This is a genomic window from Larkinella arboricola (genome assembly GCF_003259745.1).
GTDB classification, from domain to species: domain Bacteria; phylum Bacteroidota; class Bacteroidia; order Cytophagales; family Spirosomataceae; genus Larkinella; species Larkinella arboricola.
Genome location: NZ_QLMC01000006.1, coordinates 67,011 through 124,681 on the forward strand (window position 1 = coordinate 67,011; position 57,671 = coordinate 124,681).

At 49.6% G+C, this 57,671-nt stretch carries 47 protein-coding genes (1 of these 47 only partly in view); 20 read left to right on the top strand and 27 right to left on the bottom strand.

Annotated elements, in window-relative coordinates:
• From LX87_RS29005 to ppk1, 7 genes are all read right to left on the bottom strand, one after another.
• Window positions 1-262: hypothetical protein (locus LX87_RS29005; protein WP_211325356.1), on the bottom strand; the 262-nt coding region annotated here is incomplete at its 3' end.
• 600 nt (window positions 263-862) lie between these two features.
• Window positions 863-1,444, bottom strand: coding sequence for a DUF4256 domain-containing protein (locus LX87_RS22515; protein WP_111630562.1), 582 nt, complete (start codon window positions 1,442-1,444; stop codon window positions 863-865).
• A gap of 6 nt (window positions 1,445-1,450) precedes the next feature.
• Complete coding sequence (locus tag LX87_RS22520; protein WP_111630563.1) at window positions 1,451-1,918, bottom strand: SRPBCC family protein; 468 nt, start codon at window positions 1,916-1,918, stop codon at window positions 1,451-1,453.
• A gap of 1 nt (window position 1,919) precedes the next feature.
• Window positions 1,920-2,240 carry an ArsR/SmtB family transcription factor gene (locus tag LX87_RS22525; protein ID WP_111630564.1) on the bottom strand — a complete coding sequence of 107 codons (321 nt, stop codon included), beginning with the start codon at window positions 2,238-2,240 and terminating at the stop codon, window positions 1,920-1,922.
• 553 nt (window positions 2,241-2,793) lie between these two features.
• Complete coding sequence (locus LX87_RS22530; RefSeq protein WP_111630565.1) at window positions 2,794-2,985, bottom strand: cold-shock protein; 192 nt, start codon at window positions 2,983-2,985, stop codon at window positions 2,794-2,796.
• 275 nt (window positions 2,986-3,260) lie between these two features.
• Window positions 3,261-4,193, bottom strand: a complete 933-nt coding sequence (locus LX87_RS22535) for an NAD(P)-dependent oxidoreductase (protein WP_170139427.1) — start codon at window positions 4,191-4,193, stop codon at window positions 3,261-3,263.
• Window positions 4,194-4,391: 198 nt separating this feature from the next.
• Window positions 4,392-6,494, bottom strand: coding sequence for a polyphosphate kinase 1 (gene ppk1, locus LX87_RS22540; RefSeq protein WP_111630567.1), 2,103 nt, complete (start codon window positions 6,492-6,494; stop codon window positions 4,392-4,394).
• A gap of 232 nt (window positions 6,495-6,726) precedes the next feature.
• On the opposite strand from ppk1, the gene LX87_RS22545 reads away from it, so the two are divergent.
• Entirely contained in the window at window positions 6,727-7,191 is a 465-nt protein-coding gene (locus LX87_RS22545; RefSeq protein ID WP_170139428.1) for an SgcJ/EcaC family oxidoreductase, read from the top strand.
• Window positions 7,192-7,231: 40 nt separating this feature from the next.
• On the opposite strand, the gene LX87_RS22550 is transcribed toward LX87_RS22545, so the two are convergent.
• Complete coding sequence (locus LX87_RS22550; protein WP_111630569.1) at window positions 7,232-8,080, bottom strand: SMP-30/gluconolactonase/LRE family protein; 849 nt, start codon at window positions 8,078-8,080, stop codon at window positions 7,232-7,234.
• A gap of 569 nt (window positions 8,081-8,649) precedes the next feature.
• On the opposite strand from LX87_RS22550, the gene LX87_RS22555 reads away from it, so the two are divergent.
• The 4 genes from LX87_RS22555 to LX87_RS22575 all read left to right on the top strand — a co-directional run bounded on the left by LX87_RS22555 (window position 8,650) and on the right by LX87_RS22575 (window position 12,734).
• Entirely contained in the window at window positions 8,650-9,735 is a 1,086-nt protein-coding gene (locus tag LX87_RS22555) for an acyltransferase family protein (RefSeq protein WP_111630570.1), read from the top strand.
• A 711-nt stretch (window positions 9,736-10,446) separates the two neighbouring features.
• A complete protein-coding gene (locus LX87_RS22565) occupies window positions 10,447-11,478 on the top strand; it encodes an SDR family NAD(P)-dependent oxidoreductase (protein WP_111630571.1) in 1,032 nt (343 codons plus the stop codon).
• Window positions 11,479-11,635: 157 nt separating this feature from the next.
• Window positions 11,636-11,932, top strand: coding sequence for a nucleotidyl cyclase domain-containing protein (locus LX87_RS22570; protein WP_111630572.1), 297 nt, complete (start codon window positions 11,636-11,638; stop codon window positions 11,930-11,932).
• Window positions 11,922-12,734 carry a helix-turn-helix domain-containing protein gene (locus LX87_RS22575; RefSeq protein WP_111630573.1) on the top strand — a complete coding sequence of 271 codons (813 nt, stop codon included), beginning with the start codon at window positions 11,922-11,924 and terminating at the stop codon, window positions 12,732-12,734. Before LX87_RS22570 ends, LX87_RS22575 begins: the two co-directional genes overlap by 11 nt.
• 743 nt (window positions 12,735-13,477) lie before the next feature.
• Here LX87_RS22575 and LX87_RS22580 read toward each other — a convergent pair.
• The 10 genes from LX87_RS22580 to LX87_RS22625 form a co-directional block, all read right to left on the bottom strand.
• Window positions 13,478-14,563: a fatty acid desaturase family protein gene (locus LX87_RS22580; protein WP_111630793.1), complete on the bottom strand. Its 1,086-nt coding sequence runs from the start codon at window positions 14,561-14,563 to the stop codon at window positions 13,478-13,480.
• A gap of 646 nt (window positions 14,564-15,209) precedes the next feature.
• The gene (locus LX87_RS22585; RefSeq protein ID WP_229310780.1) at window positions 15,210-16,445 is read right to left on the bottom strand and encodes a sensor histidine kinase; all 1,236 of its coding nucleotides are present in this window, start codon (window positions 16,443-16,445) and stop codon (window positions 15,210-15,212) included.
• Window positions 16,446-16,830: 385 nt separating this feature from the next.
• The gene (locus LX87_RS22590) at window positions 16,831-17,655 is read right to left on the bottom strand and encodes a polysaccharide deacetylase family protein (protein WP_111630794.1); all 825 of its coding nucleotides are present in this window, start codon (window positions 17,653-17,655) and stop codon (window positions 16,831-16,833) included.
• Window positions 17,656-17,672: 17 nt separating this feature from the next.
• Window positions 17,673-19,001 (bottom strand): neutral/alkaline non-lysosomal ceramidase N-terminal domain-containing protein, encoded by a 1,329-nt coding sequence (locus tag LX87_RS22595; protein WP_111630575.1) that lies wholly within the window; start codon window positions 18,999-19,001, stop codon window positions 17,673-17,675.
• A 15-nt stretch (window positions 19,002-19,016) separates the two neighbouring features.
• Entirely contained in the window at window positions 19,017-22,064 is a 3,048-nt protein-coding gene (locus LX87_RS22600) for a PVC-type heme-binding CxxCH protein (protein ID WP_170139429.1), read from the bottom strand.
• Window positions 22,065-22,074: 10 nt separating this feature from the next.
• A complete protein-coding gene (locus LX87_RS22605; protein ID WP_111630577.1) occupies window positions 22,075-23,721 on the bottom strand; it encodes a RagB/SusD family nutrient uptake outer membrane protein in 1,647 nt (548 codons plus the stop codon).
• Between the two features lie 19 nt (window positions 23,722-23,740).
• Window positions 23,741-27,196, bottom strand: a complete 3,456-nt coding sequence (locus LX87_RS22610; RefSeq protein ID WP_111630578.1) for a SusC/RagA family TonB-linked outer membrane protein — start codon at window positions 27,194-27,196, stop codon at window positions 23,741-23,743.
• A 19-nt stretch (window positions 27,197-27,215) separates the two neighbouring features.
• Window positions 27,216-28,214 (bottom strand): FecR family protein, encoded by a 999-nt coding sequence (locus tag LX87_RS22615; RefSeq protein ID WP_111630579.1) that lies wholly within the window; start codon window positions 28,212-28,214, stop codon window positions 27,216-27,218.
• A gap of 69 nt (window positions 28,215-28,283) precedes the next feature.
• Entirely contained in the window at window positions 28,284-28,958 is a 675-nt protein-coding gene (locus LX87_RS22620) for an RNA polymerase sigma-70 factor (RefSeq protein ID WP_111630580.1), read from the bottom strand.
• A 290-nt stretch (window positions 28,959-29,248) separates the two neighbouring features.
• Window positions 29,249-30,841 (bottom strand): sensor histidine kinase, encoded by a 1,593-nt coding sequence (locus LX87_RS22625; RefSeq protein WP_111630581.1) that lies wholly within the window; start codon window positions 30,839-30,841, stop codon window positions 29,249-29,251.
• Between the two features lie 339 nt (window positions 30,842-31,180).
• Between LX87_RS22625 and LX87_RS22630 the strand changes: the two genes are divergently transcribed.
• Window positions 31,181-31,612: a response regulator gene (locus tag LX87_RS22630; RefSeq protein ID WP_111630582.1), complete on the top strand. Its 432-nt coding sequence runs from the start codon at window positions 31,181-31,183 to the stop codon at window positions 31,610-31,612.
• 126 nt (window positions 31,613-31,738) lie between these two features.
• Here LX87_RS22630 and LX87_RS22635 read toward each other — a convergent pair whose 3' ends face one another.
• Window positions 31,739-32,671 (bottom strand): FKBP-type peptidyl-prolyl cis-trans isomerase, encoded by a 933-nt coding sequence (locus tag LX87_RS22635; RefSeq protein WP_111630583.1) that lies wholly within the window; start codon window positions 32,669-32,671, stop codon window positions 31,739-31,741.
• Window positions 32,672-33,126: 455 nt separating this feature from the next.
• Here LX87_RS22635 and LX87_RS22640 point away from each other — a divergent pair, with 455 nt between their 5' ends.
• Both LX87_RS22640 and LX87_RS22645 read left to right on the top strand, forming a co-directional pair.
• The gene (locus LX87_RS22640; protein ID WP_111630584.1) at window positions 33,127-34,743 is read left to right on the top strand and encodes a sensor histidine kinase; all 1,617 of its coding nucleotides are present in this window, start codon (window positions 33,127-33,129) and stop codon (window positions 34,741-34,743) included.
• 153 nt (window positions 34,744-34,896) lie between these two features.
• Entirely contained in the window at window positions 34,897-35,613 is a 717-nt protein-coding gene (locus tag LX87_RS22645) for a LolA-like protein (protein WP_111630585.1), read from the top strand.
• A gap of 275 nt (window positions 35,614-35,888) precedes the next feature.
• On the opposite strand, the gene LX87_RS22650 is transcribed toward LX87_RS22645, so the two are convergent.
• Window positions 35,889-36,425 (bottom strand): GAF domain-containing protein, encoded by a 537-nt coding sequence (locus LX87_RS22650; protein ID WP_111630586.1) that lies wholly within the window; start codon window positions 36,423-36,425, stop codon window positions 35,889-35,891.
• A 421-nt stretch (window positions 36,426-36,846) separates the two neighbouring features.
• On the opposite strand from LX87_RS22650, the gene LX87_RS22655 reads away from it, so the two are divergent.
• Both LX87_RS22655 and LX87_RS22660 read left to right on the top strand, forming a co-directional pair.
• Window positions 36,847-37,062, top strand: coding sequence for a cold-shock protein (locus LX87_RS22655; RefSeq protein ID WP_111630587.1), 216 nt, complete (start codon window positions 36,847-36,849; stop codon window positions 37,060-37,062).
• 157 nt (window positions 37,063-37,219) lie between these two features.
• Window positions 37,220-37,411: a cold-shock protein gene (locus LX87_RS22660; protein WP_111630588.1), complete on the top strand. Its 192-nt coding sequence runs from the start codon at window positions 37,220-37,222 to the stop codon at window positions 37,409-37,411.
• 243 nt (window positions 37,412-37,654) lie between these two features.
• Here the strand turns inward: LX87_RS22660 and LX87_RS22665 are convergent, their stop codons facing one another.
• Window positions 37,655-38,737: a fatty acid desaturase family protein gene (locus LX87_RS22665; RefSeq protein WP_111630589.1), complete on the bottom strand. Its 1,083-nt coding sequence runs from the start codon at window positions 38,735-38,737 to the stop codon at window positions 37,655-37,657.
• Window positions 38,738-40,411: 1,674 nt separating this feature from the next.
• On the opposite strand from LX87_RS22665, the gene LX87_RS22690 reads away from it, so the two are divergent.
• Window positions 40,412-40,744: a winged helix-turn-helix transcriptional regulator gene (locus LX87_RS22690; protein ID WP_111630594.1), complete on the top strand. Its 333-nt coding sequence runs from the start codon at window positions 40,412-40,414 to the stop codon at window positions 40,742-40,744.
• Window positions 40,745-40,877: 133 nt separating this feature from the next.
• Here the strand turns inward: LX87_RS22690 and LX87_RS22695 are convergent, their stop codons facing one another.
• Window positions 40,878-41,615, bottom strand: a complete 738-nt coding sequence (locus LX87_RS22695) for an SDR family oxidoreductase (protein WP_111630595.1) — start codon at window positions 41,613-41,615, stop codon at window positions 40,878-40,880.
• 69 nt (window positions 41,616-41,684) lie between these two features.
• Complete coding sequence (locus LX87_RS22700) at window positions 41,685-42,563, bottom strand: helix-turn-helix domain-containing protein (protein WP_111630795.1); 879 nt, start codon at window positions 42,561-42,563, stop codon at window positions 41,685-41,687.
• 325 nt (window positions 42,564-42,888) lie between these two features.
• On the opposite strand from LX87_RS22700, the gene LX87_RS22705 reads away from it, so the two are divergent.
• The 5 genes from LX87_RS22705 (at window position 42,889) to LX87_RS22725 (ending at window position 47,468) form a co-directional block, all read left to right on the top strand.
• Window positions 42,889-43,302, top strand: coding sequence for a GreA/GreB family elongation factor (locus LX87_RS22705; RefSeq protein WP_170139430.1), 414 nt, complete (start codon window positions 42,889-42,891; stop codon window positions 43,300-43,302).
• Window positions 43,303-43,437: 135 nt separating this feature from the next.
• Entirely contained in the window at window positions 43,438-43,794 is a 357-nt protein-coding gene (locus tag LX87_RS22710) for a hypothetical protein (RefSeq protein WP_111630597.1), read from the top strand.
• A gap of 168 nt (window positions 43,795-43,962) precedes the next feature.
• A complete protein-coding gene (locus tag LX87_RS22715; RefSeq protein ID WP_111630598.1) occupies window positions 43,963-44,592 on the top strand; it encodes an MCP four helix bundle domain-containing protein in 630 nt (209 codons plus the stop codon).
• 232 nt (window positions 44,593-44,824) lie between these two features.
• Entirely contained in the window at window positions 44,825-46,243 is a 1,419-nt protein-coding gene (locus LX87_RS22720; RefSeq protein ID WP_111630599.1) for a DUF1593 domain-containing protein, read from the top strand.
• A gap of 262 nt (window positions 46,244-46,505) precedes the next feature.
• Entirely contained in the window at window positions 46,506-47,468 is a 963-nt protein-coding gene (locus tag LX87_RS22725; protein ID WP_111630600.1) for a site-specific integrase, read from the top strand.
• A 119-nt stretch (window positions 47,469-47,587) separates the two neighbouring features.
• Here LX87_RS22725 and LX87_RS22730 read toward each other — a convergent pair whose 3' ends face one another.
• Window positions 47,588-48,610 (bottom strand): sugar phosphate isomerase/epimerase family protein, encoded by a 1,023-nt coding sequence (locus LX87_RS22730; protein ID WP_111630601.1) that lies wholly within the window; start codon window positions 48,608-48,610, stop codon window positions 47,588-47,590.
• 239 nt (window positions 48,611-48,849) lie between these two features.
• On the opposite strand from LX87_RS22730, the gene LX87_RS22735 reads away from it, so the two are divergent.
• The 4 genes from LX87_RS22735 to LX87_RS22750 all read left to right on the top strand — a co-directional run bounded on the left by LX87_RS22735 (window position 48,850) and on the right by LX87_RS22750 (window position 53,839).
• The gene (locus tag LX87_RS22735; protein WP_111630602.1) at window positions 48,850-51,270 is read left to right on the top strand and encodes a TonB-dependent receptor; all 2,421 of its coding nucleotides are present in this window, start codon (window positions 48,850-48,852) and stop codon (window positions 51,268-51,270) included.
• A 267-nt stretch (window positions 51,271-51,537) separates the two neighbouring features.
• Entirely contained in the window at window positions 51,538-52,176 is a 639-nt protein-coding gene (locus LX87_RS22740) for a hypothetical protein (protein WP_111630796.1), read from the top strand.
• Window positions 52,177-52,226: 50 nt separating this feature from the next.
• Window positions 52,227-52,532 carry a winged helix-turn-helix domain-containing protein gene (locus tag LX87_RS22745; protein ID WP_111630603.1) on the top strand — a complete coding sequence of 102 codons (306 nt, stop codon included), beginning with the start codon at window positions 52,227-52,229 and terminating at the stop codon, window positions 52,530-52,532.
• Window positions 52,533-52,594: 62 nt separating this feature from the next.
• Window positions 52,595-53,839, top strand: a complete 1,245-nt coding sequence (locus LX87_RS22750) for a DUF4153 domain-containing protein (RefSeq protein WP_111630604.1) — start codon at window positions 52,595-52,597, stop codon at window positions 53,837-53,839.
• Between the two features lie 73 nt (window positions 53,840-53,912).
• Here the strand turns inward: LX87_RS22750 and LX87_RS22755 are convergent, their stop codons facing one another.
• From LX87_RS22755 to LX87_RS22765, 3 genes are all read right to left on the bottom strand, one after another.
• Complete coding sequence (locus LX87_RS22755; RefSeq protein WP_229310781.1) at window positions 53,913-54,821, bottom strand: class I SAM-dependent methyltransferase; 909 nt, start codon at window positions 54,819-54,821, stop codon at window positions 53,913-53,915.
• A gap of 114 nt (window positions 54,822-54,935) precedes the next feature.
• Window positions 54,936-56,240 (bottom strand): sialidase family protein, encoded by a 1,305-nt coding sequence (locus LX87_RS22760; RefSeq protein WP_111630605.1) that lies wholly within the window; start codon window positions 56,238-56,240, stop codon window positions 54,936-54,938.
• Between the two features lie 119 nt (window positions 56,241-56,359).
• Window positions 56,360-57,671 carry the 3' end of a hybrid sensor histidine kinase/response regulator transcription factor gene (locus tag LX87_RS22765; protein ID WP_111630606.1) on the bottom strand. Its footprint extends 2,765 nt past the window's final position, so only the last 1,312 of its 4,077 coding nucleotides appear in the window; its start codon lies beyond the right edge, outside the window; the stop codon is at window positions 56,360-56,362.

The following is a 57,671-nucleotide window of genomic DNA, read 5'->3' on the forward strand; positions in this document are numbered from 1 at the left end:
CGGGACCGAATTGCAGGGAGGTGGGGTTTTTCAGACCGGCGGTGATGTCGAGCCGGCCGTTGGGGTTGTCTTTGAGCCGACTGGACTTAAAGTTAAAGCGACCATTGCGCACCTGCTCCCGGGAAGGTTTTTCTTTTTTGGGCTTTTTCCTGAGTTTGTGCTTATCCTTGAATTTGTTACGGTCAGGTGCAGGCCTTTGACTCCAGGTGTTGGTGGGGTTTAGAAAAAGGCTGATAAGTAGCCAGCAAACAATCGTTCGCATGGACAAGGAGGGGGTAAAAAACTTTCTCATACAACTTTGGCCAAGTCAAAAAATGAATTACTCTTAATTTGTAAAGCAGCTGAATTTTAAATCGATTTCGTCGATGTTGAAACCCAGGTAGTTTGGGCATTCAACCCTAACTCAAGCGATCAACAAAGCAAACTATGATTCGGCGGGAGGAAAATGGTAGAGAAAATGGTGCTGAAATTATCCAAAATAAGTATGAGATTACATTGAAAAATTTCAATTACACATATGTTTTTGACTCAAAGGCCTAAGTAATTAGCGAATGGCCCAACAGGACATCCTAGACTCATTTGACACGGGACTACTCCATAATAAATGGTAAGGGCCATATAGTGATTCATATCCGGCCGGAGCCTACTAGTAAAGCCTCCACCTTACTAGTACAGACTCCTGACTGCTATCTTCGGGATCATGACATTTCTTTGCCGGTCAATGACCCCGGAACGGGTAGCATTGACCGGCTTGGCTGCTAAGGCTGGTCATCGGAAGCAGTGCCTGCATAGTCTGCAAAAAATAGTCCATCCAACTATACAAATTACCAACGGCAATTTTACACTACCTTTCAAAACCGTTTTAGACCCTTAGTGAGCCACGGAACCCCCGGGCGGCATAGTAAGACTCTGCTCCATTATGATATATGAAAACGTGACCATAACGGTAATCACCAAAAAGTGCGCCCCCAAGTTTTCTGATTTCAGCAGGTGTTTCCACCCAGCTCGAGGTTTTTGTATCAAACTGGCCAAGTTTCTGCAACGCCCCATACTGTTCTTCCGTTAACAACTTAATGCCCATAGCAGCCGCCATATCAACCGCATTGTTTGCCGGTTTATTTTCTTTCCTCGACTCGAGCGCCTGGCGGTCGTAACAACAACTTCGTCGGCCTTTCGGGCTTTCTGCTGAACAATCATAAAAAATGTATTCGCCTGTCTTTTGATCGTGCCCGACTACATCCGGCTCACCGCCCGTCCGTTCCATTTCATAAAGTGACCATAGCTTTTCTCCGTTAGCTTCCAGCCTGGCTTGCACGGTATTCCATTCCACATCCGGATGACGGTTCATATTTTTCGTAAAACGGACTTTCAGCGTACCCAGCAGGCTCTCCTGTTGTTCTGGTGACAACTCCTTTTCAGGAGTGGTTTCAATTGACTGTATCATAATGTGTTAGTTTAATTTACTGACTACGTCCTGCAATCTGGTATGGGCCATATTCAAACCTTTCGCAAAGGGTAACTGTAACATCTGATCCCGAAGTGCAACGGATCGATACACGATATGCATTTGGAGTTTGCTGGTGTGGTCAGTGAGTGGTTCAAACTCCAGAAATTCAAGCTGGGCACCAAAAGGCGCGTTTTCCATTTCAAAGGTGCGGGTGATTTTTTGGTTCGGGACAAATTCATGGATGGTTCCATGAGCCTCAAATACCACATTACCCCGCGCATCGGTGGTCTGGAATTGCCAACTGCCGTGCTTTTTATTTTCCAGTTTGATCACTTTTGTCCCCATCCATTGTTCCACAATGTCGGGCTCGACGTAGGCTTTAAAAAGCAGTTCCAGAGGCAAATCAAACTCCCTCGTAATCACCAATTCCTGTCTGCCGTCTTTGGCCTTTATTTTTGTTTTTTGTTCCATACTACGTGATTTTATAGTTTTTCATGACGGTCTCTAGTTTGTTGAACCGGTCTTCCCACATAGCGCGGAAGGGCTCAATGAAGTCGGCGACCTGTTTCATTTTTTGGGCATTGATGTGATAGTAGATTTCCCTGCCGTTTTGTTGCTGTTGCAGCAATTCACACTCGGTCAGAATTTGCAGGTGTTTTGACACGGTAGGTCTAGCCGTGTTAAAGTTTGCGGCAATGGCACCCGCCGTCATTGATTGTGAGGCCACCAATAGAAGGATAGCCCTTCTGGTGGGGTCGGCTATGGCTTGAAATACGTCCCGTCTTAAATTCATCGTGTAGTTATTTGACTACAAATATACGTGTAGCTATTTAACTACGCAAATTTTCCTAAAGTCAGGTTTTGCGGGACAATCTCGGGTGCAGTACTACTTCTTAAAATAGCATTGATGGGGCTTCCATGCGCGAATTCCAGTCACGTCCTTCAGTCAGTCACTATGACGCATAATACGGCCTCAATCCATTGAACTGGCAACGGTTTGAACTGGGGAGTATCGATTATCGATTGTATTCCATTGAGCAATCTACCGGCCTTGGCTACCGAAAGACCCTCAGGAGAATGATGAAATCCGGAGAGGGATTAGAAAAAAGGAAATACGAGTTGTTTCAGGCAAGTGGTGCGTTTCCACCTCTTGAAGATAGGAGGATTCTATCAAAATTATCACGCTTCTATCTTGCCCGTCGTATGTGGGAATGAGGTTACTATGGGATGGAACGGGATCGCCAGTTCGGTGGCTTGCTGATATGTACGGCAGACCGGCCCACTTATTACTTGACAGACCAACTCGTCGTTGAGGCATCCCAACGACGAGTTGGTCTGTCAGGCCCTTAAGCCCGTTCGACGTTTACAGCATTTAAGCCTTTCTTACCGCGCTCCACTTCGTAGCTTACTTTGTCGTTTTCCCGAACCTGATCAATCAATCCCGAGGCATGGACAAATACATCCTCCCCGCCATCGTCGGGTTTAATGAAACCAAACCCTTTGGTTTCATTGAAAAATTTAACAGTTCCTGTTGGCATATTTCAGTTTTTTTGCCGCAAGGACGGTAAAAAAACTATTAATTTCAAACCTATACCGAGCATTCACAGGATTAACCGCTAACCAGCAGAACAAGGCCGTGGCCCTGATGGTGGCAAAAGAGCGTTTCTTTCACAGCTTCCGGTTCCAAATAGCCGCATCAGGCACGGTATTCGAACGCCAGTAAGATCATCGCCGGCCGGATTTAGTCCATTGGATCATTCATCCGACGTTCAAGTACTTCTTTTCAGAAAGCGGCCCTGTTTCAGAGCTAAATTTAATAACCTTCATGAAGGTTGACTTCATCATTTAGCGTTTCCCCGCTTAAGTAGCTGGTAACATTTGAAATAAACTTTTCCACCTTGTCTTTATTTTCGTTCTGGTGGGCCGCACCCGTATGCTGGGTCAAAATAACATTTTTCATAGTCCACAAGGGACTCTCCGGGGCCAGAGGCTCATGCTCGGTTACATCCAGCACCGCGCCTACCAGCCGGCCTGTCTCCAGCACCCTGATCATCGCTTCTTCATCCGTCGTGGTGCCTCTGCCAACGCTGGCATACAGGCTACCCTCTTTCATGGTAGAAAAGAATTGCTCAGAAACGTAGTTTTCCAGGTTTCCCGGTAGGGTATTGATAATCAAATCCGTTTGGGGCAGGTGGTCCAGCAGTTCCTCAAAGGAATGGATTTCTGCATCCGGGTCCTGTTTCGCCGTCATCTGGATTTGGCAGCCAAAGGCACTCAAGATTTTTTTGATATGGACACCAATGGCTCCCGAGCCCAAAATGATGACTTTTTTCGTACCCAGAATGTGCAGTTCATTGCTGATGGTTTGGCCTACCCACTGCTTTTCAAGCTGAAACCGTACCAGCTGATGAACCCCGCGGTAAAAGGCCAGAATTCCACTGACGATGGTTTCGGCACAAGGTTGGGCCGAAATATCACCGACATTGACAACGGTTCCGCTAAAATTACTATCCTGATACTGTTCAAAACCAACGGACTCCAGGTGCCAGAACTCCAGCGAAGATGGTACGTTCTTCATCCAGTCGGCTGGCGGGTTACCAATCAGGAACTGACAGGATTCAAAGGCTTGTTTCAGTTCATCGTCAGACGTTGAACCGGCAAAGGTGATCCGGGCGTCAGGTGGCAACCCATTTTTCAGATTTTGTTGTTCGTCTTCTGCCAGGTTTGCATAAACCAGAATTTCCATAGTTTCCCAGGTTGAGTGATAAAACGACATCGCCCGCTAGCCTTGACACCCCGCGGGCGATCCATCTATAACTTCCAGGTATAGCGGAATGATCAGCGTTTTTACCAGAAAATGATTTTACACCCGGTATTCCGACTTTGCGGTTATGATACGGAGGTAGAAGACCCGAATCCGTATGGCAAGATAGACTCCCTGCGCCTAGCGGTATTGCTTCAGCCAGTTGTACATCGCCAGTTGAGCCCGGACTGCCGGTTTATGGGACGGTTCAACGGTTTGATTCTGCCCCTGCTCATCGATCTGACGGATTTTAAGCGTATCATTGAGCTGAAAATCAAGCAGCTGAAAAATCTCTTCTCGTAAGGCGGGGTCATAGATCGGAAAGCCTACTTCAATCCGGTGGTATAGGTTACGGTTCATCCAGTCGGCCGACGCCAGATAGATTTGCGGCTGGCCGTCGTTGTTAAAAAAGGCCACCCGGCTGTGCTCCAGAAACTGATCGACCAACCGAATTACCTCAACGCCTTCACTAATGCCCGGCACGCCCGGCAGCAAACAACAAACGCCCCGAATAATCAGCCGGACCTGCACCCCCACCTGGCTGGCTGCATAGAGCCTGTTGATCATCACGGCATCTTCCAATCCATTGACCTTAATCACAAGACGAGCCTCTTTCCCCTGCCGCGCCAGATCCATCTCCCGCTCAATTAACCGCAAATAATGCTGTTGAAGATTGACAGGCGCCACGAGTAGATGGTTTAACCGACTTATAGGTTTCTGCTTTTTGAGATAAGCAAACACTTTCTCTAAATCCTTGACCATTCCCGCATGGCTGGTAAACAAACCGTGATCGGTGTAGACTTCCGCCGTCACTTCGTTAAAGTTACCCGTGCTTAAATACGCGTATCGCTCGCTTTTCCTCCGGCCTTGGGCGGTAGCGCTCCGTCGCTTCACCAAGGCAATTTTGGCGTGAACCTTGACGCCGGGCAGACTGTAAATAATATTTACGCCCGCCTTCTTCATCGCTTTGGCCCAGCGCAGGTTGTTGGCTTCATCATAGCGCGCTTTCACTTCCACAAAAACCGTCACCCGTTTACCATTGCGGGCGGCACTCATCAGCGCATTGGCGATCACCGAATCGGCAGCGATGCGGTACAGGGCAACCTGAATCGAGTAGACCAGCGGGTCGATGGCGGCTTCGTTAAAGAAACGTAGCACGTAGCTGTAGGACTGATAGGGAAAATGAAGCAGGCGGTCGCGCTGACCAATTGCCTCCAGCATCGACTCGAAGCCGTCCAGCTCCCGGCAGGGTAAGGCTGGGAGTACAGGAACGGTTAAGCCAGCCTGTTTTGCTAACGGCAATTTCATCAGATCGCTCAAATTGAGGTAGCGCCCGGCGGCCATCAGATCCTCCTCCTGCAACCTGAACAGGTTGACGAACCGCTCAAGCAAGTTGGGCGGCATGGCCTCATCATACAGAAACCGGACGGGTGGAGCGGTTTTTCGTCTGGCCAGCTGGTCTTTAATCTTTTTGACCAGGTTGCCCCGAAATTCATCATCAATATTCAGGTCTTCGGCCCGGTTTAGCTTAAAGCTATAACAGCCCAGAATCTGGTATCCGGGAAAAACCCTGGATAAATTCGCCCGAATGATGTCATCCAAAAAAGCAAAATAAGCCACGCCGTCGACCGGTGATAGTTCGACAAACCGGGACACGTTTTCTTTAGGAACGTTCAGGTAAGCCATGACGATGTCATCGGGTGATACCGTATCGGGAAGTGCCGCCCCCTGATGGGGCCGCATCGACAGGGCAAAATAAAGCGATTGGCTTTCGAGCAGGGGCAGCCGGTCGCGCCGTTTCATACGGCGGTGAGTACCCACAAAAACCGGTTGAAGATAGGCCAGAACGGTGCTGTGAAACAAGTCGGCGGCTTCCTGTTGATGCACATCCAGGAAGGGTTCGTTCTGATAGATGACAACCTTGCTTTGCTTCAGTATAGGGACTAGCTCGCCTTCAAAGAGCTCATCAAACCGCTGGCGCTGGCGACCCACAAGCTGGGCTATTTCGCTGAGCACCTCCTGAGGATCGAAGGGTAACTGCCTCTGTTTTTTTTCGGGAAGCGCCGATAAGCTGCGCAGGGCCGCCACGCGGACCCGAAAAAACTCATCAAGATTTGAGGAGTAAATAGCAAGAAATTTCACCCGGTTGGCCAAAGGTACATCAGGGTCGCTGGCTTCGTCGAGCACCCGCTCGTTGAAAGACAGCCAACTTACATCACGATTCAGGTAAGGCAGAATTTCCATGTCCAGGATCAATGGGGAATAAGGCCCGTTGATAGCCTTTACCCGTAAGTAAGCAAAAAGGTGGTAGAGTCTGACCGTTGGCTAAAGCCTTTAGTGTCAATAGAGAAAGTTTTTGTTTCTTGTTGTACGGCTAAAGAAATAACCAATAGGTCCTTTTTAAAGCCTGTCAATCCGGTTCTGGTTTCCAACGAGTCTTTTAAAATCGAGTATGCACCTTTTAAATTATCGATGCATGAAAAATTTAGTGGTTAGCCTTACGGTGTTAATGCTCAGTCTTTCAACGGTTTTCGCCCAATCGGCTGCGGACCAAAAGGCCGTCGAGTCGCTGGTGACCCAGTTTGGTCAGGCCTTTAACGCCCATGATCCGAAGGCATTCGCAGCGGCTTTTGCCGAAGACGCCGATTTTACCAACTGGCTGGGGCAATCCGCCCACGGGCGTTCCGAAATTGAGCAATTTCACGTGCCGGTTTTAACGGTTATGTATAAAAATGGTGTTCAGCAACTGACGCCCCCCAGAATCCGGTTCCTAAGCCCAACTATCGCCGTTGTCGATATCTGTTCGGAGGTTAAAGGAGGGGTGAGCCCGGATGGTAACCAGCTCCCCCTTCTCAAGTTTTTGCTGAACTGGACCGTCACCAAAGAACCCAATGAGCAATGGCTGATTAAAGTCATGCACAATGCGCGCTTGCCTGAATAAATCAGATCGATTCGTTGGACGGCCCTTATACTACTGCCGTCTATTTCAGCGAGTAAGCCTTTACGGTATTATGGAAAAAGGTGGGCACAAATAATAGCTGGCTGCCTGGATCATAGGCAATATCAGCAGAGTTAATCTTTTCTGCGGACGTATCCAGCTTTAACTCGGTTTTTCCATCTGCCTGCACATACCAGATCTTACCACCCCACTCGGTGATGACATATTTCTGATTACCCAGCGCCACAATACCGTCAATGCCTCCCGTGGCCTTGCCAATGGTTTTTAGCTGTTTAGTGGCGGGGTTCATGGCCAGCAGCGACCCGTCGCCATTGCCGATGAGCAACTGGTTGTTATCGACCAGAAGGCCATTGGTGCCTTTCAGGGGAGCGCCTTCCAGAACCAGGTTTATTTTTCCATTTGTCAACGCCCATATTTTACTTTCACCGGAATCGGAGATATAGACCGTCTTTTTCTGGGGATCAATGGAAATGTCGTTAAGAAACTTGGCGCCCGGAATGGCATATCGGTTCAAGATTTTACCGGAAGACAGTGCAATTTCGGCTACCTGCGTCATTTCCGTGACGTACAGCTTGTCGCCCAGAATCCCCATCCCTTTGGTTGAATTCAGGTTGTCGGCAAATTTTAACTGGATCACTTTTCCGTCCAGCCCTACTTTGGCGATGTAACTACTCTTATTTTCCAGTGACGGCCCGCCATTAATACAAGCGACATAGAGTATCTTTTGGGTTGGGTCAAACAAAACGGATTCGGGCGTACGTAGCGTCGTGTCCGTTTCCCATACGGGTTTGAGTTCGATGGTCTGAGCGTGAAGCGAAGTCAGCAAACCGCCGAATACACTCAGCAGGCCAGCAAGGAAAGACGTTTTCATATAGGAATAGATTTAAAAGATAAGTATCAGGCTGTGCAAAAGTACACAAACTTACAAACTTAGCTCTGTCCGCTGGGTCAAATGAACAGAAATGCGATGACAAGCAGCATGAAGATGGGTTTGTGCTGCTGATCCCTTATTTTACCGTTACCTTTAAACAATTTTTTAACATATGAACAGCGGTCTGGTCCGGATCTTGCAGTGCTACTAGGCCACGGCCAGGAAGTTACTGTAGTCCTGGAATGAGTTATTACCTGATAGGCTACAGGGTGGGCCAGAAATTATTTGGTTTATTTCAGGAGTTTTTAGTTATTACTATGTCGTAATCCATTGCATTCAAAGATATCCTACTAGTTTGTTATGCCCTAAAAGAGTGAATTAATTATATCGCTTATAACAATGTTTCATTTTTTATATTTGCTAATGTTTTGTCAACTTAGTTCTCCCGCAGGTATTTTAATTGGTCAGAAATAAGGGCAGGAATTTGTGAGTCTTTATCTAATAGTATCGGGAGGAAATAACGGCCGTGCCTTTATCCCATTAACAGCCCAGGAGTTCTAAGAATATATATGAAAGCAGTTTTATCTACCCCTGAAGTGCATAACCGAATCGATTACATTGACATTACCAAGGGGATAGGAATTTTATTTGTCGTCTTTGGGCATGTCGGTTTCCTGGGTGCGTATGCCTTCATGTTCCATATGCCGCTTTTCTTTTTTGTCGCCGGTATGTTATTCTGGCCCAGAAAGGATGAAAAGTCCTACTTTACGGATAAAGCCATTCAACTACTCGTTCCCTATACGGTTTATTTACTTCTGATTTATGGATTTCAGCTTTACGTAGAATTTCAAGACAAGCCGTTAACGCTCGAAAATGGCCTTAAAGCGATTGGAAAAGGCATTTTAGGCAGCCGATGGCTGGGTGGCTACACAACCGTCTTCTGGTTTATTCCCTGCTTCTTTCTGGTTCAGCAGTTGACAAACGGGCTCCTGAACCGCGTAAACCCGAAGCGGATTCTGGGTCTTATGGGATTACTGCTTCTTCTAAGTTACCTGGATTCACTTTATCTCCAGCCGATTCGGGTGCCCTGGAACATCAATGTCACGCTGGCAGCCATCCCTATTTTTTATGCGGGGTATGCTTACAGTAAAAAGGAATGGACGGTGAATGTATTCTTTGTTATACTAGGCTCCTTCGTCGCCTGTGCGTTAGTCTACAAAGGCTATCACAATACGTATGACATGAAAAATGCTTACTACGGAATTCCCGTTTTAACCTTATTGTCTTCAATCTGTATGATCCTTTTAATCATATGGATTTCGAGGGCCTTGTCGGAGACCGTCTTTCTTTCTTCCTTGTTCCCCACCCTGGGCCGGGCTTCGCTAACCATCATGTACCTTCATGAACCCATTCAGTCGATTGTAGCCGAACACTGGACCCAGGATAAAGCCGTACGCATTGTGATGGCCGTCGGTCTACCGGTTATTGTGTACCAGTTGCAAGAAAAAACCGTGTTAACCCGTGCCTTATTTTTAGGCTCCCGAAGGGATTTCAAGCTGTTGTTTCAGACGAAAAAAGAATTAGTTAATCAGCAGGACCGGGTTATGAGTTCTTCCAGCGAGCCTAATTTACACGCCAAGCACCTGGATGCATAACCCGTTCCGGGTATTCCAGCTTCCATTCCGAAATCGGGAACTATCGCAGCAACTGGATACGCTTTTCAACCGGGGTCGGTGGCAACCGATAACCTGCTCCATTTATAGTATTTGCACGTATCCGTTAACCGTATTGACTTATTCCGAAATTCTCTATAACGCGGTTACAACAGTGCCAAGATCGCTAACCTCTCCGGTTCAATGATCACCTTCCGTCTGTCGTCAGCAGCCGCTTGCCTTTTTACGAGTTTTTCTATTCCAGTCGGTCGATTAAACCCCTAACGGCCCCCGTCGTTAACCCCGTTAAATTTGCCAGCTCGCCCGCGGTCATTGGCCCCTTTTCTATCAGAAATCTTAGGTATTTATGGCCATTTCCCGAAATGCAGAGCTTTCGGGAAATGACTTCATGCATCTGAATAGAGGTGTATGAATGTTGCTGGTTCAGTTTCCTTATTCGTTTAATTACATCGTTATCCATTTATATACCTTAGTTTATAAAAAGCTTAGTTATAACGATAACAATAATTTTATAATGTGCCCAGATCATTTCGGAGCCCTGATACCGAGGCAGGTCAGGAGCACACGGCTTCCTTTCCCCTTGTTCCAGTTGACATTTTCAGCAAAGCAAAATTGAAATTTTAAACAAAGTCCTCCAGAGCGCCTGCTGCTACCTTTGTATCAACAAAACACAACAAAAACACAACAATCAGTATGAAAACCGTCTTAGACATTGACAATTACAATGGGAAATTGCAGCAGCCCCTTGGTTCTGGTTTCAACGCATCGTCAACCGCCACAGATGTGCTAACAGGTATTGACCTTACTGGTACCGTAGCAATTGTTACGGGTGGTCATGCAGGAATCGGGTTGGAAACAACCAAAGCCCTTGCCGCAGCGGGAGCCACCGTGATCGTACCTGCCAGAGACATTAAAAAAGCAGAGATGAACCTGCACCGTATCGCTAACGTGGAACTCGCGTCGCTGGATCTGATGTCTCCCCAATCCATTGATGCTTTTGCCCAGCAATTCCTGGCATCGAACAGGCCGCTTCATTTACTGATCAACAATGCGGGAATTATGTGGGTGCCACTGCGTCGGGATAGCCGGGGTATCGAATCTCAACTGGCGACGAATTACCTCGGGGCCTTCCATCTTACTGCGCGGTTATGGCCAGCGCTGAAAAAAGCGGATGGAGCCAGGGTAGTCAATCTGTCGTCATTCGGCCATCAGATGGCCCCCTTCAACTTTGATGATCCGAATTTTGAATACCGTGATTATGAAACCTTGCAGGGTTATGGGCAATCGAAAACCGCTACTATTCTATTTACTGTTGAGCTGGACAATCGGGCAAAAGCATCTAACGTACGCGCCTATTCCGTACACCCCGGCTCGATCAATGGAACGGAATTAGGGCGTGAAGCTCCGCTTGAATTATTTCAGCAAATGGGCTTCTGCGATGCAGACGGGAATACCCTGCCCGAAGTGGCGGCCAAGCTGAAATCCATTCCGCAGGGTGCTGCTACTACCGTATGGTGTGCAACGAGTCCCCTGCTCAACGATCTGGGAGGAGTGTATTGTGAAGACGCCGATGTGGCCGAACTCGATACTGGTATGCTCGGACAACGGTATGATGATCCGACGACACAGCGGGGTGTGCGCCCGTATGCTGTGGACGAGGACAACGCCAAAAAGTTGTGGAAGCTTTCTGAAGAGATGATCAGCCTACGGTTTAAGGCCGAATAATCCATAGGATTTTGCCGGATTTAAAGCAAAAGCGGCCCTTATCACGGATGGCAACAGTTTTATATCAGGCTTTACGTTGCCTGTAAAAAACAGTTCAGTGCCCGAGCGGACTCGTATAGGGCAACGGCCAGACTTTAAAGCCAGCGTTCATACCGGAATGGTAACGGCAGTAGAAACCGGCGAAGTAAAACGGGATATTGCTTACCACGGCGATACGTTAAACACCGCTTCCAGAATTCAGGGTGTTTGTAATGACTATGGAAAGAGCTTTCTTGCTTTCCAGTATTTAATTGACCGAATTGGCGGCCTTCAATACCTGAAGACAGAACCACTGAGCAGGGTCCAGCTTAAGGGCAAAGCCGGGAGGGTTGGATTCGTGTGCATCGAAAGGCCCCCCGGCAACAAGACATTACTACGGATGAATCCTTTTAACCCTTTTACCAATGGAATTTAAGACAAACTACATTACGCCTGATATTAAACTGTCGGTCTTCGAAGATAAGTTATTCAAAACGGAAGTTCTTTTCGAACACCATCTCCTGGTTTGGTTTATATCGGGTGAAACAAAGATTATTCAGGCTGGAACCTCCTATTTGTTTACTGCCGGGGATATTTTTCTGATTCCACGAAATCAAGTAGTTACTATTATTAACTATCCTAAAAACGGACTTCCCCATAAAGCCGTGGCCATGCATTTAACAGTGGATAGACTACGGAATTACTACGCGAAACTCCCTGTCAAACCGGTAGCGTATGTGACAGATAAAGTGTATCAGTTTAAAAACCATCCCTTATTGCATAGTTGTCTGGCGTCCTTAGTACCTTATTTCGACATGCAGGAGGACTTTCCCGAAGAGATTGCATCCATGAAAATACTGGAAGCGATTACGATCTTAAGAACGATTGACAAAGATGTCGATGGCATCCTGGCAAACTTTGACACGCCGGGAAAGATTGACCTGGTAAAATTTATGGAAAGTCACTTTATGTATAACCTGCCCCTCGAAAAATTCGGCTACATGACCGGTCGCAGTCTGTCTACGTTTAACCGGGACTTCCGGAAGACGTTCAGTGCTACACCCCAGAAATGGCTGACCCAAAAAAGGCTGGAGTTTGCGCACTACCAGATTGCCGAGCACAAAAAGAAACCGGTCGAAGTATACCTCGAAGCGGGTTTCGAGGATCTTTCCCATTTTTCCTTTGCTTTCAAAAAGCATTTTGGCTACATACCAACCACGCTGGTAAAGGCCCGGTAACGGCCTGATTTTATCATCAGGCATAGGAAATAATCGCTAAGCAGGGGTGCTGATTAGTCTTTTAAAAAATCCGTTTTGCATCGGCTCTCAACCCGTTGAACACTGACAAATGTGAAAAAGGAACTTTGTGAAGGATAGGGTTGAGGACATTACAATCGGTCGGCAAGCTATATTCAATGGCATCTGTAGCCGTAAAACGGCCTCGTATCCTTCAAAATGGAGCAAGGGCCATAGAACAGATTATTTGCTAGTCTTATTCATACAATTCTGCGCACCTATTTGTCAGACAAATTAAGAATACAAAAATTCCGTAAACAATTGCAATAGCTACTAATAATCAAGCATTTACCATTAACTTTAATTAATAAAACGATTTAAAATGCCTCTTGAATTAACCATAATACAGCAAATTGAAGAACAGTACCGCTTGTTAGTAGAGAGTGTGCAGGATTATGATATTTTTTACTTGATAGGCACGGTTATATCCAAACCTGGAATCATAGAGCCTACCGAATTAAAGGTTACTCCACGCCTGAGATTTTAGGCAAACATTTTTCCCTGTTTTATTCCCAGCAGGAAATAGCCAGCGGAAAACCAGCTCGTCTGCTGGAAATCGCATTCCAGCAGAGACGCCATGAGGAAGAAGGCTAGCGAATCCCTAACGACCAACAAAACCGACAAAAGCCTTTCCGCTGTGCTGGATTTAGCAGCAGGAAAGCCCCACCTGACCCGCCTATAGCGATCTACTCGCTGGCCCGCCCTAATTTTTTCAGGAGTCGATAATGCGAATGCAAGGCCGAACCGAACGTTGGATTCTCCAGATAAGGCAGCCCATGTTCCTGCGCCGTTTGTTTCACCAGAACCGAAATGGCGGGATAATGAACATGGCAAACTTTAGGAAACAAATGGTGTTCAATCTGGCGGTTAAGGCCCCCGCAGAAAAAAGATACAACTGCCGAACGGGGGGCGAAGTTAGCCGTTGTGTGCATTTGATGCACGGCCCAGGCCTCCTCGATGGTAGTCTCATTAATGGGTACCGGAAACGATGTGCCATCCACAACGTGGGCCAGTTGGAAGACCAGCCCCAGAACAAGCCCTTCCACCAGATGCATGAGGAGAAATCCGATGGCCAACTGCCACCAGGTCAGATCGAGCAGCAGATAAGGCAGCACCAGAAAAAAGAAGTAATAAGCCGCTTTGGTGGCAAACAACCGGATGTACTCCCGACGGGGATGGGAGGAGTTATCGTAAAAGCCAAATCGTTTGGTGAAGAATTTCACGTAGTCTTTGCTAAGCACCCAGGAAAGAGAAGCCAGCGAGTACAGGCCGAAGGCATAATAGTGCTGAAAGCGCTGCCAGGGGCGTAGCGGTTCATCGGCATCCACGCGAACCAAACCCGGCGCAATTTCCAGGTCGTCATCATGGCCATGAATATTGGTGTAGGTATGGTGGACTACATTATGAGTGATTTTCCAGAGGTAGGCATTGGCACCCAGCAAATAAAAGGTGTCGCCCAATAGTTTATTGACCCAACGGTGGGACGAAAAAGCGCCATGCAGGGCATCATGGGAAACATTGAAGCCAATAAATGCCGCAAACATACCCAGCACAATGGCCATAGCCAGCATGGTCCAGGTGCCGAACTGATTGGAAAGAATCAGGACATAGAGCAGGATATAACCCCCTAAAAAAAAGGCGGTTTTTGCCCACATAACCCCGTTGGCATGGGGAGAAAGTCCATTTTCCCTGAAATAGGCATCAACCCGCTGTCGAACTGTCGCAAAGAACTGGGACCGGGCCGTATTGGCAAATCGTAACTTGGTTTGCATCAAAAAATATAATAAGAATCTGGTAATGTTGGGCTGCTTCAGGTATAAATTAAGAAATCTCAGGTGAACCCGAATCATTCAGTTTTTGATAAAAGATACAAGTTCACCGCTATAAAACGCATCTTGACTTCTTTTATGACAAAAAAGTCATTCAAAAATAAAAACTACTACTTCTAACAGGCAATAAAGACTGTTTCGCCTATTCGCGGGTAACAAAAAGAGGCAAGGTTCGGCGACTCTCTGAACATATACCCCCGGTATTGCTCTTCACGGTTTTACTTATAGAACTATACCAATTTTTCGAATAAGGAAGAATGATCTTTGCCTTATAATCCTGAATCCAAATAAACTATCTTTTATCTATAACTAAAAAAACCGGCCTATGTTAGTGCGTATGCAACGGTTTTGATAATCCCGGTATACCGGAGGCTGGCGACAATAGGATTAAACCTGTTGCTCTATTCTGCCCGAGTCGTTTGCTCAGGAAAATGAAGTCCTTTTCTGGGGCTGAGGTATGTTGAATAGAGTCGAATGTTAACCTCCGGGAGTCCGGTGCTTTCATGAAGTAATCCCTAATGGGAAATGATATAACTCAGTTGTAAGATGAACGTCAGGCAAACAGAAGTCAGCAAAATGCCCCTGATTTTCAGAATGGTAGAATAACCGAAACAGTAGTGCCCTGATCCACCTCCGACTGAATGGTGATCAGACCAAAGTGATTCCGAATGATTTTCCGGCAGTAGGTCAACCCAAGCCCGGTGCCTTCCCGAACTTTGTTATGCGGCAACTGAGCAAACATATCGAAAATCTTTTCCAGTTGCGACTTGTCAATACCGATGCCATTATCGGCTATCTGAATTTCGATGTACCGGTTTCCTGCTGATAACTGATCGCTTATTTCAGAGGCTGTTACGGGCCTATAGGAGATTGATATCACCAGGGGCACCTCTTTTTTAGCAAACTTGATGGCATTACTCAGTAGCTGGTAGAATAGATGTTCGAGTTGAAAAGGGAAGCCCTTTATGGACGGCAGCACGTCCAGGTGAAGCGTGGCATTTCTGGCTTTTAACTGCGGGCTTAATTGGGTACATACGCTAGCCAGGATGGCATTCAAATCCGCCAACTCAACCGTTGTATCCTTGGCATCCAATATAGAAAAGTCCGATAGATTCTTGATCATCAGGGAAAGCCTTTCGGCACCAGCATTAATCTTTAACGCTAACTGCTCAGCCTGCCCGACATCATTTTTCCGGACAACATCTACCAATAATTCGCTGAAGATCCGGAGTTTTCGCAGGGGCTCCTGAATGCTGTGATTGGATGCATGACGGTACTGGCGATTTTCATCAATGGTATTGGTTAGCTGTCGGCTTAAATTTTTTACCGCCTGATCACTTTGCTCGAGCAATTCGATCTGTTGCAAATGAAACGAAATCAAATCGGCAAAAGCCATAAACATGCCTTTAATCGTAGCGTTTTCAACTTTTGCCGGTTTGGGGTCAAGTGCACACAGGGTACCAAAAAATTCACCTGACTTTAAGATGATTGGAAAGGAAATATAACTCTGGAAGCCATACATGATCGGGGTCGGATGGTTACAGAATTGCTCATTTTCCTGCACATGATCAATAACAACCGGTTGATGAGAATCCCGGATTTCATTACAAATCGTGGTTTCTATCTTTAATTCTCCACCAGGCAAGATGCCCAGTTGAATTTCATCACGAACACTACAGGCAATCCAGCGGTCCTGAGTCACCCGGGCAATGGCGGCAAAGCGCATTCCGGTCGTTTGACACACCACATCGAGCAGCGTAGGAACAATATCGATTTTATTGACTCGTCTAATATCCCCCGCCAGGTCAGTGTTGCTATCCTTCATATTCATCTCGATTCGGTATAGTTTTGGCATCCCCCCCAGCCTGAAGGCCGGAAAAAGCCATATCGCACAACAGTCTTCCCGGATGAGATAATGCTAATCTGTCATAGATTGTTCAACACGAAAAGAATTTTTCGTGTCCAGCCTACTCTTTTGCTGTTTTTTACATTTTTGATCAGATCCGGACCGATGGGGGCTTTTATCGGGAATCATCAATTCCACCTGAAGATGGATTGGCGCCGGAAATACTTGTTCGCATCCCCCTGGCAAATGGGCTACTGATTGCCCATTTCTAGGCAGCGTTTATGGTTGTTCTATCCGCCAATGAGTAAAAAGCAATACATGGCAGGCAGATCGCTTTGCCGCCATGTATTGCAAGTTACGAGCGCTATTTCCGTTGCTTCTGAACATATTTGGCAACTTCGCCGATGGGGGCAATCCAGACGCCGTTGGCCGGGTCTTTGGCGTATTCACAGAGTTGTTTCAGCATGGATAGTCGGGTGGTTTGGGGGCCGGATTCTGCCGTTTCGTGTCCCGCCAGCACCAGCCATTGACCGGATTTACGCGCCGTCTCAATCAGTTCTTTGATCTCGTCAAAATCCTTGCCGTCCATTTCCATACCGTAAATCTGGGCCATATCGCAGTAAGCCGGATCGTTGGGGGCTTCGTTGCGCCAGCCGCGACCACTAATAAACAGATCGGCCACAATCGGCACGTAGCTCTTCGTATTGCGTCCGCGCCCCATAAACATCTGACCGCAGGGGTAGGCAAACACCTCGGGCTTAACACCCAGCAGTTCCTGCACCTGCTTGTTGGCTTCAATCAGTTCGGCCCGCATTTTTTCGGCGGTATAATCTTCCAGTGCTTTCTGCCGCGACCAGGTAAAGTTACCGCTGCACGGGTGATTGACCGAGTGGTTGCCCATTTCGTGCCCGCTGGCAACGGCTTTTTTCCAGCCCGCCAGCCGTTGCTTTACACTGGACGGCACCACGAAAAAGGTGGCTTTCACCCCGTATTGATCGAGCAGAACCGTACCCGCATCGACATTGCTCAGACGGGCGTCGTCGAAACTCAGACTCACGGCTACCTTTTTGCCGTTCGGCCAGACGATGGGAGCCGCCGATGGCTTTTCCGGTTTGATTTCACCCGAAAATGATAGACTCAGAACGGCAAAAAAGAGTGTAGCTACGCGGAAGAAAGGATGTAGTTTCATCGTCATAAAATCTGGTTTTACTTTTTACCCTGTAAATAATTGACCACCGAATCTGTCAGATCTTTGGCGGCAGCGGGCGTATAAGGTGAAACTGTCACCTCATAACCGCCATGCGTCATCTCTTCCGCCGTGAGCAGATACCCCAACCAGCCGTTGCCGTAGCCAAAATAGAAGGTGTACGGAAAGGGCGACCGGTCGCGGATTTCGTTAGAAATCTCGCAGAACAGTTCGAGTGGGGCGCTCCAGATGGCAATATCGTCGTTGATTTGCAGAAACCGGACGGGCAGCCGGACCAGGTTGACACCCGCTTTGGTAGTGCGCGTATAGTTTTTCAGATCGTCGGTCCAGCCTAGCTCCGGTTTTCGGGGCGTTTCGACGATAAGGCCGGCGGCTTTCAGCGTAATGTCGCTGGTGGTTGCGGTAATGGATTTATTGGCCTCCAGCACCTTATCACCCAGCAATACCCGAAACTGGCTCAGCTTCCCGGCCTGCGGACTCGGGTAGACGCTGTAAATGGGGGCCAGATTTCCGGCGGCTCCGTTGATAAACAGCAGTGGAGCGCCCAATTTCTGTTCGACGTATTCGGCCACCACGCCGGGCGCGTCGCCACTGATGAGCAGGTTGGACCCACTCATGACCGTACCATGAATCGCGTAATTGGAAACCAGCGCAAGCGGGCTGCCATCCTCTCTGTCAAGCCGAAGCAGGCCAATGCGCCGATCAACCGGCCCGTCAGGATTCATACCCAGGTACGCCTTTCCGTCTACATCCTTCGCCCGCCGGTTGATGTTGGCCTGCGACAACCCCCAGCCCACGCCCAGCCGGGCCGGAACGAGTTTCTGACGCGCTTCCTGAATACCGTCCAGCAGTTTACGTTCCACCATTTCCGTATACTCCGTATCGAATTGGTGCTGATACCGGTCGCCCAGAAAAATGGCCGGTAAGCCGGGAGGGCCGACTTCGGGCGCCGAATGCGTATGCGTAAAATTCCACCAGAAGTTTACGGGATCGATGCCCAGTTGCTTTTTCAATTTGGCCGCCACTTTATCATATTCCGATGGGGAAACCAGGCAGATATCGGTCGAAACAAGCACAAACTGCGTTTTTCCGTCGTCCATCACCACAATGCGGTGGTAAATCTTGTCGTAAACGCCGGTCGATTTGCGGGCTCCGTAGCCCAGCAGCATCTGATGTTTTTCCGGCGTAATATCCACCTTGACCACAGCCGCCCGAAAACCAGCCGCGTTTGGATGGATGGCCCAACTTAGCAGAGGAAAAAGCAACGGGATCGCTAAAAGCAGCAAACGGGTTCCAGAAGCCGGTATTTTTTTGAGAGAGAGTAGCATCGTAAGAGGTTTAGTTTATTGGGCTTTTCGAATGTACGCCAGCAGATCGGCCATTTGCTGCGGGTTTATCTGCTTCTCCAGTCCGGCGGTCATTGCCGACAGGTTCATGGCTTTCAGCGATTCGATGTCCTGGCGGGCAATGATGGTTTCCTGTCCTCCCTGATTGCGCAGGGTTAAAGCCGTTGGCGTTTCGGTCGAAATCAGGCCCTGCACTGTTTCGCCGTTTTTCAGCTTGATTGTCCAGAGATCATACCCGTCGGCAATGGACAGGTTCGGGTTCAGAATATCGCCCATGATGGATGCGGGCCGCCGATTGCGGATCGTTGCCAGATCCGGCCCGAAAGCCACCCCGCCCGAACCGCCAATCTGGTGGCATAGCGCACAGTTCTGCTGAAACACCAGCATTCCTTTTTCCGGATCTGCCTTTAAATCAAGCGCCGTCTGGTATTGCCGGATTACTTCATCCCGCTGCTGATCGCGTTTGGTCAGCAACACCCGCGCCCGGTCGCGCAGTTTTTTGTCGGAATACGCCATCAGTCCCACACTCCGGGGCCAGCCGATGCTGTTCTGGTCGATGGTTCCCTTCTCAACGGCATCCAGCAGCAACTTGATCCGGGCCGGTTTTACGGTTTCCGAACCCGCAAAAAACGTTGCAATGGCCGGTTCGCGAATGTCGGGCGTCATCACCGGCCACTTTTGCAGCACGTACTGACTAACGGTTTCGTCGGGAATGGAACTCAGCGCCTGCAAAGCCGCTACCTGCACCGAGAGTGGCTCGGTGGGCGCCATCAGTTTTTTCAGGAGCGAAACCTGATTGGCCGGATTGTGCAAGGTCAGGAAACCAATGGCTTCCGACCGCTGCTCGGGCGACTGTTTGGGATTCTCCGCCGTTTGTACAGCCCGTTGTAATGCCGCCGTTTTTTGGGCGTTGTCCGGAAGCCCGGTTACCTGCAAGACCTGCAAACAGGCCGAGCGCACCGACGCCGACGGATGGTCGAAAAAAGCCCGCATTAGTAAATCCTGTTCCGCCTGAAAATTGGAGTCCAGGGATGCGCTGCGCCGTTTCATCCCCTGCGCGATGCCTTTAATAACGGAAGCCTGCCACGTTTGCCGCTCCGCCGAAATCGGAGCGGTGGCTTTTTGCAGCAGTGCGTTGATGGTTTTCGGCGGTTGACTAGCCCCGGCCATCGCACTCAGCCGCTCGACCAGCGACCCATAGGCGGGTTCGTCGGGTTTAAAACGGGCTAATACCGCGTTGAGTAAATCACTGTTCTGCGACGAAGGCGCCGACAAAGCCGCCACCTGCACCCAGGGATCGCTGATGTCAGCAAAGAGTAATTTTTGCCGGGCCGTGGACGCATCGGATGTTTCGACAAAACCGAGGGTGCACAGCAACTGAAACCTGACTTTGGGATCGCGGTCCGACTGCATTGCCAGCATCGCCGGAACCAGCGCCGGAGCGGTTTTCAGGTGCAGTTCTGCCAATTTAATCGCGTTGGTCCGCACACCCGGAACGGGATCTTTCAAGGCCGTTGTGATTAGCTCCGGGCGCAGCTTGCCGAGTCCTTCCAGCGTCCAGAGTGCGTGAAGCCGACCGAGCGGCAGGGCCGGGTTCTGGGCCATTTTTTCCAGCGCAGCCACGTCCTGGGGAGTTGCCCGGTCCAGCAAAAGCCGTTGGGCATGGCGACGCCACCAGATGTTCCGGTCTCCCAGCTTTTCGATCAGTTGTGCGTTGGTCGCTTTTCCGAGGAGATTTTTATTCCAGGTGGCGGCTTTGGTACCTTTCGGGGTAATGCGGTAAATCCGCCCCTGATCGGTGCCGTTGTACAAGGCTCCGGATTTCACCACGTCCTCGGCCATCCATTCCGGATGCTCCACAATTTGCCGGTAGTAATCCACCACATACAGCGCCCCATCCGGTCCGATGTACATATTAACGGGTCGGAACCAGGCATCCGTCGAAGCCAGAAATTCTTTGTGGGCCTGCATCCGGCTGGCCGTAAAGGTGGCCCCTTTGTCGGTAATCTTGTCGAAATGAACCAGGTTACTGACCGGTTCGGCCACAAAGGTCACGCTGTCATATTTTGCCGGAAACGCCCCGCCCAGATAGTGCGTAATGCCGCAGGCCGAGGTAATCACGCCCACATCCGTCAGCAGTTGGTACTGGGCATTTTTGGTAATCGGAAACACTTCGGCGGCATTACCGTGGTCGGAAATCGACTGCGTGACGTTGGAAACCAGTAATTCCGGATTCCGCTTCAGATACGGTGTTGCGATCACCTCGTGGTAGGCGTGGTTGGCGTTGCTGACCAGCAGCCGGTTTCCCCAGGCATCGAACGAATGGCCAAACTGCGTATTACCCGAAACCGGCTCCAGTTCATACCGGTCGGGCCGGAAGCGGACGCTGCGACCGCTGGCGTTGTCGGGCAGGCGGATGCCATCCGGTTTTTTCGGATACAGAATGTCGCTGCCCCGGTCGCCAAATTCGTCTTTGTAGACCTGCGCCGTTACCGCCGATTCGTGGGCCAGATAAATCCAGTTGTCCAGCCCCAGCAACGGACTATTGACGTTGTGCTGCGGGTTCGAGAGCGCAAAACCGGTCAGAATCGTTTCCCGAACGTCGGCCTTGCCGTCGCCGTCGGTATCTTCCAAGTAGAGCACATCGGGCGCGTCGGTCACCAGAATGCCTTTTTTCCAGCGCATGATGCCGGTGGGCAGCACCAGATCGTCGGCAAAAACCGTGCTTTCGTCCATGCGCCCGTCGCCGTTGGTGTCGGTGAGGAGTTTGATTTTCCCGGTTCCGCTTTTGTCGAGCGGATAGCCGTGCATTTCCACCACGTAAAACCGTCCGTCTTCGTCAATTTCCATCGCCACCGGATCGGCCACCAGCGGTTCACTGGCCACCAGTTCGATCTGAAAGCCGGGTTCGAGTTCAAACGTTTTCAGGGCTTCTTCGGGCGAAATACCCGATTGTTTCGTAGCCTTCTGACAACCCAGCGCCCCGATGATCAGCACCGTAATCAAACTTGAAAAACACCACGTCTGTCGTTTTCTGTCACGCATTCTCATCAGGTTAATAATTCGGGTTTTGGGTCAATTTTGTATTCTGATTCATGGCCGACTGCGGAATAGGCAGCAGGTAATTTTTATTCGCAAAAAACGTATGCATACCGTCTGGTGCCGGAATAACGGTATAGGTCCATTTGCCACCCACCTGTTCAATTTTCATGGCGTGTACCGGCCCGTTCAGATTCTTTTCCGCCAGTTTCAACCGAAGCAGGTCATACCAGCGTTTTTCTTCAAAGGCCAGTTCAACCCGGCGTTCGCGCTGGATGGCCACCCGCATTTGGGCCTGCGTCAAACCGGTCTTCAGGGCGGGCAATTCCGAACGGGCCCGTACCTGATTGATGGCATCATACACCGAGGCATCCGGCCCCACCGCTTCGTTTTGTGCTTCGGCATAGCTGAGCAGGACTTCGGCAAGGCGGAAAATGATGAAATTGGCGCTGCTCAACTGGTGATTACCGTTGATGGCGTATTTCGGGTCCAGCCCTTTCCGCAGGTAATAGCCGGTATTGGTCGCTTCGTTGGTATTACTCAAATCCGTCGCATTCCGACTACCGACGCCCTGTTTCATCACCATTTCAGCGCCTACCCAGATGGATCCGTCGTATACGATTGACTGATAAAACCGTTTCTCCCGATTAAGATACGGATTCTGAGGATCATACCCCGACGCCGGATCAGAAATGGGCAAACCGTTTGCCATTGCGTATTCGTCCACCAGCTCCTGCGTGGGGTCCACTCCCCCATAGGCCCGTTGTACCCCGCCGACAATCCAGGGGCCCTGTAAGCCTTCCCGACCCCCGCCCAATGCCGTTCCGCCGAGGTACTGTTTGGCAAAAATCACCTCTACATTGTTGTTATTATCCTCGTAAAACAGCGTTTCGTAGTTCGGAAACAGACTGTGCGAACCCAGGTCCATGACCTGCTTGTTGGTGGCTGCCGCCCGTGCCCAGCGGCTTTTGTCGCCTGCCGTATTCTTCAGCGGACTGGCCCAGAACAATTCACACCAGCCTTTCAGGGTCAGCGCCGACGCTTTGGATACCCGGCCCGCTTCGGCCTTAAGCGGCAGATCATCGACAATGGCCGCGCACTCGTCCACAATGAACCGGTACGTTTCCTCGTCGGTGTTGCGGGCCTGAAAAATTTCGTCGCCCTGCGTGTTCTGGTTCAGCGTCCGGGTGATGAGCGGCACCCCGCCGTGGGCCGTCCACAGCAGTTGGTAATAATAGGCACGCAGAAACCGGGCTTCCGCCAGCTTGGATTTCTTCCACGTGTCGGGCAGGCTCGAAGCCGTTACTTTCTCGATGAATAAATTAGCACGGCGGATGTTGGCGTACTGCGACCAATAGTTGGGGGCATTGCTGGGTGTGTAGACCGAGTTGGCGTACAAAACCCGGCTGGTCTGGCCGTTGACGCCGTTCATGGCGTTGTCCGTGAAATTCTCCCAGGGATCGAAGGTATTGAACGGGCCGGGCAATCCCGAATAGATATTGTTCAGAAACAGGTCCGCCGTACCCGGATCGGTCCAGACGGCATCGTCGGCAATCTGGTCTTTGGGGGCTACTTCCAGAAAATTTTTACAGGAAAAGACAGCCAGTGTCATGAACAGCAAAGCTACCTTGCCGTTCCACTTTATAAGCTGATGCAGGTTCATCGGGGTATCGGTTTTCAGGTTAGAACGTGAGATTTAAGCCAACGGAAAGGACACGTTGCTGCGGATAATTCCGTCCGTTGACCTCGCTGACTTCCGGGTCAAAATTCCGCATCTTCGTCCAGGTCAGGACGTTCTGTCCGGACAGATACACCCGGGCATTCTGAATTTTAACTTTCTGGCTTATTGCCGGTGGAACCGTATAGGCCAGGGTGGCGCTTTTCAGGCGCAGGTAACTGGCATTACCCATCCAGAACGAAGATTTCTGGGTGTTGTTGGTGGTCGGAGCTGCCGTAATCCGCGGGTTGCGGGCGTTTGTATTTTCGGGCGTCCAGTAATCCAGGTTATCTTCCAGCGCGCCCATGCCGTTAAAGAAGGCCCAGGCCGCATCGTTCTGGTAGTAAAAGTTGGTTTTGGCCGCTCCCTGAAACAGCAGGTCCAGCGAAAATCCTTTATACTGCACGTTTGGCGCAATGCCGTAGATGATCCGGGGCGTTGCAACGGGATCACCAATGTGCGTGAGGTCGTCGTCGTTGATTTGACCGTCTTTATTGATGTCCTCGTACCGGATGTCGCCGGGTTGCACCTTGCCCCAGGGCTGCACGGCAATACCGGGTTTCAGGTTACCGGCTTCGTCAAAATCGGACACCTGAAAAAAGCCCAGTGAGTGGAATCCAAACTGCGTACCGAGCGGTTTTCCGGTCAACCGCCGGTTGATGTTGTTGTAGGTTGCAGCGGCTTCGAATACCTGCAACAGGGCGTTTTTGGCGTACGTAAAATTGCCGTTGAGCGACACGCGCAGGTCCGGCGAAACGCGGTAGGTGGAGCCGATGGATAGTTCCACACCCCGATTCTGCATCACCCCGGCGTTGACCTGACTCAGCCCAATCCCGTATTCGGAAGGAACAATCACATCCGGATTCACCAGCATATTCGAGCGTTTTTCGTAGAAATAATCCGCTTCCAGGTTAATCAGCCCTTTCCAGAGCGTGGCTTCAATACCGATGTCGGTTTTCTTGGCGCGTTCCCACGTAATGTTCGGATTGGGTTCGTTGCGTTCGCGGATGGCCTGCACGGCACTCCCCCCCAGCACGTAGGCCGGGCCCGCCACGCTGTAGGTGCTCATGTACTGGAACGCACTACCCGCCAGCGCACCCACTTCACCATACGATCCCCGGATTTTCAGGTTGTCGATCCAGCGAAGGTTCTGCTTGATGAAATTTTCTTCCGACAACCGCCAGCCGAGCGAAAAAGCCGGAAAGAAGCCGAACCGGTTCTCCGGCGCGAAGTAGTAACTGCCGTCGTACCGACCACTGGCTTCAACCAGATATTTGTCGGCGTAATCGTAGGTAACCCGGTAGACCAACCCCATCTGCCGCGCATAATTGGAGGTTCCGGTGGTGGTCATGTCGGCCTGGCTGGAACTGCCCATGTCCAGCTCGTCGATGTTCAGGTTGTAGTTCCGGCGGGAAGCGCCCAGCACGAGGGCGTCATTCGCTTTGGCCTCAAAAACCGCCAGTGCCCCGACGTTGCTCTTGCCAAACGAACGCACGTAATTCAGGCTGGCCTGGTAGGTCAACTGCTGCGTCTGGTTATAAATCTGGTTCAGCGATGATTTGGCCTGACCAAAAATACCGTCGGTAATGACGTACGGTTTTTGCGTGGTATTGATGCTCGCCAGATGCACCGGAGTCGTCCAGATTTTATCCATCATCATCGTTGGATCGTAGGCAATGGTCCCCTTCGCCACCAGACCCGGAATAAATGGAATCTGTTGTTCGATAGACAGTTGGGAATACAAAGCCGTGGTGTTGGTTTTCTGATACCCGCTGTTATAAATGCTGCCGGTGACGTAGGTTCCGTTCATGCCGTTGCTGTAAAACAGCGGGCCGTTCTGCGGGTGAGCGTAGCCGATCAGTTCAAAAATGCGGGAGGTTCCGATGGACGGATACTGCGCCTTCTGGATGCGGCCATTCAGATTCAGCGAAAATTTGGTGGTTTTGGTTACCTGCGCATCCAGATTGATCGCCAGATTATACCGTCTATTGCTGGTCGATGGCCACATCCCGGCCTGGTACTGATAGCCCAGACTGGCGTAGTACTTTACCCGTTCGGCCCCGCCCGAAAGCTCCAGATTCTGCGTGGTGATCACGGCATTTCGGTTCACAATTTCGTCGACGATATTCTGGGAGGGATACGCATCGTTGTCCGAACCGTCTTTAAATTTCTGAAGTGCTTCCTCCGAATACGGAAGCGGCAAACCGGCGTATTGAGCGGCTGCGTTTTTCAGCATGGCAAAATCGTAGCCGTACAGGTATTTGGGCATAACGGTCGGGTTCTGAAAACCAACGTAACTATTATACGTCAGCGATGGGGTTCCGGTTTTTCCGCGTTTGGTGGTCACCAGCACCACCCCGTTGGCCCCCGCCACTCCGTAGGGCGCTACGGCCGCGGCATCTTTCAGGATGGTGAACGTTTCAATTGTGTTGGGATCAAGCTGCTGAAAACTGCGCGGAATACCGTCGACGATCAGCAGCGGCTGATTGGCGCCCGTCGACGAAATTCCGCGAATGTAAATGCTGGAGCCATCGCGTCCCGGTTCGCCCGATCCCTGTTTGACAATGACGCCCGGCAGCCGCCCGCCCAGGCTGTTGCTCAGGTTCGTCACCGGAATGGATGCGACTTCTTCGCCTTTCATGGCCGACACAGCCGCCGTGACGGAGGTTTTTTTCTGCACCCCGTAGCCCACCACGACCACTTCGCTCAACGCCTTAATGTCCGGCTTCAGACCCACGTTGATTTCGGTTCGGTCGCCCACCAGCACTTCCTGCGGTTCGTAGCCCACAAAGCTAAACACCAGCACCGCACCCGCTTCCGGAATCACCAGCCGGTAACGACCGTTTCCGTCGGTGGTGGTGCCCCGTGTTGAGCCTTTCAGGACGATGCTGACGCCGGGCAGTTCGTCGCCTTTGGCACCATCGGTCACACGGCCCTGTACGGTAATGTCGGCCACCGGCGGTTTTTCGATTGCCGACGCGCCCGCATGGTCCGGCGTTACGGTTTCGGCCGACTGCCGGGTTTGGATTGGGCGGGTGAGAGCGGCTTCCTGAAATCGGCTGGGGAATGGCTCCGTCCTCCGCTGCGGTTCTTTTCCGGTGATGACGTAGCCGCCGTTGCGGGCTTTTTTGTAGCCTAACCCGAACGGTTTCAGCACGGTTTCCAGGTTGGTTTCCAGATTGTCGTCCCAGCGGATGGCCTCCGACGAAACCACGTAGCCCTCCACAATCCGGTCGAAAAACAGGATGTCTACTTTATAATGCGTTTTCAGTTCCCGCAGCATTTCTTTCAACTGACGGTTTTCGGGCCGGACGGTTTGTGGCTGGCGGTTTGTTGTCTGGGCTTTGGCCAGCATCTGGGCAAAGCCGGGCTGCACCACACCCAGCAGCAGGATTAAGATGGGGAGTATTCTTTTTTTCATGGGCTTAGGGAGAAAGGGGTTAGTTAGCAGGTTCGGTAATGACAATCTGGTTACCGGTGCGCTGATACGTCAGGGCCGAGCCCTCCATGAGCGACTCCAGCAACTCTTCAGCGTTGTGGGCGGTAAACGAACCCGAAACCGTCCACTGAGCCAGGGCGGGATCGGTTATTTCCAGTTCCAGGCCGTAATTTTCCCGGAACAAATGCGTGATTTCTTCCAGCGTTGTTTCTTCAAAAACAAAGCGGTTTTCGCGCCAGGCGGAAAGGTTTTCGGGTTGATGGAGTTTACGGAGCTGAACGGGGCCGTTGCGCCGGTTGAGCGTCACCAGATCACCCGGTTTCATGGTCAATTGCCGGGGTGACGGGCCTTCCTGGTACCGGAGTTGTACTTTCCCTTTGTTGAGCACCACCCGACCACCCCGCTCCCGGTTGTAAACCGAAAACTCAGTGCCCAGCACCACCACCTCAAAATTTCGGGCGGTTTTGACCACAAACCGCTGATTATCTACAGTATGGGTAACCGAAAAGGTGGCCTCTCCTGACAATTCCACATCGCGCGTCTGCGAGCCAAATCCAAACCGGGGCACTTTCAGACGCGAGTTGGCATTCAGCGTCACCTCGCTTCCGTCGGCCAGCATCAACCGCCGGGTCTGGCCATAGGCCGTCGTATAGGTTTCATTCAGCAGGGTATCGCGATACATCCAGCCGCCCATTACCAGCAGAGCCACCGATGCAACGGCTATCCATCGATACCAGCGGTGTTGAGGAACGGGCATTTCTATTTCCGTCCCTTCGTTGCTTTCGGGTTTCCGGGCCATCCGCTGCTGGTGCCGTTTCATGGCGGTCTGCACATCCGCGACGTATTGCGGATTCTGGCTTTCCCAGAGTTCCAGCCAGGAAAAAAACTGTTCTCTGTTGACTGGATCTTTGGCCCATTCGTCAATCAACTGCTTCTGGAACGTTGTCGTTCGGCCCGCGAAATAGTTGAAGAGTAATTCTTTCGTCACTTGCGTTTTCATAATAAGGCGTGGTTCAAAGCGACCCGGCTGGAGCGCCAAAACACGATTCAGGAAGTGATTGTGGTTTTATTACGTATACTGGCAGAAGCTGATCAGCAGAATCAGCCATTTGTCTTTCAGGAATGCCCGAACATGGTGTATGGCCCGGTACATATGCACTTCGACGGTGCGAAGCGAAAGATTGAGTTCGGTAGCAATTTCCCCATATTTCCGGCCTTCAAACCGGTGCATGACATAGACCGTCCGCTGTTTGAGGGGCATGGCGTCGATGGCTTTCTCGACATCGTGGTACAGTTCTTCGTACTGGGTAACCGAGTCGGGCTGCTGTTCGGAGGGGAACGAAAGCCCCTGAACCTGTTCCAGCGACGTGCGCTTCATCTCCGCCCGCACATAATCGAAAGCGCGGTTACGGACGGCGGTAAACAGAAAAGCGCGGTAGGAAGTTGTGACGGTCAGGTAAATCTGCCCGGCATGAAACTCGTAGAAAATGTCTGACACAATATCCTCGGCAATTTCTTTGGAAGATACGAACCGCACGACGTGGCTGCACAGGGGCTGGTAATAGTGCTGAAACAGGAGCGCAATGCCCGTTTCCGGATTTTGACCAAATGCCCTGTGAATCAGCCTTTCGGCATCAACCAGCGTTGGCGGACGCTGGAAATCTGCAGGTGCCTGATCTCCGAATGAAAAAGGATTCCCTTCGTTATTGTTCGTGTCCGGAAGTAACCGTCTAACTTCTCCCATATCAGATGAATGTAAAAACACGCTCAGGAAGCAAACTCACCAAATTGATATACAGAGACGGTTAGACGCGGGAAAAACACTTACTGGATTTTAAAAATATTTTGTCTGTTTAAAGAATAGGAGTTGATTTTATCGGCGAAGCGGGCTATTGAGTACTTTTTTTTAGCTCCAGGTTCATCAAATCCCTATTCATTCTACTTGAGATGACCTCCAGAAGTACGGTCTGCTGACATTAAAAAAGTACGGTTTTGCGGGTTTGTTCTTGGCCGGGAGCGGTGGCGATTCTACGCTCACTCTACGCTGGACAGTCGGTCAGGTGTATTACCAGCGGGCAAATACACCTGAAAGGTCGCTCCTTGTCCCGGCCTGCTATGGGCCACGATGGCACCCCCATGATTGGCCACTACTTTTTGGCAGATGGCCAAACCAATTCCGGTACCGGCATATTCGTTCCTGCCATGTAGTCGCTGGAAAACCTGAAAGATGCGATCGGTATATTTCTCGTTAAAACCAATGCCGTTATCGCTTACCTCGATGAGATGATAGGTGACGCCCTCCCTGAGCGTTTCTACGCTTGCAGGCAACTCATGGGCTTCTACCTGGCGTGCTTTTACGGCAATCACCGGCGTCTGCCCTGGCCGTCGGAACTTTAAGGCGTTCGAGAGCAGATTGCCAAACAATTGATCCAGTTGCAATTTATCGCCCAACACGGTCGGTAGCGGTTCGACCTCTACCACCGCCCCGGTTTCGGCCACAACCAGTTCCAGATCTGTCAGATTCTGCTCCACAACCGCCGACAGGGATACCGGTTGGGTAGCGGTCTGTTGGGTTTCAATACGCGAAAAGGCCAGCAGATCTTTGATGAGCACCGACATACGCCCGGCGGCCAACTGCATCCGCTCCAGATAGTCAACCTCTGGGCCTTGCATCTGCCCGGAGCGGCTCTTCAGGATATCGCAAAACTGCTGAATCTTGCGGAGGGGTTCCTGCAAATCGTGAGAGGCCACATAGGCAAACTGCTGTAAACTGTCATTGGAGCGTTTCAATTCCTCAATCTTGCTTTCCAGTTGTAGCTGCAACTGGCGCAAGCGGGTAAAATCGGTAAAGTGAATGACGACCTCTCCCCCCTGCTTCGACGTGCTCATTAAGTTATACAGATTCAGCCCATCTTTATCGTAGTGAATCTCGAAGGTAAGCGGCTCACCGGTAGTAAAGGTGATAACCGGGTTGGTAAAGCTCTCCGTTTCAAAATAGCCGGGAAACACTTCGCCCACGCGTTTTCCCTGCAATTGCTCGGGCGTCGTACTGGCGTAGGCGGCATAGGCCTGGTTGGTGAGCTTGAAGCGAAAGTCAATAATCTGGCCGTTCTCAAAAATAGGTTCCAGGATCTGCAAGGGTTCTTTAAATCCATTGATAACGGTTTGCAGATACCGGTTGACCTCGGTTAGCTCGACTAGCTGCACCGAGTTGGTGATGTCTTCTACGGTGTGAAGGATAGCAACGACCTCGTTACCGGAATCCAGGATCGGTTTATTGACGGGTCGCCAGGTACGCCACTGTAGAACACCGGTTTGGGCGTCAGGCCACCCATGCCGCTGATCGGCCATCAGATGCGTCTGTTTGGTCTGTAGCACCTGAGTCAGCGATTGCAGTAACTGCTGCGCAACGACCTGGTTATGCTCGTGACGAAAGAACACCTCGAAGGCACCGAAGCCCATCAGGGTTTCCCGCTGAAGCCCGGTAGCAGCCAGGTAGTCGTCGGTTACGGCAGCAATGGTAAACCTTGGCGCATCGGGTAATACCACCAGATGATTGCCGGGCATGGCATTAATCAATAGCGAATAAAAGGCGAAGCCATCAGGGCTAGTGGCTGGTGCGGGCATTCCTTAAGGTTCTTCCTGATTGGAGATTTAATCGTCATAATGAGTGGCCCGTATTGACACCAACTGCGGCACGGCACCCCACCATCGTGGTCAAAATTAAGAACAAGATAGATATTATGTGGTAAGATTTAAAATAAGACTACTCCAGGAAACATGCAGGACGTTAGATTGATGAAACCGGCCCCGGGCTGAACAGCAGGCTCATCGGGTCCTTATTCTCCTGATTGTGATGCTGGATATACTTGCTGAAGTGCTGTTGAATGTTTATACAAAAAATAAACCCATTGTATGCTCGGAAAGTTATCTTTCCGAGTGACTTACTTTATTAATCAAACAAACATGGCACCAATCACAGATGGACCCATTGTCTACGTTGACGATGACGAGGATGACCATTTCTTTTTGAAAAAAGCCATTGCTGAACTTGGACTTCCTAATGAGCTCAGGACGTTTCGGGATGGACAGCCGGTGCTAGATTACCTGCTGACAACTCATGAAAAACCACTTATTATTCTGTGCGACATCAATATGCATAGAATGAACGGGCTGGAATTACGTCGTCAGATTGATGCTAATGAATATTTAAAGCAAAAATCCATTCCCTTCATCTTTTTCACGACGGGCGCTGGTCCGGAACAGGTCCTGGAAGCTTATAAGGGCAACATTCAGGGCTTTCATACCAAAGCCAGTACATACCTTCAGCTTAAGCAGCAAATCCATTTAATTATTTCATACTGGCAGGCCTGTCTACATCCCAATAGTTTTCAGTAACGGATGCAGGCTGTCATATTTATGCGGTTTGCCTTAACCCTATACCCATACGAATGGATAAGATATCCGTTTAGCCTACAAGAAGAACAACCAGCATGAGCAGGCTGAATACCCTAATCACAAAAATTATCTCATTGATTTAACCGTCACTTCATACACCAGGGGAGCATAAGGGGTGACAATGTAGTTGGTCTGGTCATTGATGCCCTGAGCACCATAGCCAAGCGAGGAAGGAAAGATAAATAAAGCCTTGTCCCCCACATTTAGTGCGGTGAGCCCTGTGACTAAACCGGCGACATCGGTTGGTGGAGTAGCGCCCATTCTAATTTCTTTAGTGTCCTGTTTAGCAAAAGGGGCACTTCCCCGCAAGGTGGTAGCCGTGTAGGCAACCGTGACCGTTTTATCCTCCGTGACTTTAGGCCCCGTACCCTGAGAAAGCCGGTACACCCAGACACTATCTCCCGTGTTTTCAACGAATGGTTTGAACGTTGGAATACCTAGCTTTTTACGGGTTACATACTCCTGAATCTGCTCCGCTTCGGTCCGTGAGCGTATTAGCGCCACATCGAACACGACGGGAACGTTGGCGGGTATGGTATCTTTTTTACCCTGCCCAAAAGCCCGGGCAGAAGGCATAAAGAACATAGCCCGTTGCCCTTCCTGCATCAACAGAAGCCCTTCTTCGAGTCCTGGAACAACCATACCACGCAAAAAAGGAATAAAGGTTGACCGCGTTTGTTTGGTACTATCCAACAGAATCGCTTTCGTGCCAGCGATGTACGACAAGGCAAATGTAAACTCAAGCTCTTCGTTATATTGTGGTTTTTTGTTGCGCGTAGAGGTTGTGTCCGTAAACAAATAATATAAACCCGTAGTTGTAGGCGTTACTCTGTTTAACAACTTATTGGCATTCAGGTAATCTCTGATTTGCTGATCATTTTCCCGGGCGACTTCCGGGCTGGGGTCAATGAAGTTATTCTTGTTGCAGGCGCTAAGGCTGACGACCAACAGTAGGGCCATCATTATACCTGCTCTGAGTTGTCTCAATTCTGTATTCATGATACGTAGATAATACGACAAAGTTACCTAAATTCAAGGAGCCCAGCTGCTGATAAACCGTTGTAAACCGTCAAAAAATTATGGTATCATTCGATTTTCTCACTTCGCCAACACCTTAAACCGTTCTGTAGCTTCAGGTATAGGCAATGAAGCAACCTCACTATTCAAACATATCCGATAGACATTTTCTTACAGGTTGTGGTTGGTCTGCTAAAACAAATGGGTCAGGCCAGTGAGCCGTTGGATTTTTTAGCAAGTCTATAAAGTCACCGGCCTGATACGGTTTGGACCCTGGACCAATTCTGGTTAAATCCTGAGCAAACGGGGCCCTTTTTCTTTCTGCTCAGGATTTAACCAGTTTGGTCGAACGGGAATGACAGAATCTTTCCTAGCCGTATAAAAATCCAAAAAATTATATTTTATTTACCTATAGTTATAGGATAGTGGGAAAAGATATGCCATTGAAATTGTCTCCTCAGCAACAAAACCAGATACATGACCGCTTACTGGAGTTGTATGCCCCCGAATATGTTTACTTTTTACTTGATCCACTCGGCTTGATCCAAAGCTGGAATCAGGCTGCTCACCGACTTCTGGGGTACTCCCCTCAACAAGCCAGAGAACATCCTTTTTCCTTGCTTTATCCACCGGGCGAAGTAATCCCTACGAAGCTTGAGCAGGCCCTTGCGCTGGATTATTTTACTGAACAGACCTGGCTTCTACGCCCGGATCAAAGCCGTTTCTGGGCACGGGTTACTCTGACTGCGGTGTATACCGGTGAGGGGCAGCTGGCCGGGTTTGCGGTGTTGATCAAGGATCTGACCGAGCAAAAACAGTTTGAAGAGGCACGGCAGGCGTATCAGCAGTACGCAAACCAGCAGAACCAGCTATTGGCCGCGATTGTGGAAAAATCACCGGCGGGCATCGCCTTGTTTGAACCCATTCTGAATATGGAGGGCCAGCCCATTGATTTTACCTACAAGTTGATCAATCAGGCCAATGCGGCTACGCTGGGCCTGACCATCGAACAGCATTTCAATCAAACCCTTTTAACGTTATTTCCTCAGGTAAAAGGAAACATCTTCTGGATGAAGCTGGTAGGTTGCTATCAAACCGGCCAGCCCCAGCAGCTGACCGGCCACTTTAAGGCCCTGGGCTTTGACATGTGGATTGACGGCAAGTTTGATAAAGTAGGCAGCGATGTGCTATGGACCTGTCTGGATATCAGCCAACTCAAGAAGGCTCAGATAGAATTGGAAAACCAGCTGAACCACCTTCAGGCGGTTAAATACCGATTAGATACCGATTTGGGCCGTCTACAGTTGGCCGAAAAAGAGGTAGTTCGCGCTTTGGAACGGGAGCGGGAAATGAACACGCTCAAGACCGAATTTGTCAAGCTGGTGTCCCACCAGTTTCGCAACCCCATGGCCAGCATCACTCTGAAAGCCGAGGCCCTTAAACGGTTTAGCGAACGGAGTAGTGATCGGGCTTTTGCTCAAAAGGTGGCCGAATACTGTGAGCAGGTCGGGCGCGACATTCACCGGCTGGATAAACTCATCACCGAAGTTTTGTTTAACGAACGTTTGCAGGCCGGTCAGCTGGAGGTTCGTCGGCAACGGTTAAATCTGGTGGCCTTTTGCCAGCATCTGATCCAGCAGCAGCAGGTGGAGAATGAGACTTATCAACGCGTCGTTTTTTCGAGTGAACAGTCAACGGCCCTGCTGTGGACGGATCCTATTTTACTCGAGCAGGTACTGGACAACCTCATCAGCAACGCGCTGAAGTATTCGGGCGGCTCTGAAACTCCCGTCGAGGTATCGCTTACCCAGGCCCCCCGGGAGTATGTGCTCATGGTGAAGGACTATGGCATTGGCATTCCTGCCGATGCGGTTGAGCATGTGTGCAAAAGCTTTTATCGGGCCTGGAACGTGACGGAATACCCCGGTACGGGTTTAGGTCTGTCACTGTCGCACCGCATCGTGGAGTTGCTGGGCGGCAGCCTGGCTATTGAAAGTCAGCAAAACCAGTATACACTTTGTACAGTCCGACTGCCCAGACAGGAAGTGTCATGACGCGGGAGACTCCTGAAAAGCGGACTCGTTCCGGCACGAGCGAAGGCAGCAGTCAAGCCCCGGCGGGCTGATTAAAACCCAACCCATACCCTAGATTTAACAGCATTGAACCGGTTTTTATCGTATATTCCATAAATCATACTTATCTCGCTAATGAAAAACAGCACTTTTCTGGCCATTGCAATGGCCACATTGGTCTCCATCGCTGCCACCGCCCAAACCGTAGAAGAGATTGTTAGTAAACACGTTACGGCCCTGGGCGGCAAGGACAAGCTAAATGGGGTAAAGACCCTCTACACCGAACGGTCGCTTTCGGTTCAGGGCATGGACATTCCGAATAAAACAACTATGGTGGTTGGCAAAGCACTGCGCACGGAATCGTCGGTGATGGGCAACGCCATGATTCAGGTTATCGATGGCTCAACCGGCTGGATGATCCGCCCGGCGATGATGGGTGGCTCAGGGAATCCGGAAGATATGCCGGCTGAAATGGTCAAACAGCAACTGGGCCAGCTTGATCCTTTTGGTCCGCTGGTTAATTACCAGGAAAAAGGTAATAAGGTTGAACTGGTGGGAAAAGAGAAAGTGGAAGGCAAAGACTCCTACCATCTAAAGATTACGACCAAAGAGGGGCTGGTCATGGAGGAATACCTGGACTCTAACACCTATTTACTGAATAAACTTAAAGTTAATATGAACGGTCAGCAAGGCGAGATGATCTTCTCGGATTATAAAGAGGTAGAAGGCATCCCATTTGCCAATACCACTCACATGACCAGTGAACAGGCTGGAAACCTCGTTTTTACCACCAATAAAGTCACGATCAACGGCCCGGTCGATGAGGCCATCTTTAAAAAACCGGCTAAATGATTTTTTAAAACCAGAAATACAGCAGGAGCCGTGGGTCAGCAGACAGCAGTAAATAGCTGACCTCCAAGCCCTACCGGAGTTCCGTAGCTGGTAAAATGCTTAAAACCATATTGATAAAAGCCAAAACAAAACCCAGCAACCATTTGCTGGGTTTTGTTTTGGCCGGTATTTCACCGTTGTCTCAAAATGGCGCGTGTTGCATAATCGTCCGGTTTTAAAGCCTAAGGACGGTTACAAGTTGATAGCAATACGACGGACTACGGTATTGGCAGGCTTCAGTCAGTGGCCACATAAGCCGCGATGACCGGTTGCAAACAAGGCAGGATGGCCTCAATCTGCTCCTTTTCCTCCTCAGTCCAGTGCCGGGGACTGCCAAACATACATGGCTGCAAAATCCCCCAAAGGTGACCCTGCCGCTGGATATGCCCGTGAATCAACGCCCGGTGACCGAACGTTTCGCGTTCAAACTGCCGGTTGAGCACCTGAGGGTCGGCCCTGTCAACATCATCCACGTAGACCGACGGCTTCATGGCCAGTGCTGCCCGAATCAGCGGATCTTCTTTGGGTAACTCCTCCGTATCAGGCTGCCAGTGAGGCTGAATCGTATTTTTGTCGGGGATTCCTTCGTGTTTCCGCCAGCAGAAAGCGGTTCGTCCCCGCGCCTGCTCGGGCTGGCGCACATAGAGGAAGCATCGATCCGCATTCAGGGCCTTTCCGACGGTTTGTACCACCTGATTTAGCGTATGATTCGGGGAGGCACCTGCTATAATGATCGTTTTAATAGTGTCCGATAACGCGTCTAAAGGTATCATGAGTGCTTAACCGCAGGCTTCCGTTTTAGTTTACTCATCGCTTTATCCTCTCGCCTTTCACGGTAGCGTAGTGTGTACATCAGGCCCGGGTAATGATTACCAGCAATACTGCACTAAGTTTCTAAAAACAAACCCCTTGCTTTCAAATCATTTCTCCAACAAATCAAGTTAATGAAAGAAGGATTCATCGCTTTACTGCCGAAACTTTATGATGACCGCCCCGCCTATGTCTACAGCAAACGGTCTGTCAAGGCCGACTCAGAAGCAACAGCGAACGGTATAGTAAGTATATAAGCTCAACCGGAGTGAATGACAATAGGTGGTATTATCCTTTTCATTACATGAATTAAATACCGAAAACCAGTGGCCTTTTTATACCGCAGTAAACAACCTGATTATTCACATTAATTTTTAAGAAACAATGGCAACTGGAACCGTTAAGTTTTTCAATAGAAAGAAGGGATTTGGCTTTATTGTCCCCTCCGATTTGAGCCCTGACCTCTTTGTTCATATCTCGGATTGCCTGGATTCGCTGGTAGAACAGGACAAAGTAACGTATGAAGTTGAGCTGGGGCTGAAAGGTTTATATGCCAAAAACGTAAAGCAAATTCGAGACCCGATGTCCGCGGCTTCCTAATAAACCGTTCAATTTTCTGACCGAGTACTGATATACAAGTATAGATGCACGGAAGTCACTCCAATAACCGCACCTTCTATTTTAGAATAAAGTTTAAATAGATAGGAAATGCTATTTATTAACCATACATTTACTCAATTATTAATCTAATCAGATAATGCAAACAGGAACTGTTAAATTTTTTAATGAGCTCAAGGGATTTGGGTTTATTAGCCCCGATGGCTCAGAACAGGATATATTTGTTCATACCTCCGGCCTTATTGATACTATTCGCCAAAACGATCAGGTTAAGTTTGAACTTGTGGAAGGAAAAAAAGGTTTAAACGCGGTTAATGTGGAGATCGTATAGCCATAAATAAACCAGTCTTTTATACCCGAAAAACATGCTTTATGGCATGTTTTTTTTGTTTTCATAAAATACTTTTCACTAAATTTAATACTAATCAGGCCGCTTTAAAGTGTATATCCCTTAAAAAAGACGTTGATTTAAGATCCGTTACGTACCTATAATTGAATCGTTTTTTAAGCGATTCAATTATAAACCTTGTTTAGCAAAGTCTTTACATATTTTGGGAAATGCAGTTTTCTTTCCCTACACCCTTGTTCCTAAAACTTTCAACATTCGAATGTGCGACCGGATGGCGTAAAAAAAAGACTCCTTCCGGTTATAGGGTAAGGCATATTCCTGGGCCGTCTGCTGAACAATGTGGGACAAAGCCCGATAGTGAACATGGGAGATGGTCGGAAAAAGATGATGTTCGACCTGAAAATCCAACCCGCCAATAAACCAGGATAAGGCCACGGGACATCTAAAATTAGCCGTGGTCTGTAACTGGTGAATCGCCCAGGCAGTCGTAATCATGCCCTCCGTATCCGGAGCTGGCTGCTCAGCCCCTTCCACAACGTGCGCCAATTGAAAGATCGTGCTTAAAATTAGTCCGGCAGTAAGGTGCATGACCAGAAATCCGAGTAGCCACTGCCCAAACGATAAATCAGTCATTAACAGCGGCAACAGGGCAATGAATACTCCATAAACTACCTTGCTGAGCAGGAGAATACCAATGTCAAGTTTGGAGAACGGCTTGATTAGCTTACTGCCTTTGTGACGGGTATAGCGGTAAGCCTGCCGAAAATCTTTCACCAGAAAGGATAAGGTCATCAGGCCATAGAGGAAAAAAGCGTAAATGTGCTGATACCGGTGAATTTTCCAGTGTGGATCACCATGAGACAAACGCAGCAAAAACTTGCCCGTTATATCTTCGTCTACCTCATGAATATTTGTATAGGTATGGTGAAGCGTGTTGTGCTGAATCTTCCAGTTTAATACATTTCCACCCAGTAAATAAAGTGTTGCACTAAAGAAGGCGTTAATCCACGGTATCCTCGAAAAAGAACCGTGATTTGCATCATGCATGACCGCCATGCCTACGCCTGCGGTTCCCAGGCCCATTATGATAGCAAGTCCCAGGCAAATCCACGGTGAAAATTGATTGCTTAAAATCAGTCCATACGGTACCAGCAATAAACTTAACATGGTAAGTCCTTTCCAAACCAACGATTGATTTCCCAGTTTTGAGATCGTTTTTTGCTGGAAATATTGATCAACCCGCTGCCGCAGCACCGGAAAGAATTGGGATTGATTCCGATTGGAAAATTTTACCGTTTGTGATCTCATGGATTAAATTACAAGCCAGGTTATTCCTCCAGCCAGTTCAGTATTTTTATTTTTAGGTTAAGCGAAACGGACTCTTTATTCTTTATCCTACTTAATGTTATTGTAGCTCTTTTGGGTAGGATATAACGCGTATGAGTTAAAAGTTATTGACAGAAAACGCCCTTATCTGAAAAGGTAAAAGAAAAGAAAAAGGAAGAACAGAGCGGCCACCAAAAACATGGCTGAATAGAAATAATTATAGCGCTGGTTAAGGGAGTTTGATTTCTCCTTTCTGGCCCCATAAAAATAATAAGCTCCCGTAACGGAATATAAAATGGTTAGGGCAGCAATCAGATATACCATGTAAATCTGATCTGCCGGTCCATTCTTTTAGTAACCCACTGATGTTTATCCATCCCGGTAGCATCGGTATTTTCACCGGGCAGAAAAAGCCGTCTTATGCTGAAAAACCAGATTAGAACCCGGCAGACAAACCCATTTTTTGTTTGAATAAATAACCGGTCAAATACAAAGGCCATACTACGTTGAATAGGGGCCTTAACAGGTTTTCTGAAACTGAGGAATTAAATCAGATCGTTTGGCGGCCTGCTCACCGGAAAGATGCAGAACGGTATTCGCCTGGCCGCGAACTAAATAAGGCATTTTGTCCGTAGGAATCGGCCTTATTGCTACGTGGCGACGTTGTTTGTGAGTCATGGCTGACATGGATTCCGGGTTTAATTCGTTTACACTGTTTTATAACTATCTGCCTAAAATTAGGGGAGTCGGTCAAAGATTCCTTGCTGGGAATTAAACGAATCAGTGCGAATTGGTAAAAATGCTTTCTGCAGCTGGTTAGTGTGCGAAAGAAAGTTATGCCGGTCGTTCGTACTCGGTGCAAACCGTTGAAGAATCAGGCATTCCTGGTCAATCACCGGACGGAATATTTTTTGAAAGTAACCACTAATTCCGGCAAGCAAGGTGGTAAAAGAACTTGTACTGGGTAGCTGGATCATGAGGAGAAAATTAATATTGTAACATTAACTTATGTAAATCTGGAGTCTCCAAATGTGCCAAGAAGAGCCTATCATCAGGAAATATCCTTAGTAAAGGATGTCATTAAAAAGAAAAAGCAAGCTAATCTGTTGCTAGGACGGAGAACGGTCAATCAGGGAGTAGTGAAGGGGACCGCTGAAGAGGTAGCTACTTATAAACGATTTATTTTCAATAAAGTTGCAATAATGTTACCGGAATTTGCAGAAAATTCTCCCTTGAGCGTGTTTTAGCAATTTTTTACAGCCTGATTGGGTAGTCCCTACGAATTTACGTGTTTTCACCTTCGGAAAAATTACGTAGACCGTTAAACGTTTTTCAGCACGTTCTTAGCTCCTGTTGTAATTAAAATATGGCCAGTAGCGTATCGATCGATACCGGTCCAAATGGACATGATTTAACTCTATAAAACAGATTGTTAGTCCATAAATCCTTTTATCGTATCTTTACCCAGGCTTCGCCGTATTACCTCCATTCGCTCACCTTTTTAAGGAACGTTGGCAAACACCGACGCGGTTTCCCTACAACGATCTTCTTCCTGTAGCATCTATTTAGGAATCTCCGCATTGCGTCCTTTTCGGGGTTTACAAGGCCCCTTTCGGAGAAATTAATAAAATCGGTTCATGATCTAAATCAACTACGATGGCCCAAACGAACCGAAAGAAAATACCGTCAGAATTAGACTATGTCAACATCCACAAAGCCGTAGCCGTAATATCGGGAAAATGGCGATTGTTCATCATTCTGCTCGTCGGTGAACACACCGTTCGTTTTGGTGAACTCCGGCAGCAATTGCCGGCCATCAGCGAAAAAATGCTGGCTGGCGAGTTAAAAGCCCTCGTGGCGTTGGGTGTGCTCAGTCGAAACGTGTATGCCGAAATTCCAGGCCGGATCGAATATACGATGACCCCAAAAGGGACTTTAGCCTTGCCCATTCTACGCCAACTACCAAAGCTCGGCCAACTAGCTAATTGACTGTCGACAATACAGACTTGCCATGTAGGTCGTTATAAACAACAAACCCCCATCCTTGCCGAGTAGACAAATCTGAGGGCTTGAAGAAAGTAGCGATGAAGCCATCGGTCGATAGACGCCTGATTGGTCAATCTTACCAGGGGCAAGTAGCCGGGGCGTAGAAGTACTCTTCACTGAAAAATTGTCCGGTTGGGCCATCCTGGTCAATCAGCGCATATTTAATGATACGTTGTCCGGCCTCCTGGACGGTACTAGTGCCTTGATAGCCTGTAAAATCGGTCTGCGTCCAACCGGGGCAAACCGCGTTGACTTTGAATGGCGTGTCGCGTAGTTCGTAAGCCAGATTGATTGTGTACATGTTGAGCGCAGCTTTACTGGACTGGTAGACGGCCAATTTAGTATGGTAACTGCTTGCCGAAGAGTCGGCAGCTAAACTCAGCGAGGCCATGGCAGTTGTCACGTTCACAATGCGGGGGGCAGAAGAGCTTCTGAGCAAATCGATAAAGGCTTGTGTGACTCGTGCCACCCCAAACAGATTTGTCTCATAGACTTCTTTAAACTGATCAATTGGCGTCCCCAGGGCCGATTGGGGCAATGCTCCTGAAATACCGGCATTGTTAATCAGTACGTCTAGTCTTGGCGTTTTTTCTCCGACCCGTGCACGGGCGGCCTGAACGGATTCGTCATTCGTAACGTCCAGTTGTATGGCTTCCACGTTGCGAATTCCGTCCGCATGAAGCTTTTCCACGACGGATACGCCATTAGCCAGGTTACGGCTACCCAGATAAACATAAAACCCATTTTGGGCGAGCATCTTCACGACTTCCAGGCCAATACCTTTGTTGGCTCCTGTTACTAAGGCTGATTTCATCTTATTAAGTTGCTTCTAGAACAGGGCAAAAGTCGCCCCCCAAAAAACAACTTACATGGACAAATCACCTCACTTACTGGACAAACTATGTTGGTCGGCCAGAAAGTCACTCACGTTCTTGCCAGTCCTTTTTTTGAACAGTCGTGAGAAATAAGCCGGATCATTAAATCCGAGCTCGTAAGCCAGTTCCTTAACCGAAGAGGAGGAGTAGTGTAATTTTCGTTGCGCTTCCTGAATGAGTCGGTTGATGATCCATTCTTTGGGCGAAAGACCTGAAAACTCTTTGACAACCCCGTAGAGATTATTGGGAGTCATCGCCAGTTGTTTAGCAATCGTGTGTACATCATGCTGCTCCGTGAGGTTCGTTTCCACAGCCAGAGTAAAGGCTACGTATTTCGAAAACTTGGGATTTGTGGGAGCCGGCTGATGATGATGCTCGAAGTAAGCACTGTTAAACTCGGTTAACAACGCATTGAGATGCGCTAGAATGATGTCCACTTTTTTGGGCTTCCCCGGCGAATGGAGGAGCTGAAACAACATAGATAGCACCGCTTTCACCCGCGCCCTGGCCTCTGGCTCAAAGGTAATCGTGCTTGTATTTAAAGGATTAAGCAGAAACGGATAAGCTTGTGGAAGCAGCGTCAAAGTATGTCCATCAAATCCGATTTTATACTGTTGCGTATCTTTATTGGGAGAGGGATGAGCAAAAATTTGGTTAGGCGTACCAAAAATAATCTGACTATCGGCAATGGTAACCTGCTGGCCATCTACCTGAAAGGTTTCTAACCCCTGATCCACAAACACAAAATAGTAATAAGCGAGCCTGTGGGGTTGAAGCAGTTTCGGCCATACCGTTTCGGGGAGGGGTACAGCACAATTTTGATTTACCGTGATGGGTAATCTATCATGGTGTTTGATCTGGTTTAGTAATCCCTTGGTTTCTACCACTTGTACGCTTGTCGTGTGAGCAAGAATAACATGAAAAAATAAATGACTGTTCCATCGAATTACCTCCCCTCCCACTCAGGCACGTCATTTTGTGATGGTTCCTTCACGTTTTTCGTCTTATAGCGCCAACTTTTTACGGTATGCGGCCCCCAGGAAAGCAAATAAGGCTATTCATTCGTTGCAAAAATAGTTTTGCAATTGTAAATTTACAATTGCAAAACTTTGAGCTAATTTTAACAGGATGGGCAGGGCGCCCCTATTTGGACATTTAGCCCGAATAGGGGCGAAACTCCAATACGCCATCCACTTTAACTCGTTTTCGATCATGTCACAAATCCTCATAACGACCCAGGACTATCAACGACTCAAGCAACAGATTCATTTGGCAAAAGCGAATCCTACGATTGCTCCGCGCCAACGCCAAGCCCTCACCCAATGCGTGGACGGGGCTACGCTGGTGGATCCCCGTACCATTCCGGCCAATGTGGTAACGATGAACTCCCGGGTTAAAATCGTCTACCTCGACAACCACCACCGGACGCTGGAGTTGAAGCTGGTGTATCCCCAGCAGGTGGATGTGCCCCAGAATCAAATTTCCATCTTTGCCCCACTGGCCACGGCGCTGCTGGGCTGTAAACAGCATGATGTGATTCGCTTACCGGTGCTGAACCGGACGCTGAATGTGAAAATTGATCGCATCCTCTACCAGCCCGAAGCGGCAGGAGATTATGCGTTGTGATAACGCCTGCCAGCCAGGTAGCCGGTTTCCAGCGATTCCCTGCTTGTCAAAAACCCGCTGTCGGCATTTATAGACTAACAAAACGGCCCTTCCCGGGCTAAACGGGAGTCAGCCGCGGTTCAAAACTAACGTCCGATGATGAAGCAGCTTCTGGAAAACCATACCGGGGTTTTGATGATCGTAATCTGTTTGGTTACGGGTTTGATTATCGCCACCAACCCCCGGCCTTCCCACCGAAAGCTGACACGGGCTCAGCGGGATTCGGTTTCTGTTTTTCTACTCGAGCGGGATTTACCCCGCGAGTTTGAGCGCCGGGGTGTTGTCGCCATCACCCCTCCGGCGCTGACTCCTGCCGATCTGGCTCAGTGGGTCAACCAACAGTTGCAGGAAGAGTGCCAAAAACGAGGGGCCAATGGCGCTTTTCGAGTCAATGAGGGAACCTATCCGCCGTATGTGATCCGTTATCTGGTCTTCAAATACGATAAGCCCTGACCCCTAATCAGGGCAGCAACCGGATCAGCCCGATCAGGGGCTGCTTTCAAACGTTGCCGGGTTCAGGAGCCATCCAGATAATGGCTTCCCTAAGTATTGGGGCCGTATTCTTACTAACTTGAGTACGAGAAAATCAGTTGAAACCAAATCGCTTAACCTACCTATCGCATGAAACCGTCTGCCATCAACCGCTCCCGTTTACGTCTTACCCTCTTGGTGGTAAGCCTGTTGTGCTTTATCTTGATCAGTATTTTTTTGAGCCGTCGGAGCGTTCATCAGCTGCGGGGAGCATCGGCTTCCATTTACCAGGATCGCCTGGTTCCCACCGCCATGATCGCTCAGCTAACCGCACAGGTCTACCAGAAACGCCTGCTGCTGGAAGCCTACGGACGGGAGAAAACCAAGCCAGCGCTCCTGGAATCCAGGCTGGATGGGATCAACCGACAGGCCGACTCGCTGCTAACGGCATTTGACCAGACGAAACTGACCCCTCAGGAAACCGATGAATTGAAACGGCTGAGAAAACGGTTGGCGGTTTACAATGAACTGGAAAAAGCGTTTATAAGCAAATTGAATGATCGGTCCAACGCACAGGAGATTCTGTTTGTCGGGGCGGGAGCTACCGCATTTAATCAGCTGGCCCAAACCCTGGCGGAGTTGTCGGCTTTGCAGTTGAGGGTGGGCGAGGAGCTGCTTAACGAGTCGAGTGGCCAAACCAATTACCTGTATGTCTTAACCGCCCTCCAGATTGGTCTCGTGCTCGTCATTGGCGTATGCCTCTTCTGGCATCGTTTTTAAGCCCTTCAACCATAACCGGGGCGTAGCCACACCGCCTGCCAGTACAAAGCATTCATTTGGGTTACTTGCTATCATGGGTATTCAATCCTATTTTGCGAATAGTAAGCTGTTGTACACCTATTATGCTGAAAACCGTCCGTTTCAGAGCATCAAGGCATGGAAGAGGTAACCCGACCGATTTGCCAGACCGTTCTGAAAAAGCGCAGCAACGTACCTTTAGACCCTTCCCCGAATGAAATCATTGGTATTTTTCTCATTCTTTCTGTTGCTGGCGGTGCGGCCAGAGGCTGGATTTGCTCAGCAGAGCCAGCAAAAATTACGGGTGCTGGTTTTGACTGATATTGAAAACGAACCCGACGATGCCCAATCGCTGGTTCGTTTTCTGACCTACGTGAATCAGTGGGATGTAGAAGGGCTGGTGGCGACCACGTCGGTACACCAGCAAAACCGCGTCGCGCCCCAACGCATCCGGCGAATTGTGGAAGCCTACGGTAAAGTAAGGAATAACCTGCTTTTGCATGAAAAAGGCTATCCGGAGACTGCCCATCTGCTTAGTGTCGTTAAAGCCGCCATTCCTAAATACGGAATGGATGCAGTCGGTCCCGGCAACGATTCCGAAGGGTCGGAACACATCATTGCCGTGGTCGATAAGCCCGATGATCGACCCGTTTGGATACCCATCTGGGGTGGGGCCAACTGCCTGGCGCAGGCGCTCTGGAAGGTTCGCCAGACCCGAACGCCCGAAGCGGTTGACAAGTTTGTGGCGAAACTTCGCGTGTATGCTATCTCGGATCAGGATGATTCGGGTCCCTGGCTTCGGCGGACCTTTCCGCAACTGTTTTACATTGTTAGCCCGGGTTTTCACGATAAAGGCGGCTACGAGCATTCGACCTGGCGGGGAATCAGCGGGGATGTATTTCCGTATGCACCGGGCTTCGCGGGTTCCGATTCGAATCTGGTTAACAACGCCTGGCTGGATACCCATATCCGAAAAAATCACGGGCCGCTGGGCGCTGAACACCCGCATACCGAGTACATCATGGAGGGCGACACCCCTAGTTTTTTTGGGTTGATTATGAATGGATTAAGTGACCCTGAACATCCAAACTACGGTAGCTGGGGTGGACGGTATGAGTTGTATACACCCCGCACCCGTAAATGGTTTCTGGAGCCAGAGACCCGTCCCATCTGGACGGATGTTGAAGATCAGGTACAAGGCACCAATGGCGGCTGGTATGAAAGCAATAAAGCAACCATCTGGCGGTGGCGTCAGGCGTATCAGAATGATTTTGCCGCCCGCATCGACTGGACCGTTAAATCCTACCGGGAAGCCAATCACCCGCCGGTCGTCAAACTAGCGCATGCAAACGAGTTGCGGGCAAAAAGTGGTCAGAACGTCACGCTCAGTGGAGCCGGATCTTCCGACCCCGATGGGAATGAGCTGTCCTATGAGTGGATTTATTACCCGGAAGTGGGCTCATATTCAGGCTCGCGCCTGCCCGTCCTGACAAACCGACAACAGGCGGTGGCTACGTTGGTCGCGCCACGGGTCCAGAAACCGGAAACCATGCATTTTATACTGGCCGTGACCGACAAAGGGACGCCCGCTTTGACGCGGTATCAACGGGTAATCCTGACCGTTTTTCCCTGACGGACAAACGACTGAGCCTGCTACAGTGTATTTTTTGACGTGGCAAATGCCCCTGACATACCTATGCAATAAAGGAGAACCGAAATCAGTTAACGGCTCCCATCTGCATTTTGCGTTTATTGGTGGGAGCTTCACGGACTAGCCGTGCGAATTGATCCAATGGCAGGATTCACGCTGAAATTCTTTCTTACTTCAGATACGTTTATCAGCCGTACCCTCTTTTTCGTATCTTTCCACCCGCTTACACCTATTGTAACAGTACATGGAAAAAGCCCTCGTTGTTACCGCTTCTGATTCTGCCTCGCCCAGCACGCTTGTCGACCGAGTTGCGCAGTATGCTCGTACCGGTTTGGAAGGATCTGCCAATACCCAGCGAGCCTACCGGGCCGACCTGCAACACTTTCAGACCTGGTGCCTCGAACAGGGTTACCTTGATCTGCCGGCCCAGCCGACTACCCTTGCGGCTTACACAGCCCACCTGGCCGACACCTGCAAGTGGTCAACCCTAACCCGCAAGCTAGCGGCCATCTCCAAACTCCACCAGGTGCGCGGCTTCGACAGTCCTACCACCGACAAGCAACTCAAGATTGTTCTCGAAGGCATTAAACGCACGAAGGGCATTCGTCAGAAACAGGCCCCGGCTTTTACGCTGCACCGCCTGAAAACGCTGCTGAGAGGCATGGAAACCGAATCGATGGCGGGTCTGCGCAACAAGGCCCTGCTGTTACTGGGCTTCACCGGTGCTTTTCGTCGGAGTGAATTGGTGGCCCTGAATGTCGAGGACCTTTCGTTTACGGAAGAGGGGCTGGTTGTTTCGATGGGCCGCAGCAAGACCAACCAGTACGGAGATCATGAAGAAAAAGCTATTTATTATAGTCCCGAGGTAGCGCTATGTCCCATCCGCACCTTGCAGGCCTGGGTCGGTCGGCTGGGTTCCGTCTCTGGGGGGCCGAATCCTCTGTTTGTCAGGGTCCGTAAAGGAGATCAGCTAACGGGGGATCGGTTGACGGATAAAACCGTGGATGATCTGGTGAAACGGTATATGGGTCCCTCCTACTCGGCGCACTCCCTGCGGGCTTCGTTTGTCACCATTGCTAAACTCAATGGCGCTGATGATTCGGAGGTCATGCGGCAGACCAAGCACAAAACCACCCTGATGATTCAAAAATATACCCGGCTGGAAAACATCCGTCAGCACAATGCCGCCATGAAATTGGGACTTTGATTGCCACCCACTGGACCAGCGATAGGACGTCAGAATAGGGATGGCTTTCGGATAACCCGTGCCTTTCGTAAAAATTTGACTCGGACGGGGAAGTTCTTTTTCGGGGTTGACGGACGGTTCTATTTGACAAACAACGATTTGGCCAGATACTCATAGGACTGCCTGACAGCTTGAAGTTGGGTAGCAGAAGCCCCGCTAACCGTGCCAGGATATTCTAATTCGGCATAATACCGCTCCAAACCGCCAGTGGAGTAACCGACGGTAAAGATGTTTTCAAAATTCATAAATCCGGTGGAACCCAGAATGTCCCGGTCTTTGATGTGCAACTGGGCAAAGCGGCCCGGATAGCGGTTGAAGTACGTAACAGGGTCACACTGGCCCATGACCGCCCAGTAGACATCCATCTCAAAAAACACCAGGCTGGGCTCGGTATGAGTCAGAAGAAAATCGTAGAAAATCTCGGTAGGATAAGTGGCCTTGGTGATGGTCATTTCCGGCGACCAGTCTTCACCCCGTTTTGCCCCGATGCGTTTAAACTCCGCACTGTGGTTATGATACCCCCAACGCATGTTTGCCTGCCGGGCCAGCTCACCCGTTTGGTTAAAGATTTCACAAACCCATTTCGCATCATCCAGATTAGTTACGATGGGCATGGCAGGCTGTACCAGCACATTCACCCCCAGGTCATGATGATCGGCCAGGGCTCTTTTCCAAAACTCAATGATTGTGCCAGCGTTCTGCTTGGTATACCGTTCGATCTGGATGCTGCGCTCCCCTTTCCCGGTGCCGCCCCCGTCGCCAAATTTATAAAGACTTTTCAGAGGGGGCTCCAAATGCGAACTCGTCGCTTCCAGGCCAACGTCTTGCAAAAGCTTCCTGTAGTCCTTCAACGAATACCCCAAAACTGAGCCTTTTTTGTCCTTCTGTTCATAGCCATAGAGCTCCACATGGGTAAAGCCGATGTCTTTCAGGGCTTTCAGTGGCCCTATCATATCCTTCTGTAATTCCCGGCGAATGGAATAAATCTGGATTCCGATTTTCTTAGGTTGTTGGGAAGGCGCCGGTTCCAGGGAATGGGTGGCTGACAGCATTCCCCCGGCAGATAGGGCGGTGGCGTTTTTAAGGAAGTTTCTTCTTTGCATCTTGTCTAAAGGGTCAGGAAATCCAGCTAAGTCAAAAAAGGTTTTCAAACAAATTGAATGGGAGACAGATGCATTTGCACATGGTCTGGTAAGGACTGACCCTTATTACCTATACGAGAGCTCTTTTCTCGCTGGTAATTTATCAGTAAAGAATATAATAAAATATGGTATCTGCGACGAACGATTGGAACTTAGGAAACGGCCCTTACCTTTGCACTACTTATAATAAGTCTAAATAAATGAAAAAAGTATATTTCTCATTCTCTTTCATTCTATGCTTGCTGGCTTGTGCCCCCCTGCTGGCACAAACACCTGGTTCAATCAAGGGTCTGGTTACAACGCGTGATGGCAATCCAGCCGCCTTCGTTAATGTCAGTCTAAAAGAAACCCGGAAAGGAACGGTTACCTCCGAAGAAGGGACCTATTTGTTAAAAGGCATCCATCCAGGCAGTTACACGTTACAGGTAACATTTGTAGGGTTACAGACCCAGGAAAAAAGTGTGACGGTAAATGCGGGCCAAACCACCACAATCGATTTCGCCCTGGCTGAAAGCGCCTACCAGTTAAGTGAGGTAGAAGTAACCGGCAATAATCAGGTAGTTACACTGGGGAAAGCCGGTATTGCTCCCCTGGACATCCCGCAGATGACGGGTGTCGTCAACAACGTTGTCATCACCAACCAGCAGGCATCCCGGCTGGGAGATGTTCTGAAAAATGTAAGTGGCGTATCGTTAACCCAGCAGCGGGGTGGCGTTGCCGAAACCTTCTCGGCCCGCGGTTATAGCATTGGCATTGCCGGTGCGGGAGGCAGTATTTTCAAAAATGGCGTGATTTCCAATACAATGGGTTTCCCCGAAGCCAGTACGCTGGAATCGGTGGAGGTGCTGAAAGGAAGTTCCGCTCTGCTGTACGGCAACACATCCGGTGGTCTGATTATCAACATGGTCACCAAAAAACCCAAGTTCAATTTTGGCGGTGAAGCATCGATGCGGATTGGCAGCTTCGGACTTTACAAGCCCATTATTGATGTGTACGGCCCCATAGCCAGGAATCTGGCATTCCGGGTGGTAGGCACCTATGAAAAATCAAATAGCTACCGCGATGTGGTGAAAACGGAACGGGTTTATGTCAATCCGTCGCTGTTGTATAAGCTAGGCCAGAAAACCACCATTCTGCTCCAGGGTGATTACCTGAAATCGAATCTGACTCCTGACAACGGTATCGGCTCGCTGAACCAGAATCAGGATGCCATCATTCCGGATGTGCCGCGCTCACGGTTTATCAATACCAACTGGGCCTACAACCATGTTGATCAAACGTCTGGCTCGGTGAATGTGGATCATGCCTTTAATGCCAACTGGAAACTGAACGTTATCGCATCGGCACAGGCCACAAAGATATCGGCGTATGGGGCCGGGGTACCCAATAACAACGTAGCGGCCAATGGTGACTGGACACGCGCACTCAGCCGGACCGGTACCAGCGAAGACGATTATACGGGGCAGGTTAACCTGAACGGGAAATTTAACACGGGTTTTGTAGGGCATCAGGTGCTGGTGGGTGGCGATATCGTAGGCATTGTCAGCGTAAGCAACTCCTACACAATCAACTATGGAGAGGGCAGAACTTCTTACGATAAGATCAACATCCTGAATCCGAACCTGTATGAGGCTCGTACTGACATTCCGGATGCAATCGTAACAACCAAAACAACCTCCCCTTCGGTCCGGAATGGTTTTTATGTGCAGGACTTAATCAGCCTTTCCGACAAGTTTAAACTATTGGCCGGCATTCGGTGGTCGCAGCAAAAAACCGTTCAGACAACGATCCGGAACCTACAAACGCAGGCTGAAACGCGCGGAACGGCTGAGACAAAAACCGATGCCGCTTTTTCGCCCAAAGTTGCATTGATGTACCAGCCGACCCGGAACACGTCCATCTTCGGTAGCTACTCGAATAACTTTACGATTAACACCGGGCTTGATATTTACGGGCAGGTGTTGAAACCTTCGATTATCGATCAGTTTGAAGTAGGCGTCAAGAACGAGCTGTTCGGCGGGAAAATAAGGGCTAACCTCGGCATTTACCACATCGTCAACAGCAACCTGGCCCAGATGGCTCCGTTCAGGGCGGACGGTACGCCCAACACCGATGCGAACGTGAAAGAATTTACCGGCCAGACAACCAGCGATGGACTGGAAATTGATTTTACCGGTAATTTATCGAAAAACCTGTATTTCATCACGGGCTACGGTTACAACTACATGCGGTATACAAACGCGTCGCCTGTCAAAGGCTCACCCATTGAAGGAGAGCGGCTGACCAATAACCCGGCGCATACGGCCAACGGCACCATTTTCTATACGTTTGACTTACCTCAGTTACGGGGCTTAAAAGTGGGCGCTTCGGCTTTCTACACCGGTAATCGCTTTGGTGGCAACAATAACACCTACGGGCAAACTCCGGCATTTAGCCGGTTGATTCCGCTGAACGGTTTCACGACTCTCGACCTGTCAGCGGGGTATACATACCGGAAAGTATCGCTGCTGGCCAAAGTATCAAACCTGACGAATACGCTCAACTACCTCATTCACGACCGCTATAGCATCATGCCGATTCCACCCCGGCAGTTTATGGCAACGCTCTCCTACCGGTTTTAACGCAACGGGTTAATACACGGTATTTCGTTTACCGCCTTGCTTTCTCCCGAAAGCAAGGCGGTCTTTTTTTACCCAAGTCTAAAATGCACGCTTTATAACAGGGCCATGAAATGAACGTGCCGATTGGCTTTTCAGGCTGTTTCTTCAAGCGTTTCGACACCAGGCTGGCCGTATCGCTCCGGGTCTTCCTACACGTCGAAAAAATTTTCATTAAAAGCTATTGTATACTAAAAATCATTTATAACTTTGAAAAACAAAGTACTTTATATGACGACCTATCAAGAGCACCTCGCATCTCTACAGGAAATCCGCAGCCTTATGCAGCGTTCCTCCCGCTTTACGGCCTTAAGCGGATTGTCCGGAATTGTAGTTGGTCTACTGGCCCTGGTCGGAGTGAGGCTGATCCAATGGTTTCTGAATCAGCGACATACATCCTATCAGGATATTTACCAGAAGCCTCTTACCCAGGAGACGGGCACATTTTTAGCGACGGTAATCCTGGCCGTCCTGGTACTGGCCCTTAGTTCGGTGCTTGTTCTTACCTGGCTGAAGGCTCAAAAAGCCCGGCAGTCCATCTGGCACCACCAGGGACAGCGCTGGTTCACCACCTTATGTTTGCCGCTGGCGGTTGGAGGAGTCTTCTGTCTGGTGCTGCTATACCACCATCTCCTCTTTCTGCTGGCCCCTTCAATGCTGATTTTTTACGGTCTTGCCCTGATTCATAGCAGTAAATACACCTTTTCCGATATTCGCTATCTGGGATTGGGAGAAATAGCACTTGGATTACTGGCCTGTTTTCAGATCGAGTATGGGCTGCTGGCCTGGGCAGCGGGCTTTGGAGGGTTGAATATTCTCTACGGCATCCTGTTACACTATAAATACGAACGAAATACGTCCAGTTTATAACCGAAAAATGCAGACACGTAACGATCAGTGCAGCGCATGGTCAGGAAAAAGTGAAGGATTATCTGAAACATATTAACAAAGATTTCGAGAGTCGGGTGCGGCTGGGTATTATGTCGGTGCTGCTGGTAGCGGACTATGCTGATTTTAGCTTTCTGAAGGAAACCCTGCAACTCTCCGACGGCAATCTGGCCAGTCATCTGCGGTCTTTGGAAGATGCGGGCTATGTGCAGGTCGAAAAGCAGTTTATCGGGCGCAAACCCAATACCCGTTATCAGGTCACCGCCCAAGGAACGGCGGCCTTTAGAAATCATATGGACGCCCTGGAGCGGCTGATTGTAAACAATAAAAGTCAGTAATTTTTATTTTACCTTTTCACTTTGAACTACAAAGTTCTTTACAAAGAAACACTTCTACTTTTATGCACCAGGAAATTCTGTTGAACATGGACAATCCCCTGCAACTCGAAAAGTTGTACCGGAACGACAAGCTGGCTTTTAAGGTAGCATTTAACACCCTGTATCCCCAACTTAAGGGCGATCCGCTTGCCGAAGGGTGGTATCAACGCCTGAACTATAGCCCCGAAGACCTGTTGTGGGGCACTCGCGATGAGCGGGTGTTGGTAGTGGGTGCTTCCCTGCTCGCGGCCCTGCTGGCCAAGTTACCGGACCTATTTTCCTTAGACAAGGAGTTTTTTTATACCCGGAACATCGGCTTCATCGTATTTCCCCTCCTCATCGCCTACTTTGCCTGGAAAAACAAAATTTCGCAGAAAACAGGCGCCTGGCTGGCGGGATTCATCCTGATTGCCATCGGGTTTATCAATTCTCTTCCGCAAGGTCGCCCCGGCGATACCCTGATCCTGGCTTGTATTCATTTACCCTTACTGCTGTGGTTTTTTCTGGGCTTCACGTTTGGAGGAGGAAAGCTTAGCGGTGGTATCAACCGACTCGACTTTTTACGGTATAACGGGGAACTGGTGGTCATGACGGCTCTCCTTCTGCTCGCGGGTATGCTGATGACAGGAATCACCATTGGGTTATTCGAGCTGATCGGCTGGCACATTCAAAACTTTTACTTCAACTATGTGGTGGTGTGCGGGTTAGCCGCCGTACCCATCGTCGGCACGTTTCTAACCCAGACCAATCCGCAATTGGTAGGCAAGGTTTCACCAGTCATTGCGAAAATCTTCAGTCCGCTGGTATTGGTCATGCTGGTTATTTACCTCATCGCCATCATTTATTCGGGTAAAGACCCTTACAACGACCGGGAATTTCTGCTGATCTTCAATGCGTTATTAGTTGGCGTACTGGCCATCATTTTCTTTTCCGTTGCAGAAACATCGAAGGCAACCAAAAGCCAGCTGGAAGTCTGGGTTCTTTTTTTGCTCTCTTGTGTAACCATACTTGTCAACGGTATTGCGCTGTCAGCCATCCTGTTCCGGATTTCAGAATGGGGAATTACGCCCAACAGGGCCGCCGTTCTGGGAGCGAATGTTTTAATTTTAATTCATCTTTTGTTTGTGACGGCGCAATTTTTCAAAGTGCTTACAAAGAAGGCCGACCTTGCGGAAGTCGGAAAAGCCATTGCCTTTTACCTGCCTGTTTACGGCTTATGGGCCATGATCGTGACCTTTTTGTTTCCGTTTTTATTCGGGTTCAACTAAAGAATACGGTGTAAAGCCCTGTCATTTATATAGATAGAAAAACCGACCATAGAAGAAGCCGGGGATACGGGTTTTATTTCTTCCGCAGCCAGAGGCTCCCTCCGGGATTGTTCAAAAACAGGGGCATATTTTGGGCGAACCAGCCCGGATACTGCTGGTGCAGGAAGGAATTGAAAAGCAGAATCTCGAAATCATGATTGTACATCAGGAAATTGCGCAGCATGTAGCTTTCGTTCCAGCCAAAGCCTTTCCAGCCCAGCACCCACTCTTCGGGGTATTCAAACGGGTAAAAAATGTCGTGAAAATGAATGATGACTCCACTATTGAGATTGGGCAGAATGTCAAAAAAGATGTAGTTGACATCGCTGCCGGTTTTGGCCACGTGAGTCGAATCAATGAAAAGAATATCATTGGACTGAAGTGTTTCAAATAGATACACGGGAATGGATTGTACCCCGAACTCCAAAACTCTTACCTTCTGCCAATCGTCCGGACGAAGCAGGGTGAGAAGCCGTTCGGGTTTGGGGTCGATAAAGGTAAGTTTGAGGGCCTCATCGCCGACTATCTCCCGGGTATCGAGCATAACGGCGGAGCTAAAACCGGACCCTACCTCAATGATCTGCTTCGGTTGGAAATGCCGCATCATGGTATGCAACATGATGGCATCGCCAAAACTAAACACATCATTGTGGTAGTAATACCGGCAGGATGGCTGTGGATGAGTCGGAAAGGGAATCGTTGGGTAAAACAGGGCAAGCTCCTGCAAGAGCCGGTATTGAAACCGCTTGCGTAAATCAATTCCTTTTATGGGCTTGATCGGCTTGGAGAATAAGGTGGTGCGAAGCGGGGTTAATTCCTCGACGTTGACGATAGGGCTATAGAAATGTCCCGGCGGAAACATGGTCTGGTATTGTTCCAGCTGCAGGCGCATATTCCGGATATAAGGAATATAATCGAGCAAGGCTTTGGCCAGGGTTTTCATTAAGGTAAGAGGACGACGAAACAACGAATGAATCGAATGACGATTTCTGAAAAAGTAAGGCAAAGAAGGCATAAAGCCGCCCCTGACGAGTAGTACGCTTTTAAACATGACCACTTAGCGTTGGCGGTGTGGGTTAATGCTTTCTAATTTATAAACCCGGTGCTGGTGGTTACTCCCATCGCTGCCCAATTCCGTTACTGCTATGTAGAGGTCCGGGGATGAGCTCACCAGACGCACCTCATGTTTGGTCCCATCAACGTCGATAACCCGCACCCAGGACTTGCCACCATCCTGGGTACACATAAGTAAACTCCTGGCTTGATCCGATAGACAACTGTAGGATGCCGCCCAGATCTCCGGGCCGCCAGCCGACTGCCGCCCCATTATGTTTATCACCGGACTCCGACGATAGGGATCCGGTAGAACCAGCTTCTCAAACCGCTTTCCGTCGGCGGTTTTGACGATGAAATTGGTGCCACCCGGGTAATCACTGCCCAATAAAACCCCCTCGCCTGTTTCGGCCATCGATCTATACCCACCCGTTTGATGGTGGTACGGTGTCAGCAGGCACCACCCGGTTTTTTGATACCCCGTCTTGGCTTTAAAATCTCCTAAAGCCGGGTTCATCCACAACTGCTTTTTATGATCCCCATCTGTGAGCAGAACGGCTTTCAGTAAAGACGAGTATTTCACTAAATAGATGCGTTTATTGACGCCCTGCCGGATAAAAAAATCCGAAATTTCCCAGCTTCTGCCGCCATCGGTCGAGTAATATAAATAAGCCAGATTCTGCCAGCTTTGCCCCTGCTGGTCCGAACTGTATTCGCCAATTATCAGCGTACCGTCAGGCAGTTCGGTCATGCCATTGTTAAACAAAAAATAGCTCATTGGGGAAGAAAGCTGCAAGACGGGTTTGAAGAAGATCCCCGGTTGATCTCCCTTGTACACAATACCGTTGGAGCAGACAAAAAGGACGTTCTGCCGGCTGATAAAAAGCGAGGTTATGGGGTGGGAAAATTCATACATCAGAACGGCCGACTGGCTCTGGTCATCGCTGCGATACAAGGCATTGGGGTGTGTATACCGGCTACCCCACCACAGGCCGTCCGAGGTGGGCAGGCAAAATTTCCAGTCGATGCCCACGGCCCGGAAACACAAACCGTTTTCCGTTAAAAAAGTACTGGTAAGAACGTCGGCCGTTGCGCTGGTAATGGATAAACAGGTATGGTCGGTAAATCGAATAGACCGATTGCGGACCTGATAGGGATAAAGTCGCTGGGTGACTTCCCTCATTATAAAAGAAAGTACTTCACCTACGTTGCCAACCCGACGGCTAGCCAGCCAGAAACGCCGGATGTGTCTGACGACATCCGGACCGGGTATTTTAAGCCGTGTGAAATACGTTAAAAATCCATCCATGAGGTAGCGTTGTAATCGGCCAAAGATGCCTTTTTACACGCTAGTCGGCTGTTAAATTGGGGGCAGATGTCGTCAAATTTGGGACACGGTATTTTTAGAAAATACGATTAAATACGTAATTAGCTGCTTTTCAGGCGGCTGGCGATAAACTCGGTAGGCGTTTGCTGATACGTTTCTTTAAAGACCATCGTAAAGTGAGAAGGTGTGCTAAAACCTACCCGGTCAGCCGTCTCGGCCACATTACAACCGGCCCGTAATAACTCGGCTCCTTTTCGTATTCGATACTGCCGAATCAGTTCTGCCGGTGCCAGTTGGATCAGGCTTTGCACCTTGCGGTACAGCGTCTTGCGATTCATGGCTAGCTGATCGGCCAGCCAGTCCACATTGATCGAAGAATCGTCCAGATGCTGCTCTAGCAGGGCATAAATCCGGGCCAGAAACGGGTCCGTGCTAACGTCTGAACTGGCAGAAGCCGGAGAAGCCGAGGGCGAAACTACCGCACCATTGGAGGAACCGGGCAGAGCAAACTGCTGCCGATAATAGTCGCCTAACTTCTGTTGCCGGGTGATCAGGTTCTGGAGCCGTAGCTGCAATTCTGCCATACTAAAAGGCTTGGACAGGTACTCGTCCGCACCCTGCTGGAGCCCTTCTATCCGGCTGGGCAGGGCGGCTTTTGCCGTCAGCATCACAACGGCGATATGATCGGTATCTGCATGGCTTTTAAGTAAACGGCACAATTCGTTGCCATCCAGACGGGGCATCATCACATCCGTTAGTATTATATCGGGCAGTTCCGACTGGGCCATTTCCCAGCCCTGCTGACCGTCGGATGCCTGTAGAATGTGGTACGAAGTGGCTAGTTCACCCGCCAGAAACTCTCTTAACTCCTCATTGTCTTCCACAATCAGAACCCGGGGAACCGGGTGTTGTTCAGAAGTCGGATTTGTAACCGGTACGGGTTTCGGCGAGGTCAGCGGCCCCGTCACCGGTCGTTCAAGTTCAGACCTGAACCCGCTAATTTGTGGGAGATCGACCGCCTTTGACACGGGACTGACGGGTAGCCTCCAGCGGAAGGTTGTCCCTGCGCCTGCCTGACTATCCACCGTGATGTGCCCGCCCAGTAACTGAATCAGTTCGTGGACCAGCGCCAGCCCAAGCCCGGTGCCTTCATGGGCTCGGGTGGTGGAGGTATCAACCTGATAAAACCGGTCGAAAATATGCGGTATGTGTTCCGGTGCAATGCCGATGCCCGAGTCAACCAATTGAAAATCAACGCCCTTCATTTCCTCTGCTTCTACAGCCGGTGCCACCGTTAGGGTTACACGTCCGCCTTTTCCGGTAAATTTGAGCGCATTGGCTAGTAGATTCGTCAGAATCTTTTCCCACTTATCGGCGTCAAAAACGTGTTCCTGTGGTGGAAAGGTGGCCAGA

Bases quoted from the DNA above. Each gene is read 5' to 3' on its own strand.
- LX87_RS22550 (WP_111630569.1), bottom strand. From the start codon at position 8,080: ATGAAAACGTCTTTCCTTGCTGGCCTGCTGAGTGTATTCGGCGGTTTG.
- LX87_RS22740 (WP_111630796.1), top strand. From the start codon at position 51,538: ATGACGACCTATCAAGAGCACCTCGCATCTCTACAGGAAATCCGCAGC.
- LX87_RS22625 (WP_111630581.1), bottom strand. From the start codon at position 30,841: ATGCCCGCACCAGCCACTAGCCCTGATGGCTTCGCCTTTTATTCGCTA.
- LX87_RS22610 (WP_111630578.1), bottom strand. From the start codon at position 27,196: ATGAAAAAAAGAATACTCCCCATCTTAATCCTGCTGCTGGGTGTGGTG.
- LX87_RS22755 (WP_229310781.1), bottom strand. From the start codon at position 54,821: ATGAAAACCCTGGCCAAAGCCTTGCTCGATTATATTCCTTATATCCGG.
- LX87_RS22600 (WP_170139429.1), bottom strand. From the start codon at position 22,064: ATGCGTGACAGAAAACGACAGACGTGGTGTTTTTCAAGTTTGATTACG.
- LX87_RS22615 (WP_111630579.1), bottom strand. From the start codon at position 28,214: ATGAAAACGCAAGTGACGAAAGAATTACTCTTCAACTATTTCGCGGGC.
- LX87_RS22515 (WP_111630562.1), bottom strand. From the start codon at position 1,444: ATGATACAGTCAATTGAAACCACTCCTGAAAAGGAGTTGTCACCAGAA.
- LX87_RS22630 (WP_111630582.1), top strand. From the start codon at position 31,181: ATGGCACCAATCACAGATGGACCCATTGTCTACGTTGACGATGACGAG.
- LX87_RS22570 (WP_111630572.1), top strand. From the start codon at position 11,636: ATGGTAACGGCAGTAGAAACCGGCGAAGTAAAACGGGATATTGCTTAC.
- LX87_RS22535 (WP_170139427.1), bottom strand. From the start codon at position 4,193: ATGGAAATTCTGGTTTATGCAAACCTGGCAGAAGACGAACAACAAAAT.
- LX87_RS22605 (WP_111630577.1), bottom strand. From the start codon at position 23,721: ATGAACCTGCATCAGCTTATAAAGTGGAACGGCAAGGTAGCTTTGCTG.
- LX87_RS22660 (WP_111630588.1), top strand. From the start codon at position 37,220: ATGCAAACAGGAACTGTTAAATTTTTTAATGAGCTCAAGGGATTTGGG.
- LX87_RS22655 (WP_111630587.1), top strand. From the start codon at position 36,847: ATGGCAACTGGAACCGTTAAGTTTTTCAATAGAAAGAAGGGATTTGGC.
- LX87_RS22735 (WP_111630602.1), top strand. From the start codon at position 48,850: ATGAAAAAAGTATATTTCTCATTCTCTTTCATTCTATGCTTGCTGGCT.
- LX87_RS22640 (WP_111630584.1), top strand. From the start codon at position 33,127: ATGCCATTGAAATTGTCTCCTCAGCAACAAAACCAGATACATGACCGC.
- LX87_RS22695 (WP_111630595.1), bottom strand. From the start codon at position 41,615: ATGAAATCAGCCTTAGTAACAGGAGCCAACAAAGGTATTGGCCTGGAA.
- LX87_RS22525 (WP_111630564.1), bottom strand. From the start codon at position 2,240: ATGAATTTAAGACGGGACGTATTTCAAGCCATAGCCGACCCCACCAGA.
- LX87_RS22530 (WP_111630565.1), bottom strand. From the start codon at position 2,985: ATGCCAACAGGAACTGTTAAATTTTTCAATGAAACCAAAGGGTTTGGT.
- LX87_RS22690 (WP_111630594.1), top strand. From the start codon at position 40,412: ATGGCCCAAACGAACCGAAAGAAAATACCGTCAGAATTAGACTATGTC.
- LX87_RS22620 (WP_111630580.1), bottom strand. From the start codon at position 28,958: ATGGGAGAAGTTAGACGGTTACTTCCGGACACGAACAATAACGAAGGG.
- LX87_RS22705 (WP_170139430.1), top strand. From the start codon at position 42,889: ATGTCACAAATCCTCATAACGACCCAGGACTATCAACGACTCAAGCAA.
- LX87_RS22730 (WP_111630601.1), bottom strand. From the start codon at position 48,610: ATGCAAAGAAGAAACTTCCTTAAAAACGCCACCGCCCTATCTGCCGGG.
- LX87_RS22520 (WP_111630563.1), bottom strand. From the start codon at position 1,918: ATGGAACAAAAAACAAAAATAAAGGCCAAAGACGGCAGACAGGAATTG.
- LX87_RS22575 (WP_111630573.1), top strand. From the start codon at position 11,922: ATGGAATTTAAGACAAACTACATTACGCCTGATATTAAACTGTCGGTC.
- LX87_RS22555 (WP_111630570.1), top strand. From the start codon at position 8,650: ATGAAAGCAGTTTTATCTACCCCTGAAGTGCATAACCGAATCGATTAC.
- LX87_RS22595 (WP_111630575.1), bottom strand. From the start codon at position 19,001: ATGCTACTCTCTCTCAAAAAAATACCGGCTTCTGGAACCCGTTTGCTG.
- LX87_RS22750 (WP_111630604.1), top strand. From the start codon at position 52,595: ATGCACCAGGAAATTCTGTTGAACATGGACAATCCCCTGCAACTCGAA.
- ppk1 (WP_111630567.1), bottom strand. From the start codon at position 6,494: ATGGAAATTCTGCCTTACCTGAATCGTGATGTAAGTTGGCTGTCTTTC.
- LX87_RS22545 (WP_170139428.1), top strand. From the start codon at position 6,727: ATGAAAAATTTAGTGGTTAGCCTTACGGTGTTAATGCTCAGTCTTTCA.
- LX87_RS22725 (WP_111630600.1), top strand. From the start codon at position 46,506: ATGGAAAAAGCCCTCGTTGTTACCGCTTCTGATTCTGCCTCGCCCAGC.
- LX87_RS22720 (WP_111630599.1), top strand. From the start codon at position 44,825: ATGAAATCATTGGTATTTTTCTCATTCTTTCTGTTGCTGGCGGTGCGG.
- LX87_RS22580 (WP_111630793.1), bottom strand. From the start codon at position 14,563: ATGCAAACCAAGTTACGATTTGCCAATACGGCCCGGTCCCAGTTCTTT.
- LX87_RS22645 (WP_111630585.1), top strand. From the start codon at position 34,897: ATGAAAAACAGCACTTTTCTGGCCATTGCAATGGCCACATTGGTCTCC.
- LX87_RS22635 (WP_111630583.1), bottom strand. From the start codon at position 32,671: ATGAATACAGAATTGAGACAACTCAGAGCAGGTATAATGATGGCCCTA.
- LX87_RS22585 (WP_229310780.1), bottom strand. From the start codon at position 16,445: ATGAAGGATAGCAACACTGACCTGGCGGGGGATATTAGACGAGTCAAT.
- LX87_RS22650 (WP_111630586.1), bottom strand. From the start codon at position 36,425: ATGATACCTTTAGACGCGTTATCGGACACTATTAAAACGATCATTATA.
- LX87_RS22565 (WP_111630571.1), top strand. From the start codon at position 10,447: ATGAAAACCGTCTTAGACATTGACAATTACAATGGGAAATTGCAGCAG.
- LX87_RS22715 (WP_111630598.1), top strand. From the start codon at position 43,963: ATGAAACCGTCTGCCATCAACCGCTCCCGTTTACGTCTTACCCTCTTG.
- LX87_RS22760 (WP_111630605.1), bottom strand. From the start codon at position 56,240: ATGGATGGATTTTTAACGTATTTCACACGGCTTAAAATACCCGGTCCG.
- LX87_RS22710 (WP_111630597.1), top strand. From the start codon at position 43,438: ATGATGAAGCAGCTTCTGGAAAACCATACCGGGGTTTTGATGATCGTA.
- LX87_RS22665 (WP_111630589.1), bottom strand. From the start codon at position 38,737: ATGAGATCACAAACGGTAAAATTTTCCAATCGGAATCAATCCCAATTC.
- LX87_RS22590 (WP_111630794.1), bottom strand. From the start codon at position 17,655: ATGAAACTACATCCTTTCTTCCGCGTAGCTACACTCTTTTTTGCCGTT.